Origin of the sequence: Streptomyces canarius, assembly GCF_014650735.1 — a bacterium.
GTDB classification, from domain to species: domain Bacteria; phylum Actinomycetota; class Actinomycetes; order Streptomycetales; family Streptomycetaceae; genus Streptomyces; species Streptomyces olivaceoviridis.
The window spans coordinates 56898-112935 of record NZ_BMVN01000030.1; the positions used below are offsets into that span (position 1 = coordinate 56898).

Annotated in this window: 59 protein-coding genes and 3 pseudogenes (1 of these 62 running past the window's edge); 45 read left to right on the plus strand and 17 right to left on the minus strand. The window is 70.5% G+C overall.

Annotation, left to right across the window (positions count from 1 at the left end):
* The 4 genes and pseudogenes from IE294_RS49840 to IE294_RS32120 form a co-directional block, all read left to right on the plus strand.
* Positions 1 to 137, plus strand: a pseudogene (locus IE294_RS49840) (IS481 family transposase); its annotated part reaches 121 nt to the left of the window's first position; the annotation flags it as partial.
* A 30-nt stretch (positions 138 to 167) separates the two neighbouring features.
* The gene (locus tag IE294_RS32110; protein WP_189891888.1) at positions 168 to 497 is read left to right on the plus strand and encodes a hypothetical protein; all 330 of its coding nucleotides are present in this window, start codon (positions 168 to 170) and stop codon (positions 495 to 497) included.
* 249 nt (positions 498 to 746) lie between these two features.
* Positions 747 to 1433: an NsdA family TPR-like regulatory protein gene (locus tag IE294_RS32115; protein WP_189891890.1), complete on the plus strand. Its 687-nt coding sequence runs from the start codon at positions 747 to 749 to the stop codon at positions 1431 to 1433.
* A 306-nt stretch (positions 1434 to 1739) separates the two neighbouring features.
* Entirely contained in the window at positions 1740 to 2036 is a 297-nt protein-coding gene (locus IE294_RS32120) for a hypothetical protein (RefSeq protein ID WP_189891892.1), read from the plus strand.
* 15 nt (positions 2037 to 2051) lie between these two features.
* Here IE294_RS32120 and IE294_RS32125 read toward each other — a convergent pair whose 3' ends face one another.
* A complete protein-coding gene (locus tag IE294_RS32125) occupies positions 2052 to 2342 on the minus strand; it encodes a DUF6087 family protein (RefSeq protein WP_189891894.1) in 291 nt (96 codons plus the stop codon).
* A 13-nt stretch (positions 2343 to 2355) separates the two neighbouring features.
* Positions 2356 to 3723: an NsdA family TPR-like regulatory protein gene (locus tag IE294_RS32130; protein ID WP_189891896.1), complete on the minus strand. Its 1368-nt coding sequence runs from the start codon at positions 3721 to 3723 to the stop codon at positions 2356 to 2358.
* Between the two features lie 156 nt (positions 3724 to 3879).
* On the opposite strand from IE294_RS32130, the gene IE294_RS32135 reads away from it, so the two are divergent.
* Genes IE294_RS32135 through tgmC form a run of 4 tightly spaced genes read left to right on the plus strand, consistent with a single transcriptional unit; the run spans position 3880 to position 6336 of the window.
* A complete protein-coding gene (locus tag IE294_RS32135) occupies positions 3880 to 4146 on the plus strand; it encodes a putative ATP-grasp-modified RiPP (protein WP_189891898.1) in 267 nt (88 codons plus the stop codon).
* Positions 4147 to 4150: 4 nt separating this feature from the next.
* Complete coding sequence (locus tag IE294_RS47985; RefSeq protein WP_229917469.1) at positions 4151 to 4708, plus strand: MvdC/MvdD family ATP grasp protein; 558 nt, start codon at positions 4151 to 4153, stop codon at positions 4706 to 4708.
* A 42-nt stretch (positions 4709 to 4750) separates the two neighbouring features.
* Positions 4751 to 5143 (plus strand): MvdC/MvdD family ATP grasp protein, encoded by a 393-nt coding sequence (locus IE294_RS47990; RefSeq protein WP_229917470.1) that lies wholly within the window; start codon positions 4751 to 4753, stop codon positions 5141 to 5143.
* Entirely contained in the window at positions 5140 to 6336 is a 1197-nt protein-coding gene (gene tgmC / locus IE294_RS32145) for an ATP-grasp peptide maturase system methyltransferase (RefSeq protein WP_189891899.1), read from the plus strand. The genes IE294_RS47990 and tgmC overlap by 4 nt, the downstream gene beginning before the upstream one ends.
* Before the next feature lie 68 nt (positions 6337 to 6404).
* Here the strand turns inward: tgmC and IE294_RS32150 are convergent, their stop codons facing one another.
* The 3 genes from IE294_RS32150 to IE294_RS32160 form a co-directional block, all read right to left on the minus strand.
* On the minus strand, positions 6405 to 6647 hold the full coding sequence (locus tag IE294_RS32150; protein ID WP_189891901.1) for a hypothetical protein: 243 nt from the start codon (positions 6645 to 6647) through the stop codon (positions 6405 to 6407).
* Between the two features lie 315 nt (positions 6648 to 6962).
* Positions 6963 to 7580, minus strand: a complete 618-nt coding sequence (locus IE294_RS32155) for a 2'-5' RNA ligase family protein (RefSeq protein WP_229917471.1) — start codon at positions 7578 to 7580, stop codon at positions 6963 to 6965.
* Between the two features lie 12 nt (positions 7581 to 7592).
* Complete coding sequence (locus IE294_RS32160) at positions 7593 to 9020, minus strand: helix-turn-helix domain-containing protein (protein WP_229917472.1); 1428 nt, start codon at positions 9018 to 9020, stop codon at positions 7593 to 7595.
* A gap of 737 nt (positions 9021 to 9757) precedes the next feature.
* Between IE294_RS32160 and IE294_RS32165 the strand changes: the two genes are divergently transcribed.
* The 23 genes and pseudogenes from IE294_RS32165 to IE294_RS32275 all read left to right on the plus strand — a co-directional run bounded on the left by IE294_RS32165 (position 9758) and on the right by IE294_RS32275 (position 28460).
* Entirely contained in the window at positions 9758 to 10999 is a 1242-nt protein-coding gene (locus IE294_RS32165) for a helix-turn-helix domain-containing protein (RefSeq protein ID WP_189891903.1), read from the plus strand.
* An 80-nt stretch (positions 11000 to 11079) separates the two neighbouring features.
* A complete protein-coding gene (locus IE294_RS32170) occupies positions 11080 to 11733 on the plus strand; it encodes a hypothetical protein (RefSeq protein ID WP_189891905.1) in 654 nt (217 codons plus the stop codon).
* A 169-nt stretch (positions 11734 to 11902) separates the two neighbouring features.
* Positions 11903 to 12658, plus strand: a complete 756-nt coding sequence (locus IE294_RS32175) for an ATP-binding protein (RefSeq protein ID WP_189891907.1) — start codon at positions 11903 to 11905, stop codon at positions 12656 to 12658.
* A 188-nt stretch (positions 12659 to 12846) separates the two neighbouring features.
* Positions 12847 to 13281, plus strand: a complete 435-nt coding sequence (locus IE294_RS32180; RefSeq protein WP_189891909.1) for a DUF6415 family natural product biosynthesis protein — start codon at positions 12847 to 12849, stop codon at positions 13279 to 13281.
* Positions 13282 to 13564: 283 nt separating this feature from the next.
* On the plus strand, positions 13565 to 14020 hold the full coding sequence (locus IE294_RS32185; RefSeq protein ID WP_189891911.1) for a hypothetical protein: 456 nt from the start codon (positions 13565 to 13567) through the stop codon (positions 14018 to 14020).
* Positions 14013 to 15533 (plus strand): ATP-binding protein, encoded by a 1521-nt coding sequence (locus IE294_RS32190; protein ID WP_189891913.1) that lies wholly within the window; start codon positions 14013 to 14015, stop codon positions 15531 to 15533. Before IE294_RS32185 ends, IE294_RS32190 begins: the two co-directional genes overlap by 8 nt.
* Before the next feature lie 54 nt (positions 15534 to 15587).
* On the plus strand, positions 15588 to 16010 hold the full coding sequence (locus IE294_RS32195) for a roadblock/LC7 domain-containing protein (RefSeq protein WP_189891915.1): 423 nt from the start codon (positions 15588 to 15590) through the stop codon (positions 16008 to 16010).
* A gap of 9 nt (positions 16011 to 16019) precedes the next feature.
* Positions 16020 to 16388 carry a DUF742 domain-containing protein gene (locus tag IE294_RS32200; RefSeq protein ID WP_189891917.1) on the plus strand — a complete coding sequence of 123 codons (369 nt, stop codon included), beginning with the start codon at positions 16020 to 16022 and terminating at the stop codon, positions 16386 to 16388.
* 31 nt (positions 16389 to 16419) lie between these two features.
* A complete protein-coding gene (locus IE294_RS32205; RefSeq protein WP_268252823.1) occupies positions 16420 to 16992 on the plus strand; it encodes a GTP-binding protein in 573 nt (190 codons plus the stop codon).
* Entirely contained in the window at positions 16989 to 17516 is a 528-nt protein-coding gene (locus tag IE294_RS32210; protein ID WP_189891918.1) for a GAF domain-containing protein, read from the plus strand. Before IE294_RS32205 ends, IE294_RS32210 begins: the two co-directional genes overlap by 4 nt.
* A gap of 59 nt (positions 17517 to 17575) precedes the next feature.
* On the plus strand, positions 17576 to 18784 hold the full coding sequence (locus tag IE294_RS32215; RefSeq protein WP_189891920.1) for an acyl-CoA dehydrogenase family protein: 1209 nt from the start codon (positions 17576 to 17578) through the stop codon (positions 18782 to 18784).
* 320 nt (positions 18785 to 19104) lie between these two features.
* Positions 19105 to 19923, plus strand: a complete 819-nt coding sequence (locus tag IE294_RS32220; RefSeq protein WP_189891922.1) for an SAM-dependent methyltransferase — start codon at positions 19105 to 19107, stop codon at positions 19921 to 19923.
* Positions 19924 to 20038: 115 nt separating this feature from the next.
* Entirely contained in the window at positions 20039 to 20299 is a 261-nt protein-coding gene (locus IE294_RS32225; RefSeq protein ID WP_189891924.1) for a hypothetical protein, read from the plus strand.
* A 46-nt stretch (positions 20300 to 20345) separates the two neighbouring features.
* Positions 20346 to 20990 carry a phosphotransferase gene (locus tag IE294_RS32230; RefSeq protein WP_189891926.1) on the plus strand — a complete coding sequence of 215 codons (645 nt, stop codon included), beginning with the start codon at positions 20346 to 20348 and terminating at the stop codon, positions 20988 to 20990.
* Between the two features lie 156 nt (positions 20991 to 21146).
* A pseudogene (locus IE294_RS32235) lies at positions 21147 to 22916 on the plus strand (glycoside hydrolase family 15 protein); the annotation flags it as partial.
* Between the two features lie 208 nt (positions 22917 to 23124).
* Entirely contained in the window at positions 23125 to 23400 is a 276-nt protein-coding gene (locus IE294_RS32240) for a helix-turn-helix domain-containing protein (protein ID WP_229917473.1), read from the plus strand.
* A gap of 82 nt (positions 23401 to 23482) precedes the next feature.
* On the plus strand, positions 23483 to 24109 hold the full coding sequence (locus IE294_RS47995; protein WP_229917474.1) for a hypothetical protein: 627 nt from the start codon (positions 23483 to 23485) through the stop codon (positions 24107 to 24109).
* Positions 24103 to 24618 carry a hypothetical protein gene (locus IE294_RS32250; protein WP_189891932.1) on the plus strand — a complete coding sequence of 172 codons (516 nt, stop codon included), beginning with the start codon at positions 24103 to 24105 and terminating at the stop codon, positions 24616 to 24618. Before IE294_RS47995 ends, IE294_RS32250 begins: the two co-directional genes overlap by 7 nt.
* Positions 24615 to 25145, plus strand: a complete 531-nt coding sequence (locus IE294_RS32255) for a hypothetical protein (protein ID WP_189891934.1) — start codon at positions 24615 to 24617, stop codon at positions 25143 to 25145. Before IE294_RS32250 ends, IE294_RS32255 begins: the two co-directional genes overlap by 4 nt.
* The gene (locus IE294_RS32260; protein ID WP_189891936.1) at positions 25142 to 25924 is read left to right on the plus strand and encodes a class I SAM-dependent methyltransferase; all 783 of its coding nucleotides are present in this window, start codon (positions 25142 to 25144) and stop codon (positions 25922 to 25924) included. Before IE294_RS32255 ends, IE294_RS32260 begins: the two co-directional genes overlap by 4 nt.
* Positions 25921 to 26235, plus strand: coding sequence for a hypothetical protein (locus tag IE294_RS32265; protein ID WP_189891938.1), 315 nt, complete (start codon positions 25921 to 25923; stop codon positions 26233 to 26235). Before IE294_RS32260 ends, IE294_RS32265 begins: the two co-directional genes overlap by 4 nt.
* Positions 26232 to 26867, plus strand: coding sequence for a helix-turn-helix transcriptional regulator (locus IE294_RS32270; RefSeq protein WP_189891939.1), 636 nt, complete (start codon positions 26232 to 26234; stop codon positions 26865 to 26867). Before IE294_RS32265 ends, IE294_RS32270 begins: the two co-directional genes overlap by 4 nt.
* Positions 26868 to 27062: 195 nt before the next feature.
* Positions 27063 to 28460, plus strand: coding sequence for an NsdA family TPR-like regulatory protein (locus tag IE294_RS32275; RefSeq protein WP_229917475.1), 1398 nt, complete (start codon positions 27063 to 27065; stop codon positions 28458 to 28460).
* A gap of 64 nt (positions 28461 to 28524) precedes the next feature.
* Here IE294_RS32275 and IE294_RS32280 read toward each other — a convergent pair whose 3' ends face one another.
* The 10 genes from IE294_RS32280 to IE294_RS32325 form a co-directional block, all read right to left on the minus strand.
* Positions 28525 to 29628, minus strand: coding sequence for an SAM-dependent methyltransferase (locus tag IE294_RS32280; protein ID WP_189891941.1), 1104 nt, complete (start codon positions 29626 to 29628; stop codon positions 28525 to 28527).
* A 72-nt stretch (positions 29629 to 29700) separates the two neighbouring features.
* Entirely contained in the window at positions 29701 to 30273 is a 573-nt protein-coding gene (locus IE294_RS32285; protein WP_189891943.1) for a nitroreductase family protein, read from the minus strand.
* Positions 30270 to 31502 carry a cation:proton antiporter gene (locus IE294_RS32290; protein ID WP_229917476.1) on the minus strand — a complete coding sequence of 411 codons (1233 nt, stop codon included), beginning with the start codon at positions 31500 to 31502 and terminating at the stop codon, positions 30270 to 30272. The genes IE294_RS32285 and IE294_RS32290 overlap by 4 nt, the downstream gene beginning before the upstream one ends.
* 114 nt (positions 31503 to 31616) lie before the next feature.
* Positions 31617 to 32483, minus strand: coding sequence for a dimethylarginine dimethylaminohydrolase family protein (locus IE294_RS32295; RefSeq protein WP_189891945.1), 867 nt, complete (start codon positions 32481 to 32483; stop codon positions 31617 to 31619).
* Positions 32484 to 32611: 128 nt separating this feature from the next.
* A complete protein-coding gene (locus tag IE294_RS32300) occupies positions 32612 to 33046 on the minus strand; it encodes a GFA family protein (RefSeq protein ID WP_189891947.1) in 435 nt (144 codons plus the stop codon).
* A complete protein-coding gene (locus IE294_RS32305) occupies positions 33046 to 33876 on the minus strand; it encodes a DUF3865 domain-containing protein (protein WP_189891949.1) in 831 nt (276 codons plus the stop codon). Before IE294_RS32305 ends, IE294_RS32300 begins: the two co-directional genes overlap by 1 nt.
* Positions 33873 to 35195 carry a cupin domain-containing protein gene (locus IE294_RS32310; protein ID WP_189891951.1) on the minus strand — a complete coding sequence of 441 codons (1323 nt, stop codon included), beginning with the start codon at positions 35193 to 35195 and terminating at the stop codon, positions 33873 to 33875. The genes IE294_RS32305 and IE294_RS32310 overlap by 4 nt, the downstream gene beginning before the upstream one ends.
* A gap of 55 nt (positions 35196 to 35250) precedes the next feature.
* On the minus strand, positions 35251 to 36396 hold the full coding sequence (locus IE294_RS32315) for an inosamine-phosphate amidinotransferase 1 (protein ID WP_189891953.1): 1146 nt from the start codon (positions 36394 to 36396) through the stop codon (positions 35251 to 35253).
* Between the two features lie 113 nt (positions 36397 to 36509).
* On the minus strand, positions 36510 to 37556 hold the full coding sequence (locus tag IE294_RS32320; protein WP_189891955.1) for a fatty acid desaturase family protein: 1047 nt from the start codon (positions 37554 to 37556) through the stop codon (positions 36510 to 36512).
* 134 nt (positions 37557 to 37690) lie between these two features.
* Positions 37691 to 37969: a hypothetical protein gene (locus tag IE294_RS32325; RefSeq protein WP_229917477.1), complete on the minus strand. Its 279-nt coding sequence runs from the start codon at positions 37967 to 37969 to the stop codon at positions 37691 to 37693.
* 503 nt (positions 37970 to 38472) lie between these two features.
* Between IE294_RS32325 and IE294_RS32330 the strand changes: the two genes are divergently transcribed.
* The 12 genes and pseudogenes from IE294_RS32330 to IE294_RS32385 all read left to right on the plus strand — a co-directional run bounded on the left by IE294_RS32330 (position 38473) and on the right by IE294_RS32385 (position 52153).
* On the plus strand, positions 38473 to 39351 hold the full coding sequence (locus IE294_RS32330) for an amino acid--tRNA ligase-related protein (RefSeq protein ID WP_189891956.1): 879 nt from the start codon (positions 38473 to 38475) through the stop codon (positions 39349 to 39351).
* A gap of 31 nt (positions 39352 to 39382) precedes the next feature.
* Positions 39383 to 40225, plus strand: a complete 843-nt coding sequence (locus IE294_RS32335; RefSeq protein ID WP_189891958.1) for a TauD/TfdA dioxygenase family protein — start codon at positions 39383 to 39385, stop codon at positions 40223 to 40225.
* An 84-nt stretch (positions 40226 to 40309) separates the two neighbouring features.
* On the plus strand, positions 40310 to 41437 hold the full coding sequence (locus tag IE294_RS32340) for a YhaZ family DNA alkylation repair protein (protein ID WP_189891959.1): 1128 nt from the start codon (positions 40310 to 40312) through the stop codon (positions 41435 to 41437).
* Positions 41438 to 41925: 488 nt separating this feature from the next.
* Positions 41926 to 43787 (plus strand): annotated as a pseudogene (locus IE294_RS32345) (ABC transporter ATP-binding protein).
* A complete protein-coding gene (locus tag IE294_RS32350) occupies positions 43784 to 45343 on the plus strand; it encodes an NUDIX domain-containing protein (protein WP_306433486.1) in 1560 nt (519 codons plus the stop codon). Before IE294_RS32345 ends, IE294_RS32350 begins: the two are co-directional and overlap by 4 nt.
* A 161-nt stretch (positions 45344 to 45504) precedes the next feature.
* Positions 45505 to 46632: a protein-L-isoaspartate O-methyltransferase family protein gene (locus IE294_RS32355; RefSeq protein ID WP_229917478.1), complete on the plus strand. Its 1128-nt coding sequence runs from the start codon at positions 45505 to 45507 to the stop codon at positions 46630 to 46632.
* A complete protein-coding gene (locus IE294_RS32360; protein WP_189891963.1) occupies positions 46629 to 47489 on the plus strand; it encodes a class I SAM-dependent methyltransferase in 861 nt (286 codons plus the stop codon). Before IE294_RS32355 ends, IE294_RS32360 begins: the two co-directional genes overlap by 4 nt.
* Positions 47486 to 48931 (plus strand): phosphotransferase, encoded by a 1446-nt coding sequence (locus IE294_RS32365; protein ID WP_189891965.1) that lies wholly within the window; start codon positions 47486 to 47488, stop codon positions 48929 to 48931. Before IE294_RS32360 ends, IE294_RS32365 begins: the two co-directional genes overlap by 4 nt.
* The gene (locus IE294_RS32370) at positions 48928 to 49479 is read left to right on the plus strand and encodes a GNAT family N-acetyltransferase (protein WP_229917479.1); all 552 of its coding nucleotides are present in this window, start codon (positions 48928 to 48930) and stop codon (positions 49477 to 49479) included. Before IE294_RS32365 ends, IE294_RS32370 begins: the two co-directional genes overlap by 4 nt.
* Complete coding sequence (locus tag IE294_RS32375; protein WP_189891967.1) at positions 49476 to 50162, plus strand: class I SAM-dependent methyltransferase; 687 nt, start codon at positions 49476 to 49478, stop codon at positions 50160 to 50162. Before IE294_RS32370 ends, IE294_RS32375 begins: the two co-directional genes overlap by 4 nt.
* A gap of 118 nt (positions 50163 to 50280) precedes the next feature.
* Positions 50281 to 50949: a 3'-5' exonuclease gene (locus tag IE294_RS32380; RefSeq protein ID WP_189891969.1), complete on the plus strand. Its 669-nt coding sequence runs from the start codon at positions 50281 to 50283 to the stop codon at positions 50947 to 50949.
* Between the two features lie 106 nt (positions 50950 to 51055).
* Positions 51056 to 52153, plus strand: coding sequence for an NUDIX domain-containing protein (locus IE294_RS32385; protein WP_189891970.1), 1098 nt, complete (start codon positions 51056 to 51058; stop codon positions 52151 to 52153).
* A gap of 394 nt (positions 52154 to 52547) precedes the next feature.
* On the opposite strand, the gene IE294_RS32390 is transcribed toward IE294_RS32385, so the two are convergent.
* Positions 52548 to 52751 carry a cold-shock protein gene (locus tag IE294_RS32390; protein WP_189891972.1) on the minus strand — a complete coding sequence of 68 codons (204 nt, stop codon included), beginning with the start codon at positions 52749 to 52751 and terminating at the stop codon, positions 52548 to 52550.
* 944 nt (positions 52752 to 53695) lie between these two features.
* Between IE294_RS32390 and IE294_RS32395 the strand changes: the two genes are divergently transcribed.
* Both IE294_RS32395 and IE294_RS32400 read left to right on the plus strand, forming a co-directional pair.
* A complete protein-coding gene (locus IE294_RS32395) occupies positions 53696 to 54025 on the plus strand; it encodes a histone-like nucleoid-structuring protein Lsr2 (RefSeq protein ID WP_189891974.1) in 330 nt (109 codons plus the stop codon).
* 401 nt (positions 54026 to 54426) lie between these two features.
* On the plus strand, positions 54427 to 55395 hold the full coding sequence (locus IE294_RS32400; protein WP_189891976.1) for an aminoglycoside phosphotransferase family protein: 969 nt from the start codon (positions 54427 to 54429) through the stop codon (positions 55393 to 55395).
* Here the strand turns inward: IE294_RS32400 and IE294_RS32405 are convergent.
* Positions 55288 to 56038, minus strand: a 751-nt coding sequence (locus tag IE294_RS32405; RefSeq protein ID WP_189891978.1) for a transposase, incomplete at its 5' end; no start/stop codon positions are given. The genes IE294_RS32400 and IE294_RS32405 overlap by 108 nt on opposite strands.

Here is a 56038-nt window from a genome sequence, read left to right on the forward strand (position 1 = left end):
CCCGCCTGGCCTACACGAAAGACCCGCCCGACGAGAAGGCCACCCCCTACGCCGACTTCCTACGATGAGCAATCACCTGGTTCGCCGCACGCGGCGTGACGGCCGAGCGGGTCCTGACCGACAACGCCTGGGCCTATACCTGAAGTGAGCGGGAGACGAGAGGGGCGATGACCACCACGAGCATCCGGCCCGGCCTCGCGGCCGCCACCGACGACTGGCTGGCCAAGAAGCTCATGCAGGCTGGCTTCGGCGGACCGGACTGCAACTACCCCGACTACACTGTCGCCCGGGCCCCCGCCCGAAGGGCAAGCACGGCCCGCCACCGCGGTTCTGCGTCCGGCACAACAAGCCCGCGGGACCGGCAGGTCGTCTACAGGGCACGTAAGGCCCTGGAGAAGGAGCGCGCCGCCGCACCGGAGCCCGTGCCGGTCCAGCAGGCCGTGGCCCAAGGAGCCCGCGAGCAGCAGGTCCTCGCGCCGCTGCCGCCCGAGGGCTGACCGCGTTGGAAGCCGTGCACCAGGGGCAGCAGGCCGGCGCGGACACCTCAGCGGTCACCGCCCGCATCGAGCAGGTCATTAGTGACGCCGGTGAGAAAGCCCGCCAGGCCGAGGGACGCCGACGAGCGCGCCGTCGCCAGCTGTGCCGCACTCGACGAGCTGTCCGAGACTCACCGACTGGGCGAGCGAAGCCCACCACTGGCTCAGCGGTGCACGGCAGCAGCTGACGTAGCGGCACGGCGAGCTGGAGTGGGCCCACGCAGAACTCATCGGGGAACACCGCGAACTCCTCGCCGTACACGGCACCTGCGAGGCGAGAAGAAATACCGTGATGCTGCCGCGCATGCCGGCCGCGCGGGAGACGACTCCTCCTGCTGCAACCTCCTCGGGCAGATCAGCCGCGTCCTCGCTGACCTCGGCCACTACGACGAGGCCCTCGCGTTCGCCGACCGTGCTCTGCAGCTGGCCGACACCCGAGCCCACCCCGCGGTGCGCTGCTGGCTCCACGCCGTCAGAGCACACCACCAGGCCCGCCTGGCTGACCACGCGTCCGCACGAAGCGACCTGGACGCCGCCTGGCACCTATTTAGCCGCGCCGAAGACGGCGAGAAGCCGCCCTACATCAGCTACCTGAGTGAGGCCGAGCTAAACAAGTGGACCGGTCACACCGCCGTCGCACTTGCTGAGACCGACCGCACCGCTCTTCACACCGGCCGCCAGGCTCTCGAAGCAGCCCTCACGGCCTGGCCCTCCCCCATGGTCCGCGGCTCCGCCGCGGTCCTCACCGCCAGCGCGCGCATGTCCATCGCACACCACAACCTCGATCAGGCCCAGAACCTCATCGACCAGGCCATCTCCATCGCAGCCGCGACCAGCTCAACACGAAACCTTCAAGCCGCGCTGCACACGCGTGCCATCATCCTCGCCAAAGCCTGAACCTCACACGCCGACACTGCCCCCGCCCGGTTCCCCACTGCTTGCCGAGAGGGGTGCTACCAGCGTGCAGGGCTGCTGCCAGTTCCTGGGCCCGAGGCTCGCTGTCGATGTCATACAGCACGACGTAGACCTGGCCAGCCGAGGAGTCGGGGCGGATGTGCCGGATGTGGATCCGGCACATGACGGCGGCGTGGATCGCGTCGCACGTGCTGTCGGCGACGGTGTGGTGCGGGTGCGCTATCGGGACGGAAATGGGCGCTCGTCCACGTACGCCGTCCCGCCCGAGGGCCACCAGGACTGTACGCGATGGCGTCGAGCACCAAGACGACCGGACGCCGCAGCCGTGGGTGGACGACGCCCCTGAGCCGCCGGCGTGGCGGCTCCCCGGGCATCACATCGCGTGCCGTGGCGGTCGACGGCGGCGATCTGCACCGCGTACGCGTTGTTCAGGCCGGTGGTCTCGACATCGACCGCGAGAAGCGAGCCGTCGGCGAGCAGGCGCCGGGCCCAGTGGGCGGCCTGCTCGCGCTCACGCGGCCAACCTGCGTCGTCCTGCCCTGGGCCATCGAGCAGTGCGACGCCGCTCTCACGCCGGTCGGCTGACGCCCGGCCCGCCGATCACGCCGCTGGCTCGCCGCCGGGCGCCTGTTCGTTCACCCACCGCTGGGCCTGCTCGAGGTTCGCGGCCGTGCCAGCAGGCGCGTACGCAAAGCCGTTCCACTCCTCCAGGGCCCGGGCATCGTCGGGCCGGACGTGACCGCCACCGCCGTGCAGCGGGCGGTGGCGGCGCCACACGTCCAGCGGCGGGCGACGTCGCTTCTCGTACGCCGCGAGCGAATCGTCAGCATCGACGCGCGGGACGGCGCGGGACGGCTGGTTCGGTGGTCCGGGTCGGGAGTGCTTGCCCATGCGCTCGATGGTCTCAGGCCGCGACCGTGGTCGGCCGGGCCGCGGCGAGATCCGCCGCACGGGTGCGGACCTCGTCCACCGCGGCGGTCCGGTACGGCCGGGCGGCGTCCAGCAGCGTGTTGAGGCGGGAGACGACCAGGGTGGAGTCGATGCGGGCGGCCTCGTCCAGCGCTTGGTGGGCTGCGGCGGCGCCCTGCTCCGGCTCGTTCTCCGTGAACAGCGCGGCGGCCAGCCCGACGCGGTCCATGACCTTCACCCGGTCGAAGCCGGGCCGGCGCAGGGCGAGCGCGTCCGTGAAGTGATCACTGGCCCGACGGTTCCGGCCGATGCCGGTGAGGTCGCGGGCGGAGACCGCACGGGCGCCGGCGTGCTCGGCCGCGTCGAAGTACGCCACCCACTCCGGGACCTCGTCGCCCAGACCGTCAGCCACCAGCTTGTCGGCGGCACCGAGGTGCCGCTCGGCATCACGCTCGTTGCCGAGGGCCGCGTGCACCCGGCCGGTCTGGGAGGCGACCAGCGCCCGGGTCGCGGGCAGGTTCGCCTTCGCCGCGGCCACCTTCAGCAGCCCGAGAGCATCCTCGGGGTGGCCCAGGTAGATCATCTGGTGGGACATGCGGGTGACGATCTCCACGCCGCGATCCGGCTGCCCGGCCTCGGAGGCCGCGTAGATGCCGTACGCCCAGTACCGCTGGGCGGTGGCGTACCGGCCGCAGTCGTGGCTGACCCACCCGGCCAGTGCCGCCAGGTCCGCGGTCGCGGTGAACACCCGGGCCTTCAAGGAGGCGGGGACGCCGTCTTGGATGCGGCGGGCGACTTCGGCGAGCTGGGCGACGATCGCGGAGCGGTACAGGCCGCCGCCCTTGGAGGCGTCGGCCTTCGTGAAGAACGCGGTGACCTCCTCCAGCGCGGCGGTGGTGTCGGTGTCGAAGCCCTTGGTGGCGCGGTTCAGGCGGCGGGCGGTGCCGCCCAGCATCCGTGCGGCGGCGAGGATCAGCGGGGCGCCGAGGGCGAGCTTGAGGGTGTCGCGGCGGTCGAGGAAGAGGTCCATTTGGGTCCATCCGGCCAGGGTCTGGGCGGCTGCCTCGGTCAGCAGCGGGAGCTGGATGCTATCCAGCGTGGGCCCGGCGGCCGTCAGGCCCAAATCACCCGGAGTGAGCGGCTGGCCGACCGCGTCCGAGATGACGGCCGCCAGCAGGGCCGGGACCGGCGGGCGCGGGCGTTCGCCGTCGATCCAGCGCCTCACGCGGGTGGCGTCCGGGGCGATCTGCCGGTGACCTTGGCGGATCGCTTCGGCGGCGATCCGGCGGGCGATCTCGCCGTGGGACAGGCCGGTGGCCGCGATCCACAGCGCGAGGTGCGCATTGCTCGATCTGCCGGTCATAGCCGTCTCGCCCCCCGACTTCCATGTCACGCAGCGTGGCAGTTCCGCCACGAATCGCGGCACCCACGGTACTGGCCAGGACCATGGCCAGGGGCGGATTCTGCTCAGGCGGTAGCCGCCCGGCTATCCGCATGAGGCAAGGGGAAGGGAACTCGCATGGCGACGCTTGCACTCCAGGCTCCCTGGGCGATGAGGCTGGTCACCGACCGGCTTCCGATCGGCCCGCCGTCGTACGCCGCGGTGACGCTCGACGCGGCCACCCAGACCGCGGTCTATACCGACGCCGCCGGTCGGGTGGTGGAGATGGGCAAACACGGCACGAACAAGACCACCGGCACGGCCTCGATGTCCGGTGGCGGCGATGGGCAGAAACCGCAGCCGCAGACGCAGGACGACAACACCACCGACTACGAGTCGGACTGATCCGATGGCCTCCACCGTCCTGGTCGTCACCGCGCTGGAAGACGTCACCGCGGACCGGGTCATCGCCGCACTGAACGAGCGCGAGGTGCCCGTCGCGCGGGTCGACCCGGCCGACATCGGCCCCGCCCTGGTCTTCGGCGCCCGTATCGGCGCCAGGGCGCCGGCCTGGACCGGGCGACTGGTCACCGGCAGCCGGGAGGTGGAGCTGGGGGAGGTGGCGGCGGTGTACCACCGCCGCCCCACCCCCTATGCCACTCGGTTCGAGTACCTGCCCACTCAGCAGCGCGACTTCGCCGCCGCCGAGGCCCGGCACGGCCTCGGCGGCATCCTGAACCACCTGCACGGCGCCCGTTACGTCAACCACCCCGGCGCGGTCACGGCCGCGGACTTCAAGCCCGCCCAGCTCCAGCAGGCGGCCCAGCTCGGCCTAGCCATCCCCCCGACGCTGGTCACCAACGACGCCGAGCAGGCGCGGAAGTTCGCCGCCGAACACGGCCCCGTCATCTACAAGACGTTCCGAGGCCTGCCCCGCGACGAGGACGGGCACACCGGCGCGATCTGAGCCCAGCGCGTCGACCCGGACTCCTTCGACGGCGCGCTCGCGGTGACCGCCCACCTGTTCCAGGCGGAGATCGCCAAGACCGGCGACGTGCGCGTCACCGTGGTCGGGAAGAAGGTGTTCGCCCAGCAGATCGCCGCCCCGGACGGCGCGCTGGACTGGCGCCGCGGCGACTGGGACGCCCTGCTGCACGCCCCGATCGTCGTACCGGCGCCCATCGAGGCCGCGCTGCACAGCTACCTTGCCGCGTTCGGCCTGGTCTTCGGCTGCTTCGACTTCGCCCTCACCGGCGACGGCGACGCCGCGGAGGACTGGGTGTTCATCGAATGCAACCCGAACGGCCAGTGGGGCTGGCTGCCCGACGCCGGCGACATCACGACGGCGTTCGCTGACATCCTGAGCACGAGCACGAGCACGGAAGGAGGCGGAGCGCGATGATGCCCGCCGCCCTGGAGACCGACGCCGAACGGCTGCGCGAGGCGATGGCGAAGGCCCTCGCCGAGGACGGCGTTCTCACCGATCCCGGCTGGCGGGCAGCGGTGGAGACGGTGCCGAGGCACCGGTTCGTGCCGGGCTTCTACCTGCCCGCCCACGGGCTCGACGGGCAGGGGCTGACGGTGTGGGAGCCGGTCACCGCCGAGCTCGACTATGGCCGGTGGCTGGCCGCCGCGTACTCCGACACCACGCTGATCACACAGTTCGACGGCGACGAACCGGACTGGAAGAATCCGCAGGTGCGGCACGGCGGGGCGCCGACCTCGTCGTCCACGCTGCCGTCGCTCGTCGTGCGGATGTGGGCCGACGCCGACGTGCAGGAAGGCCACACGGTGCTGGAGATCGGCACCGGCACCGGCTACTCCACCGCGCTCGCCTGCGAGCGCCTCGGCTCCGCCGACGTCACCAGCATCGAGGTCGACCCCCACCGCCTGGAGCAGGCCGCGAGCGCGCTGTACGGCTGCGGGTACAGCCCGACGCTGGCGGTGGCGGACGGGCTGTACGGGTACTGGCCGGAGGCGTCCTTCGACCGAATCGTGGCCGCGTGCTCCTTCCGCGCGGTGCCGCCCGCCCTGCTGGCGCAGGCCCGGCCGGGCGGGAAGATCCTGCTCACCCTCTCGGGGTGGCTGTACGGGTACGCCCGCGTCCTGCTCACCGTGAACGGCGACGGCACCGCCGAGGGCCAACTCCTGGGCGGCACCGTCTCCTTCATGTCCGCCCGCACCCACGCGGCGCCGGCGTTCGGCAACCCCGCCCACTGGGCCGCGGGCCTCCCGGAGACCGGTCGGACGGCCCGGCACTCACCGGAGCGCATCACGGCCGGGACCGAGGAGGCGTTCCACCTGCGGTTCCTCGCCCAATGCGCCGTGCCGGACGCGCAGATGACGACCGTCGGCGAGGTCGCGCACCTGGTCGACGTCGTCACCGGCTCCGCCGCCACCCTCACCCCCGTCGAGGACCGGTGGGAGGTCCGCGAGAGCGGCCCCGTACGGCTGTGGGAGCGCATCGAGCGCGTGCTGTCCGCATACGACGAGGCGGACCAGCCCGGACCGGAGACGTTCACGCTACACGTCCACGGCGGCGGGCAGCACCTGCGGCACCCGCACCTGCCCGGCCTGACGCTGCCGAGGCCCTGACGGGCCCCAGTCTCCAGGTGCCCGGGCGGAGGGACGTGACGGACCTTCGGCCGGGCACCTGGCCGTGTTCAGTCCTGACGGGGTGCGGGCTTCGGGTCGCCGCACTCGGCGGCTAGGGCCGCGGCCCCGGCCCGGGCCGCCGCGCTGCGGTCGTCGGCATCCTGGGCAAGGTAGCGGGAGGACTCATCGCCGGTGACGTCCACGAGCCGGTGCAACAGCTTCGCCCGCCGCTCCAGGTAGGCCAGATGCTGATCAGAAGTGCCCCACGCGTAGTGCTCGGCGTCGTTCAGCAGCCCGACCATCTCGGCCAACAGGCACCTTTCCGCCGCCTGCCCTGCGGCACCCGGCGCGGTCACGACGGCTGCCCCGCCGTACCGGCCAGGGCCTGCATCGCGTCCCGGCCGTGGTTGCAGCAGCGCCCGCATACCAGGCGGATCGTGTTCGGTTTCTCGGGGGCGGGATACTATACGGCAGGCGGTCCTCGTCGTCGCGCTGGCGCAGGTCACCGTCCCCTTCAGCACACAGCAACCGAGAGCGCCGGGGGCCTACGCCTCGGTCCAGACCAGCCAGTCCGCGGACAGGGCGAGGCCCATCATCGCCATTCGGGCTTGTGACCCGCCCTTGATTCAGCCCAGTGGCACGCTGGCGTAGGTCTCCCATTCATACATACGGTTGTCGCGGTGGATGACGATGAGGTCGGCTGCGGCGATGTGAACCCTGGCAGTAGAGGCGGCCAGAGGCGCCAGTGCCTCAGTGACGTGCTCGGCGGTTCCGTTCACGGCCGAGTAGGCGACGGACACGTGTGGCCGGAACCCGTCGGCTGCCTCCGGGACTTCGTGCAGTACGTCGCCGATTGCGGTGCGGATGGCCGCGCGCAGGCGCTGTACTGGCTCAGCGGGGTTGGCCGGCAGCAGCACGGCTTCCGGGTCTACGACGGCAGGGCCGAGCTCAATATCGAAGGCGGGTACGGCAGCTAGTCGGGTATGCGCCGCAGCAACGATTGCCTGAACGTCGTCCTCGCTCACCTCGTCGATGAAGCCGATACCTTGGGTCGTTAGGTGCAGCCACTGGTCGGGGATGAGGGTGAAGTCGTCACCGAGCGGTGCGAGCGCCGCTCGGTGAGCGGCGGCGAGTTGGTGAACGTCCGGCTGCCCCGTAAAGGTCAAGTGCCAGGTGTAGAAGCGACGGCCGACGCTCCAGCCGGGTCGCCACCACCAGTGATCGCGCATGGTCGTCTCAGTCATAGAGTGATCCAATCAGTCCAGTCCTCGCCCTGGCGAGAGGGCAAGTCGGCGAGAGATAGTGTCCGAGCGCCAGGCGTCGATTGCCGCACGCAGTCCGACGGCATCCTGACCGCTTCGCGGACCGAGGCCGGCACCCAGTTCAGTGACTCTCTGTGTCACCGTCGCGAGCCGGTGTTCAGGCGCCAGGGCAAGTACAGGCAGGAGAGCTTCGTGAGCACCGTCGGCCTGACCTTGGGCCAAGTGTGCAGCGGCCTTGCTGATGTGGGTCTGTGCAAGGGTGCCGTAGGCGCGGACCGGCTGGCTCCTCATCTGGGCGAGTGCTTGGTCAGCGGCGTGCAGCGCTTGAACCGGGCGCTCGAGGCGCAGCTGGACGGCTGCTACGTAGTTGTGCTGGCGGGCCTGATCGCAGGCGAACAAGCCGCCGATCTCGTCACGCGGCCGCAGTGCCTGGCGGGCGTCCGCGGCACGACCGAGGGCCGCCGTGGCTTCTGCCGTAGCCCCCAGTGCCGACCAGGCGTCGGCCTCCTGGCATGCCAGCAGCACCGTCGCGCTGCCCGCCGGAGCACATGCGGCGCCGCGCTGGGCGTGCGTGACGGCGTCCTTGAGGCGGCCGTCCCAGAAGGCGGTCTTCGAGCGCACGGAAAGCACCCAAGCGCGCAGGGTTGCATCGCCGCTCAGCTCGGCACACAGCCATGCGGTAAGGCCCTGCGCCTCCGCTTCGGGAAGGCAGCCAAGATCGGAAGAGATCCAGGCCAGCAGAGCGCACGTGTAGCCACTGATGCGGTAGAGATCTCGGGTTTCATGAGGGCGCTGATGCCCCTCCAGCAGAGCGAACACCTGGTCGCGCAGTATACGGGCACGGCTGAACAGAAGCATCGGGCTGGCGCCGGGCTTCAGGTACTCGCTGGAAAGGCTGCGCACCGCAGCCAGCAGTTGGGCGATTGACACCTCGCCCACGTTGGAAGTCTCCGCCCACCGGGACCAAGTCAGCGACTCGTCGGCGGCAAGACGTAACAGTTCAGCGCCGGACGGCTCGACCGGCTCCAGCCGGGTCAGGACCTCTATGTCGTCCGGTGGCAGCGCTCGCCGGTCCTCAAGGTCGAGCAGGTCGGTTACCGGACAGTCGTAGATGTCCGCCAACGCCAACAGAACCGCCACCCTCGGCCGGCGATCCGATGTCACTGGCCACTTTTCCCACTTCCCCACCATGGAGGCATCGACCCACACCGGCTGTCCCGGCCGACGCGCGAAGTGGTCGGCGAGCCGGTCAGCGACCTCCTGCTGAGACCAGCCATGCGCATGCCGCCACGCCTCTCGGATTCGGAACCCGAAGCGCGCGCGCATCTCCTGAGCGATGGAGGAAGTCGGGATGCCGAGGTCGCGCATCTTCTTGCGCAGAGCATCGCGTGCCGCTCTTGAACCTGTGGAACGGGCACTCATGAACCCTCCTCTGTGGTCACGATCGCCCCACCGTAAGCCCTGCCTTCAGGGCTCTTGACAGTGTTCCTTGGGATACGTCAATGCCTTACTGCCCGGTAACAATGGGTGGTCATACCAATGCTGCAGGTCAACAGGGCGACGCGGCGCCCATGAAAAACGGGCAGAGCTGCCCGTGACGGCTCCAGGCTGGAGTTGAAACGGTAGTGCCGGACGTAGCCACTGTTTCGCCCATGTGCTTCCGCCGAGCGGAAAGTTACGGAGCCTGCAATGAGGAGCAGCCAGCACCCCGTGTGCCCTGTGGGTACCGACCTGGTCGGCCGGACGACTGTGCAGGCAACGTTCAGCAAGGAATCGGCGCGGCTCGGACATTCGGTTACGCGATCGTCTCAGGCACGGTCGGCATCTGCCTGCCAACTTGGCCGGGGCGCGACCGGCGAGGCCGACCCCACGGTTCGGGCTTACCCCTGCTGAGGCTGGACCCATCCCCTATGAGGACGTCACGACGATGAGCATTGCCACTGGCGGTCACCCCGCCCCTGTGCTCCTGCTGAAAAACACGTGTGCCGCGACACACCGCTCGGTGCCTGTGCAACTTCGGGCGCCGGGTGGGGCGTTGCAGAGCCGCACGTCAGGGGCTAACGGCTTCGCGTGCCCGTTGAGCACGCGAAGCCGTCCTAGCCCCAGCGCTCAGCGCGGTGGGTACCGTTCTGAGTGTCGAGTTCAGAACGGAGCCCATCATGCCCGAACCGTCTCAGGAACACATCGGCCGCCGCGTTCGGATCGCCCGGATCGCCGCAGGGTTGTCCCAGGGAGAACTAGCCGGCCTGGTCGGCCGCTCAGTGCACTGGATCGAGGACATCGAGGCAGGCCGTCTCGGCCTGGACCGTTACTCCCTGATCTGCGCCATCGCGGAGACCTGCCAGGTGGATGTGGTGTGGCTGCTCGGCCAGCCCTACCGCCTCAGCCGCGAGGCCGGATCCACCGCGTACTCCTTCATACCGGCCCTGCGTGCAGTACTGCGCCGGGCCAGCCTGATCCTGTCCAACCATCCCGGGCTGGCACCGACCAGCGAGACGGGGGACATCGAGCGGATGCGCGTACGGGGCACGGCCGTGAGCCGGGCGCGGCAGAAGGCGTCTTTGGCCGATGCCGCCTCCTTGCTTCCCGCTTTGCTGGAGGAGCTGAACACGGCACTGCTCACGCACGACCGCGGGCCGGAGCGGACCGCGGTGCTGACGCTGGTGGTCGACGTGGCACGCAACGCCCGGCAGACCCTGAATCAGCTGGGGTATCCGGACCTGGCCTGGAATGCGGCCGAGGTCGCGGCCGGCGCGGCGACGCAGCTGGACGACCCGATCGCCAAGGCGGCTGTGGCATGGGACCGGTGCGGGGCGATGCTTCATCAGGGATCGATGCCGGAGACCGAGGCGATCGCGCTTGCGGCGCTGCGCGATCTGGAGCCGCTGACGTCCGGCGGGGACGAAGCGGCACTCGCCCTGCAGGGAGCCCTGACCTTGCGCCATGTGATCGCCTGCGCGCGTGCGGGGCGGACCGAGGACGCCTGGGAGCACGCCCGGCGCGCGCTGGAGATCGCCGGCCGGTTGCCCGCTGGCTTCGCGGATCTGCGTTTCCACACGGTCTTCGGACGCGTGAACGTGCAGGTGCACGCGGCCGAGGTGGGCGTGGAGATCGAGGAGCCGGGCAAGGGTCTGTCCTTCGTGAGGGACGTGAACGTGGCGGATGTGCCGTCACGCGAGCGGCTTACCCACTACAAGATCGACCGGGCGCGTGCTCTGCAGCAGATGGGGAAGGCCGCGGATGCGGTTCTGACACTCCGCGAAGCGGCGGCCGGCGCTCCCTTGTATGTGTACGCCCACCCCATGGCCCGGGCCTTGGTGGAGGACCTCGCCCGCAGGGGTGTTCCGTCGCAGGCCGCTGCCCTATCCGGACTGGTACGGAAGATGTCGCTGGTGGCGTAACGGCGGTTTGGCATATGCCAGTTGGCGGCTCCCAGAAATCCTGGGGGTCGCCTCCCTCTCCCTGCCTCATCCTCGTTCCCATGCAGGTCACCGACCACCACGGCGCCTTGACCAGCCCCGGGGACGCAGCCTCGCTCCACGCTCTGCACGGACGCGATACACGTGACTGCGTACTCGCCTACACCCACGTCCTGGGCTGGCCCACAGCGCTCGGCCACCGCTACAACCGCAGCGCGGGATGCACATGCGGCGCGTCCACCTGCCCCTCGCCGGGCGCCCATCCGGTCACCGAGCCGGTCATGCCGCTGACGGCCGACGAACTGGCTGAGGAGATCGAGGCCCGGCCGGGTGCCGGACTGATCGCGCCGTGCGTGCCGTTCAACGCCGTGAGCATCTCCTACCCGGCCGGCATGGCCCTGACCCTGGCCCTCGAGCAGCACGGTGTCTACGTCCCGTGCGTGCAGCAGGACCACGCCGTTGCCGTGCTTTTCCTCGCCCCGGGTTCCGGCCGTCATCTGTCCGGCCAGGGCGTCATCGTCCGCTCGGGCACGAGCGCCTGGACGGCCCTGCCGCCGTCCCGGAACCTGCGATGGGACACCCTTCCCGCCGCAGACCAAGCACTGCCGGACGCAGCCGGGCTGATCACGCCTCTGCACGAAGCACTCCGGGTCATACCGGTCAGCGACGTCACCAACTCGGGCGCCCAGCACCGAAAGCCCCCTCCCCGGCTGTAAGCGCGCCGGCCGCCCTTCGCCTGGGCTGCCCGTGCCTTGGTCCTGCTTGATCTTCCCCGCTTTGCTCCTGACCGTCCCTTCAACGACGGAAAGACGGATTCCTGTGAACGCTCAACACGCCTTGGCCCAGCGCGCTGTCGCGTATGCCTGCCCGGACACCAGCGCAGAGGTGGCCGCTCAGCTGAGGCTGGATCAGCTGGTGGCGGACGCCGCGCGGCAGGGACACAGCGTGCACACGTACGTGTGTGACACCGAACCGGTGACCGTGCCCCTGCACACGCGGCCCGGCTGGACCACGGTCGTCAGCACCGTCGAGGCTGGCCTGGCCGATGCCGTGATCGTCCGGTCGACGTCGGACCTGGCCGCCGAGCAGTGTGACCGGATCCCGATACTGGGATGGCTTCAGACGGCGGGCGCCCGGCTGGTCACGCTGGGCCCTGCGGACGCGGTCGCGCCCTGCCCGGTCCCGGGAGGCGGCGCACCGCAGACCGGCCGGGTGGTGGCGGCTGACAGCCGTGCCGTACAGATGCCCTTCGCCGCTGCTCCGTCCAGCGCCCAGCCGGTCCGGCAGCTGATCACCCGTTGCCTGACGGAGCGGGGCCGGGTCACGGACGCCCGCGTGGTCGATGACGCCTGCCTCCTCACCGGCGAGCTTCTGGCCAACGCGATCGTCCACGGTTGCAGCAGCTCGGCGGACACCATCACCGTGACCGTCGAGTGTGCCGCGGACCTAGTGCAGATTTCCGTCAGCGATCCTTCCCGCCGCATGCCGCGCCCCCGCATCCCGGCGGCCGACGCCGAGTCCGGCCGCGGTCTGCGGCTCGTCGCCGACATCGCCGCCCAGTGGGGCGTCACTTCCAGTCCGGGCGCACCGGGCAAACGCGTCTGGTTCACCTTGAGGACGCCGAGGGAGGCCGCCGTATGAAGGCTCCCGTGCATGTCCTCGGCAGGATCGCCCCGTTGGTACAGCGGAGCGGCCCATCGGACCGCGGACGCCAGCGGCCGTCTCGTTCACGCCTTTTGTCCTACGGGAGTTTCGTCTTGTCCCTGTCACTTCCTCGCCGTTTAGGGCACCTTTCGAGGTGGCGCTCGGGCGCCCTGCGAGTGTGCCGTGTGAGTCCGGCGCCGACTGCGGCGAGGGATCTCCTCGCGGCAGCAGCGGAGACCGTAGCCCTGGTTCTGGAGGACAACTCGCCGCTGCCGGAGACGTCCACCGATGTCGCAGACCTCGCTGCCCAGCTGCGAGGTCACATCAGCCAGCTCGCCGTGGCCCTGCCCGCCGGGGATCCGGTGGCCATCCGCGCGCAGACGCTCGGCTCGACCGCGGTCCCGGATGGATATGTGTCCAGCCGCGTTCACCTCATGCACCTGGCCGAGGCAACGCAGAGCGTCATCACGGCCGTGCGTGGACGCGGTCCCTTCGCGTGGCCGGCCAGTCGACTGCCCGGTCAGTGGCCGAAGAGGCCGAGCCGTAATACGGTGCGCGTGCTCGTGTTCGCCCTGGCGCTGATCACACTGGTCGTCGCCGCGTCCGTGCCGCGCACATGACGAGCCGACGCCACCGCGCAGACGGCCGTAGCCGGGATGGCTGACGTGACCGTCGCGGGCGCTGTTGTGGCCGCCGTGATCGTCGGTGCCATGGCCGCTCTACTGCTTCTCGCAGATCGACAGGCTCGTGGGCCGGCGAGCCGGAAGCCCGCCCCGGACGACGAACCGCCGCCCGAGCCACCAGCAGGGCAATGAGCAACGGCCTGCCCCGTTACGGCGGCACCAGAACGGCCCCTGTATCCGCAGTTCCCGACGGATTCTGTCCGTCCTGACCGGAGAGCTGATGACTCCCCTTCTGAGCACGCGCCACCTGTGGCAGCTGGGCTTTGCCGAGATACCCCGTCCTCTTGCGCTGCCGCGCGACTACGACGTCGTTCGGGTCGGGATGGGACTCGGTCTGACCGCGATCGAGATGATGATCGACCAGGGCCATCACGTCGGGCCGCTGCTGTGCTGCATCCAGCACCACAAACTGCTCGTGCCGGTCAGGGCCGGAACCGCCCACTGGTGGGGAGCGCCGCATTCGGACTGCGGGCGCGGGCCCGCGCAGCGGTGCGAGACGTGCGGAGGCTTGGCGGCCTGCCGCAGCCGCCTGTGGATGCTGCCAGCCGGGCCGTTGGCAGCCGCGACTACGGAGCCGGGAGCGCTGCATCACCACCTCAGCCAGATGCGTTCCCGGTTGCGGGACGTCTCCAGCCAGCCCCAGGGAGCACGTGTTCGGGAGACCTGTCATGTCTGATCACGCCGCTCCGGTCACGGCCCGGTCCAGCCGACGGCGTGGCGCTCACGCCAGTGCCAACGCACGTCCCGCCCCCGCGTTCACCGCCAGCTGCCTCACGGCCTGCACGCTGGGCGGCGGGTGGCTACTCGACCGGCTGGAGGTAGTGCCCGCGCCGGCAGCTGTGATGGCGGCAGGCGCTGTCACCGGGAGCCTGCTGTGGTGGAGTGCGGTTCGCTCGATCAGCGCCCGCAGGGGTACGGCGCGGCTTCGGGCCGAGCACGAGGCCAGCCTGCAGAAGGCGGAAGGCGGCCTGCGGGCGCTCGGGGACGTCATGGTCGCTGTCGAGAAGGGCAGGGAGACCATTCGCTGGGCGAGTTCGCAGGTGGAGAAGGGTGAAGTGCCCACCGGTCTGCGGCCACCGACGGTGTACCCGCGCACGGGCGATGCGCGGCTGGACGCGGTGAACGTGGTCAAGGAGACACTGGAGGAGTCCTGGCAGGCTGTGATGAAAGCGGCCACGCATCAGCGCCGCATGCTCAATGACCGGGCGGAGCTCGCCGAGGTCTTCACATCGATCGCTCCGCGTCTACAGAGCCTGGTCAACCGCAGCATCGCCGCGATCACCGAGGCCGAGCGGACCATCGAGGATCCGGAACTTCTGGATGCAGTGTTCCGGGTGGATCACCTGCTGACTCAGATCCGGCGCGACGCGGAAAGCCTCGCGGTCCTGGGCGGCTCGGCTCCTTCCCGCGACAGCGCGGCCGTCCTGGTGGTGACCGCGGTCCGGCGGGCCGTCGCGGAGATCCCCGAGTACGCGCGGGTCCGCGTAGGGCCGACGGGCCAGCGCGCGGCGGTGCCCGGCTACGTCAGCCCGAACCTCGTGCATCTGCTCGCCGCGTTGATGGAGAACGCCACCGACTTCTCTCACGACAAGGTCGAGGTGTTCATCCACCAGGCAGGTACGGGTATCGCCATCGAGGTACTCGACCGCGGCACCGGGATGTCGCAGGAGAAACGGGAGGCAGTCAACCGTCTTCTGGCAGCCCCGGAGACAGAGGATCTCCGCGTTCGGCTGCGTGAGGGGAAGATCGGTCTGCTGGTAGCCGCGCAGCTGGCCCGGCGCCATGGGATCACCATCGAGCTGGGTCCCAACATCGTCGGTGGCACCCGGGCCGTCGTGGTCATCCCACCGAACCTGCTCGTCTCCGCGGACGTACCGTCCGACACTTCGCTGTCTCCCAGGCCACGCCCGTTCGTCCCGGCCGCGCCCTCGCAGCAAGGCCACGCCTCGCCCCCCGCCGAGGCCGCCGCGCAGCGGCGCCGGAGTCTGCCCTCTCGTTCCACCGGTGAGGCCACGGTCCCGGTCGGGCAGGACGGCAAACGGGCGCTACCGCGGCGTAGCGCGGCGAACACACGTGTGCCGCCCGCGTCGACACAGGCACCCGCCGGCCATCCGACGAGCAACCTGATGGCGGACTTCCAGCGGTCCCAAACGCACGGACAGCAGTCCGCGCCGCCGTCCGGCACCTGACCCCCGCCTCCTGCCCCTTCTTCCGGCCTTCGTACAGACATAGGAGAGAAAGTCATGCAGAGCGTCACCTCCCCGCGTGAGCAGCTGAGCGGCCTGCTGGACCAGCTCATCGACAAGATTCCCGGCGCCTTGCACGCCCTGTTGGCCTCGGGTGACGGGCTGAAGATGGCCTGGACCCAGCAGCCGGTTGACGACGCCGACACGCTCGCTGCGACGGTGGCAGCCCTGTACTCGCTGTGCCGTCGGCCGTTCGCCGCGGCTGACGGCGGAATGCGTCAGGTCGTTGCCGAGCACGATGCCGGCTACCTCTTCGTCATGAGCGCCGGTGCGTCGTTCACCAGCGCTCAGGCGGTGGGCACCGTGCTGGCCGTCGTGGCCACCGCGGATGCCGACCCGGGACAGGTCGGTCACGAGATGGCGCAGTTCATCAGGGGCCTGGACGAGCACCTCGTCGTCGGCGCCCGCACCCGGTCGTAGGGGCCTGTGGTGACGCCGGACAGCAGCTGGTCCGACAGTTCCTTACGGGACGTACGCCCCTACACCCTCACAGGGGGACGAACCAGCTCACCGCACCCGCTGGATCTCACCACCTGTCTCCTCGCCCGCCCCTCTGCCCGTTCGCTGTCCGGGCTGAGCCCGGAGAGCGAGTCGCTGCTGGTGCACTGCAGCGGCACCATGCGCTCCATCGCCGAGATCGCCGGGCTGCTCCAGCAGCCGGCCCAGATCGTGAAGGTCCTGGTCGGGGACCTCCTCGACTGCGACGCGCTGGAACTGGCCAACCCTGTCAGCTCTGCCAGGGGAATTGTCGACACAGAACTCCTGGAGGCACTGCTTGAAGGCCTGCAAAGGCTCTGACCTCGCGCCCCGGCGGGGCGCGCGCGTTCCCGTGGCCGAGCTGAAGATCGTGATCGCCGGCGGTTTCGGCGTCGGCAAAACCACGATGGTGGCAACCCTCAGCGAGATCCCGCCGCTGACGACCGAGGAGGTCCTCACCTCCGCCGGCGAGGGCGTCGACGATCTCCACGGCGTGGAGCGCAAGATCACCACGACCGTGGCCATGGACTTCGGCCGGATCACCTTCCTCAGCCCGGACCGGACCATGATCCTGTTCCTGTTCGGCACACCGGGCCAGGAACGCTTCTGGTTCACCTGGGACGAACTTTCCCGCGGCGCGGTCGGCGCGGTCGTGCTGGCAGACACACGGCGTCTGGAGGACTCCTTCGCCGCGGTCGGCTACTTCGAGGAGCAGGCCCTTCCCTTTCTGGTGGCCGTCAACGAGTTCGACGGTGCTGACCGCTACGAACCCGACGAGGTCCGCGAGGCCCTCGAACTGGGCCCGGACGTCCCCGTGACCCCGTGCGATGTCCGCCAGCGAGCCTCTGCCAAAGGCGTCCTGATCACGCTCGTCAGACACAGTCTCAACCGCCGCCGCCCCTTGATGACCGGAGCCCCCGCATGACCCTTCCCGCCAACACCCCGCACCTCGCCGGGCAGCACCCCGACCACGAGGCCCTGCTGCATGCCTTCCGCCTCACCGGCCCGGACGCCCAACTCGACGCCTTCGCCACGCAGCTGGCACAGGAGGCCGATGCGCCCTACGCCATGGTCAACATCTTCGGCGCCAAGCAGCAGTTCTTCGGCCTGCACACACCCCACGGTGACAGCGACCTGGCGGCCGTCGGGCGCACCATGCCCCTGGACCACGGCTTCTGCCCCGAGGTGGTCCGCCTCAAGATCCCCCGGGTTCTGCCCGACGTGTTCTCCAACCCGCGCTCTGCGGGCAATCCGGTGACCGACCTGCTCGGGATCCGCACCTACGCCGGTGCCCCCCTCCTCCACAACGACACCGTCCTCGGCACCGTCTGCTTCGTGGGTCTGGAGCCGCGGGACCTGAAATCCGGCCGCGCCTCTCTCGAACTCATCAAACGCCACCGCGACCAGGTCATGGACTTCCTGCACCAGCGCGCCGGCATCACCCCGTAGCCGACGCCGTCCACCTCGCCGCACACCACGAGTGACCACCAGGGAGGGGAGCCCACACGATGTCCGACCACTACCTCACCGAGCAGCATCATCAGCTTCGGGCGGAAGTCCGCACGTTCGCGCAGTCCGCGGTCGCGCCCCGGGTCGCGGCCATGGAGCGGACCAGGGAAGTCGAGACCGGCCTCGTCAGACAAGCCGCCAGGCGGGGGTGGATCGGTGCCACCATCGGCGAGGAGTACGGCGGCATGGGCGCAGGTCACCTCGCCAAGGCGATCATCGACGAGGAGCTGTCCCTTGTCAGCGCGGCCGTGGGGGCCGCGGTCCAGGCATCCCAGCTCGGTACCGCCATGATCATCCACTACGGCAGTGAGCAGCAAAAGCGCATGTGGCTGCCCCGGATCGCCGCGGGCGAGTGCCTGCCCACGATCGCCGTCACCGAGCCCGGATCCGGCAGCCATGTGCTGGGCATGGAGATGACGGCACGCCGGGAGGGACGCCACTACGTCCTCAACGGCCGCAAGGTGTACGTCGGCAACTCCCACATCGCTGACCTGCACGGAGTCGTCGCCCGCACCGGCGAAGGCTCCCGGGGCCTTTCCGCATTCCTCGTCGAAGCCGGGCGCCCCGGCCTGACCCTGTCCGCCCCCGCTGGCACGCTCGGCCTGCACGGGTTCTCCTTCGGCGAGCTGCACTTCCAGGACTGCCGGATCCCGGTCGGCAACCGGCTGGGGGCGGAGGGAGACGGCCGGGACATCGCCGACTCCTCCAGCGTCCTGTACGGGCGCCCCAACCTGGCCGCGGTCGCCCTCGGCATCCACCAGGCGATCCTGGACCAGACCACCGAGTTCGCCAGCGAGCGCATCCGCTACGGTCGCCTCCTGGCCGAACTGCCCAACATCAAGCTGAAGCTGGGGCAGATCCAGTCCCGGGTCATGACCGCTCGGCTGGCGGTGTACCACGCCACACACCTGCTCGACATCGGCGAAGGCGACGACGCCGCGCTGTTCAACACCAAGCTGACCGGCGCAGAACTCCTCCTGGACTCGGCCCGGGCGGCGATGGAGATCCACGCCGCCGTCGGCCTGACGACCGGCACACCCATCGAACGCTACCTGCGCGACGCCCACCACATACCGGCCCCGGCCGGCACCCCCGACGTCCAGGCGCTGCGCCTGGCCGAGGTAGCCCTCGGCACGAGCAAGAGCCAGTGGGCGCAGCGACTGGCTTCCGTGCTCTGCGTCAAGCCGGCTGTCACCGCACCGGTTTGACCTCGGCATCCGCTCCGAGCTGGGTTCTCCCGCATGTCGGCCGCTGAGGGCTCTTCCTGGCCCAGGGGTCGACGATCCCCTGACCCCTGGGCCGCGTCCGCCGCTGAGCGGGGGTCACACCCGCCGCACCACCGCTGTCACGCACACACAAGGACTCGCACATGCCCGACCCGCACTCCCAGCGCCCGGCCCGGCCGGCCACTCCACCGCAGCCGCCTGCCCACGACACCGCCCAGCACGTGCTGCACCCACCTGCGGACGACACCGCTTCCCGGACGGCTGTGCCTGCCGATACCTCGTGGAAGCAGGACCGTGGCCCGTTGGATACCTCCGTCCCCTGTGAACCCCGCGTCTACGACTACTTCCTCAACGGGGCCGATAACTACCGCGTGGACCGGCTTCTCGCCGAGCGTCTGTTGAAGGTGGCCCCCTGGCTGCGTGCGCTGGCCTGGGTCAACCGCCTGCACGGCCTGGCCACGGTCAACTACCTGGCCCGGGGCGGCATCACCCAGTTCCTCGACCTCGGCTGCGGCCTGCCCCGCACCCACCACGAGGGCGGCAACACCCATGAGGCCGCTGAACAGGTGGCCTCAGGCGTCTACACCGTCTACGTCGACCGGGACCGAAGTGCCTACGGTCATACCCGCGTTCTACTGGAGGACCGCCGGCAGGCGGTGGTGCGTGAGGACATCACAGACGTTGCAGCGCTCTTCGCCGCGTCAGCGGTACGGGCCTTCGACTACAACCGGCCGATCGCCGTCCTGCTCCACGACGTCCTTGCGTGGATCGACGACGTCGGCGCCGCGCAGCTGTTGTCCGGGCTGCAGGCCTGGCTGCCCGCCGGCAGCGTGATCTCCCTCACCCATGCCGTGATCGACACGCACCCGGACGTCATGGCACGTCTCACCGAGATCTACCACGAGGACGACATCGCGTTTCGGCCCCGCAGCCGGGACACCATCGCCCGGCTCCTTGGGCCCTGGCCCCTGCTCAAACCCGGCCTGGTCCCCACCAGCCAGTGGCACTCCCCGAACCCGCACGCCGCTCTGGACCCGTCCCTCACGACCTCCTGCGCCGCAGTCGCCATCCATCCCTCCCCCGCCCCTCGCCTGCCCGACGACCCCGCACATCCCGTGTAGGCAGGCCGTCGCCGGACTACGAACCGCCACCCGGCGTTCCAGACGACTGGGGGATTCACCACCACGAACCGGGACCGCGGTCCCTACCACCCCTATGCCCGCATTGGAGCAGTGCATGACCAAGCCGACGACGTCCTCGGTGACTTGTCCAGCCGTAACGCCCCGGACCAGCAGCGAACTGCTGGAAATGCGGCTGCCGGACGACGTCCAGGAGCGGCTGCGCGCACAAGCCGAACACGGCGCCGCCCTCCTCGGTGTCGTGCCCGACGGCACCGAGTGTGTGGGGGTGGCAGGGCAGTTGCCTCTCCTTGCCGGTGCTGGACACATCCAGCGGCGCGCATCTGTGGATGAAGCTACGGTCGCGGCCGGCCGCTGACCCGGTTCCGGTGCGGTGGTCGGGTGTCGCCACCGCGGAGCGGTTCGTGGCCGCCCTGCCCGTCCTCCGGCCGGTGCTGATGAGGCAAGAGGGCTGGAGCTGCGGCGACTGGGTCTACCAGGTCGAGCTGACCTCCCGGATTCCGGTGCAGTCTTTCAGCCCGAACCGGGCGGCCCCTGAGTGGGTGGCCGACCTGCCGGCAGCCTGGTGGGCTGGCCTTCGTGCCGCACTCGACGGTATCCAAAGGCTGGCGTCAGCCGGGCTGGCGAGCGCTCACTGGCTGGAAGCGGCAGTCCGCTCGGTGGGAGCCGTCGATGCGGCGCCATGGGCTCCGTCGCACGGCGACGTGTGCTGGGCGAACCTCGCAGCGGTCGGCGATCGGGCTGTGCTGTTCGACTGGGAGGACTTCGGACGCGCCCCTCGCTTCACCGACGTCGCCGTCCTCCTCCTCTCCAGCCTGGACACTCCCGATGTAGCCGCCCGCGTCAGGGCGCACTTCAGCGACCAACTCGATTCACCGGATGGGCTTTACGCCCAGGTGGTGGTCGCCGCGCACTGGGCCAGGCGATTCAAGGCCGGTGAGCACGTGGACCTCGCACCGGCCCTGCGAGCGCACATGCGCATGGTCGAAGAACGGGCGTCGCGAACAGGGACCCAAGGCGGAGCCACCGGCCGGTGCGCGCCCTGTTGACACTCGCCTACGGGCCGCAGGAGGCCGAGGGCACCGCCTGGAGCCTGGTGCGTGCCGCCGCGCCGGCCAGCATCCGGTCGCTCCGAAGGCCTACGCCCTGAACCACCCGTACACCACACACGAGCCGCACTACGCCACATGAACGGATTCATCGCTATGCCTCACCGTATCGAGGACTACGCGCTCATCGGGAACATGCAGACTGGTGCCCTGGTTGGCCCGGACGGCACAACAGACTGGCTGTGCCTGCCCCGCTTCGACTCGCCCGCCGTCTTCGCCGGCCTTCTGGGCACCGAACAGCACGGCTTCTGGCGGATCGGCCCCGCACACGCCGAAGGCACCCGGCCCCCGACCGCCGACCGCCGCCGCTACCGGGGGAAGTCGCTCATCCTGGAATCGGAATGGGATGTTCCCGGGCAGGGCACCGTGCGTGTCACCGACCTCATGCCTAACGGCGACGGTGCGCCGCAGCTGGTCCGGATCGTCGAGGGCCTTGCGGGCCAGGTACGGACGCGGTCCGTGCTGCATGCGACCGTCCACTACGGGCAGGGCATCGCCGCCCAACGCGCGAGGCAGGGCCGCGCCGTCTTCTCGGCCACTGACGGCCGGCTCTGGCTGGACACCAGCCCCGACGTCGGCGCAGGGGCCGGCGGCGACTTCACGATCGGCGAGGGTGACAGTGTCACCTTCGCTCTCACCTGGCAGCCCGGCACGGCCGCGGCGCCGATGCCGCCCGACGCACGCGACGCTCTGCTGCGCACGGAGGCGTACTGGCAGACCTGGGCGGCCCAGTCGACCTACCGGGGCTGCTACGCGGAAGCGGTGACCCGCTCGGCACTCACCCTCAAGGCGCTCACCTACGCGCCGACCGGCGGCATCGTCGCCGCACTGACCACGTCCCTGCCGGAAGACATCGGCGGTGTGCGCAACTGGGACTACCGCTACAGCTGGCTGCGCGACTCCGCCATGACGGTGATCGCACTGGTGTCCCTCGGCTATCTGGACGAGGCCCGCGCCTGGCGGAAGTGGCTGCTGCGCACGATCGCCGGCGACCTGGACGGCCTGCAGATCATGTACGGCGTCACCGGCGAGCGCGACCTCGCGGAACACCAACTGGACTGGCTGCCGGGGTATGAGAATTCCGGACCGGTCCGCATCGGCAACGGCGCCGCCACCCAACTCCAGCTCGACGTGTACGGCGAGGTCATCGAAGCCCTCCACCAGGCACGCCTGGCCGGCCTCGAACCCGACCCGGAAGCGACCGAGCTGCAACTGCAGTTCGTGGCCCACCTGGAGAAGCGCTGGATGTATCCCGACGAGGGCATCTGGGAGGTGCGCGGCCGACGCCGGCACTTCGTGCACTCCAAGATCATGGCCTGGGTGGCCGTCGACCGCGCCATCAAGCTGATCGAGTGCGGCGACGCCGACGGACCACTGCAGCGATGGCGCGAGCTGCGCGACACGATCCAGCGCGAGGTGTGCGAGAAGGGCTACGACCCAGAGCGCAACACCTTCACCCAGTCCTACGGCTCCCAGGAGCTGGACGCCTCCCTGCTGCTCATCCCGCAGATGGGCTTCCTGCCGCCGGACGACAAGCGCGTGATCGGCACCATCGAGGCCATCCAGCGCGAGCTGTCCACCCCGGACGGATTCATCCAGCGCTACCACACGGAGGGCTGTGGCACAGGCGTCGACGGCCTACCCGGCGACGAGGGCGCCTTCCTGCTGTGCTCGTTCTGGATGGCAGAAGACCTGGCGATGATCGGCCGAGAGGACGAGGCCCGCAAGCTGTTCGAGGAGCTCCTCGCCCTGCGCAGTGACCTGGGGCTGCTCGCGGAGGAGTGGGATGCACGTCTACAACGGCAGGTCGGCAACTACCCGCAGGCGTTCAGCCACATCGGCCTGATCCTCGCCGCTCTGCGGATTCTGACTCATGACCCTCTGCCCCTGCCCGGCCAGCGGAGCACGGAATCGGACCTCGCACCGGCCCGACCCTACGGGTCGGCCGCTACAGCCCGGTCGAACCGCACCAAGACCCCGCTCACGCCCGCGCCCCTCCTCCGGGCCTGCTACGGCTTCCTCGCCCTAGTCCACACGGTAACCACCATCTGACACGAATCCGGACGGAGTAGCCATGATCAGCGCCAAGACCACGACCGAGCCCACGGACAGAGCGCCTGTTCCCTCGGCGAGCGGTCGACTTGGCCTGCGCCAGATCCCGAAGGGCCGCCGGCTGACGGGGCAAGACGCCATCACGTTCGCCACATACGTGATCAAGGCCTATAGGACGAAGTCCATCCGCAGCATCAGCGCGGAGACGGGCCGCTCCTATGGGGCGATCCACCGCATACTGACGATCAGCGGTGTCACCATGCGGCCCAGGGGACGCACTCAGGCGGACGCTTCATGACCAGCCTCGCCCACGCCGGCATCATCCACGACCTGATCCGCCTCCTGCACCAGAACAGTGCGACCCCGGGAAAGACAAGCCGATGAGCGCTGAATTACTCGCCGGGCCCCCGTACGAGGCACGCCCGCTGTCTACCTACTCCCAGCGGGCCGAGGCCGACGCCGTTGTCCGGCACCGCATCGGCTGGCTCGTCCTACGCAACCTTCCCTGCGACTTCCGGGCCCCCGCCTGCTACTTGGCCCCCGACAGGCTGACCGAACCGGTGGGTCTGTCCGAGGACGATGCGCTCATCGGGTGCCTGCTGCTGCACCGCAGCCCTGACCTGCGGCATTGGGGACCACGGGCACGTGGGCAGAGTCCGCTGATCACCCACGCACACAGCATCCCCGGGGCGGCTAACGTGGGTCGGCTGATGACTCTGTGGGCAACGGACTTCGCCGCCCGTCTCGGCGTGCCCTGTGTGCGGGCGGAGATCCCGGGCTGCCCCCAGGACGCGTCGGATCCGGGCGGACGCCTGCTGCGCCACGCGGAGAATCTGGGCTGGGAGAACCGCGGTTACGGCGCCGGGTGGTGCAATCAGGGACAGCGGGTGGCCCGTGTCGAGATACCGGCCGAGCCGCGGCCCGGTCTCGGCCACCTGATCCGCTGCACCGTTCTCCTCGACCAGGCAGCCACCGTTTCCGCGGCGACCGGTGACGGCGCATGCTGAGCACCCTCCTGGCCACGCCCGCCGAAGCGGCCGAACGCATGCTGGGACACACGCGCACGCCGCCCTGGCCGCCGGATCCGAGCGAGGAGGCCTCCACCGTCCTCGGCCAAGCCTGGCGCAGCTCAACACCTTCACCAATGCGGACCGGTAGGGAGTTCGACCTGGTGCGCGTCGACGAGACGCTCGGACACCTCGTACTGCACTCCATGCGCGTTCGTGGCGTACGCTGCGGCGCCGTCTTCTCGGATCACGGCAGCTGGCACTTCTTCGTCCCGCCTGGCTCCGCCGTCCTGCCGCCCGGGATGGGCTGGCCGCAGGCCGTCGCCTACCTGACCGGCCAGCATGTGACCATCCCTGGCCGAGGCGCTCGCGCCGCAGACGGGACACCGCTGCACTGGATCACCCGTGACCCCCCTGGCCACCTTTTCACTGCCCCCATTCCCTTCTGGGCAGCTTTATGTGCCTTCACCGTCAGACCGGACACATTCATTAAAGGCATGGAAAAATGACCACGCTCACCGTCATCGACGAAACCGGCAGCACTACGGCCCGGCCGCCGGAGCCGACCGTGGGTGAGCGCATCTTCACGCTCGACGAACTCACCGGTGTCCGCTCGCGGTGCGGCTGTCTGGCATGCAATCTCAGCGCGGTGTTCGCCGAGCACCTCACCACCCTGCGTACCGGCTATCCCGGCACCGTCACCACGCTCGGACACCGCGGGGCCGCGCGCGGGATGACCGCCGTGCCGCACTTGCTCGCCGTACGCCTGGGCGACGCGCTCGTGGACGTCGTGGTGTGGGAGGAGATGCGCCCGGACCAGCTGAGGGCCTGGCTCCCGGCCACCGACGTCCAAGCCCGGGTCCCGCTGCTGGCCGGCCGCCTCTCGGACCTGGTCCGCATCCGCCGGGCCATACGCGCGGGCACGTTCACTCCCTCGGGGCCGGCGGGCGCCGCCTTGTCCAGCGGCGGCGGTTACCCATCGTTCCGTTTCTTCGTCGAGCACTGGCCCACCCTCGAAGAGGAGTTCATCCTATGACCGCTGCTTCCTCCGACTTCGCTGCCGTCGGCACCGGCTACGCCGCCTACTCCCGCGGCGGCCGCGGCCGACTGCGGCACGACATCACCGCCCGCCGTGTCCTGGCCGAGCTCGGCGACCGCCCCGCCCGGGTCCTGGACGTCGGCTGCGGCGACGGGGAGATGGTGCTGCGCCTGGCCGCAGCCGGACACCTCGTGTCCGGCGTGGAGAAGTCGCCCGGCATGCTCGACTCCGCCGCCGAACGCGTCGCCGCCGTCCCCGAGATCGCCGAGCGCGTGACGCTGGCCGAGGGCGACATCTACCACCTGCCGTTCGACGGCGCCTCCTTCGACGTGGTCGTCTGCCACGGCGTCGTGATGTACCTGGCCGACTCCGTCGCCCCCATCGCCCACCTGTCCCGGCTCGTTGCCCCCGGCGGCATCCTCAGCGTCCTGACGAAGAACCAGCTCGCCGTGGACGTGCGCGAGGCCCTGTCCGGCGACTACGCGTCGGCCCGGTTGCAGATCGAGAGCGGGCAGGTCGCCAGCGCTGGCAACCTCGGTATCACCACCCGCGGCGACACGCCCGACCACCTGGACGACCTCGCCCGGGCCAACGGGCTCACGCCGCTGCCGTGGCAGGGTGTGCGGATCTTCCACGACCACCGGAAGGACTGGACGCCCTCCGAGGAGGAGTACCAGGCGGCGCTCGAGACGGAGTGGGCCGCCTCCAGCCGCAGCCCGTACCGCGAGCTGGGCCGCCTGGTGCACGCCGTGGCCCGCCGCGAGGCCACCTCGTGACCGCGAGCACGGCCATCACCATCGGCCACCTCGCCCGGTCCCTTGAGGCGCAGGCGGGGCAGCCGATGCCGGCCCGCGTCCTGAGCGACACGGTCGCCGACCCATGGTGGACCGCGCCCCGTGTCGTGCACCGGTGGCAGGAGCCGCCCGGGACGCTGGTGCAGCCCCGGCTGCCGTTCGGCGGCATCGCCGCCCGCCCAAGCGGGCCCGCCCCGACGAGCGAGGGGCCACAGATGACGCTGAAGGCCGTCGAACGAGGCGCTTATCTGGTCCCTCCCCCCACTGGCAACCGCGCCCGAAAGACGTCATGAGCACATCCAGGATCAAAGTCGCCGTACACGCCGAGGACCCGATCTCCCGTGCAGGAGTGGTCGGTCAGCTGCGCGTGCAGCCCGAGCTGAGACTGCTCGATGATGACGAGCTCGACAGAGAGAACCCCGATGTGGTGGTGCTCGTCGTGGACGAGGTCGACGAGAATGTGATCCAGCAGATGCGGCGCATCCAGCGCTCCATTCAGTCCCGGATTCTTCTCGTGCCAAGGCGCATCGACACGCAGCAGCTCTTCGACGCCGCGGAGTGCGGCGTCACCGGGGTCGTCCGCCGCTTGGATGCGACCGCGGATAAGCTCACCCGGGCCATAACGAGGGTCGCCCGCGGAGGCGGTGATTTGCCCGAGGATCTGGTCGCTCAGCTCATGGGAACGGTCAGCCGCCTCCAAAGCGAGGTCCTCGGACCCCAGGGGCTGCTCGCGACCGGTATGTCTCAGCGCGAAGTAGACATCCTCAAGCTGGTCGCCGCAGGGTTTGATACAGCGGAGATCGCCGCCAAGCTCTCCTACTCCGAACGCTGGATCAAGAAGCTGCTGAACGACATCTACACCCGGCTCCACCTGCGCAACCGCAGTCATGCCGTCGCGTATGCGATGAGACATGGACTCATATGACGGGCTCATCGGCGTACACGGCCGCGGCCATCGACACCACCGTCCTCGGCATCGCCGACTGCGTAGAGGCAGATCGGCAGCGGACCGCGCTCGTCACGCGGATGCGGCAGATCGCCGACCAACCCTCCCCGTGCTCGTCTCGACGGCCAAGGCGAACGCCACCGGTCCCACCCCTACTTCCCCTCCCTCCTCGACGTGGAAGCCAACCCTCGAAACAGCCCTCCCGACTGGCACCACTGCGCCCTCTCCACTGACCTCAACACGATGGGCGGCGCAATGACGAAGCCGAGATCAGCGAAGGCGGAACGCAACGAGGTCTTACTCAAGCATCTGGAGACGCTGAACTGGTCCATCAGCGGCTTCGCCCGCCGGGTCGCCGCTCGCTGCGAGGCCATCCACCTGCCCTACACGGTGGTCACGAGCACCGTCTCGCGATGGTGCAAGGGCGCAACCCCCAGCGACGACCTCGCGGCCGCCGCGTGCCATGTGCTGTCCAACGCCCTGCACCGGGTGGTAACGCCGGAGAGCCTGGGCTGGCCGTCCGACACCGGCCTGGTCGCGGCGCAGTCGCTGGAGTACCTGGACGTCCCTCACGCCGTGCGGATGCTCTCGAAGCTGTGGGCCCTGGACGCCATGCGTCGGCGCAACGTCGTCAAGACCGCGTTCTCGCCAAGCGTGTTCGGTCCTGCGTCGCGGGAGGCGCTCGTCATGCCGGCGGACGCGGTGATCGCTGGCCACGGGCGGCACAAGGTCACCGCGGCGGACATCGATCTTCTGGACGAGCAGACGCGGCTGTACGGCAAGCTCGACTCCCAGCATGGCGGGGGCAAGTTCCGCGGCGTGTTCGCGTCGATGATGGACTCGCACGCCACGCCGATGTTGAACGGGAGCTTCTCCGCGCGGACCGGGCGCCGGCTGTACGGCAGCGTGGTGGACGCCGTTCTTACGATGGCCTCGATGGCCTACGACGACCAGCTCCCCGGCCTGGCCCAGCGCTACGACCTCCAGGCGATGCGGCTGGCCCAGGCGATCGGCGACCGCGCCCGCATCACCCGGGTCCACATCCACCAGGCCCGACTGGCGGCGGCCCAGGGGGGCCGGGCCGATGTGCTTGCGCACGCGCGGAGCGCTGTGCTGGCGGCCAAGGGAGCGCCTCCCCTTGTCAGGGCCTATGCGTGCGTGACCGAAGCCCGAGCGTGGGCGCTGAACGAGCAGACGGACCAGGTCGTGGCGGCGGTGAGGCAGGCCCGCGAGTTCTTCGGCCGCGCGCAGAACAGCGCCGGCCCGGCGTGGCTGGAGTGGTTCGACCTGCGTGAGCTGGAGGGACAGGCGGCGTGGGCGTTCGCCGTCGCCGGGCTGGCCGAGCAGGGTGTCCAGGCATTGAAGGAGGCGTCCGCGCTACCGTCGGACCGGACGCGCGACACGGTGGAACTCCTGATCACCGAGGCCGAGCTGGCGCGGCTGCGCGGTGACTCGGCCGAGCACACGGCGGCGGCGAAGCGTGCCGCCCACGCATCACAGCACCTGATGAGCCGACGGCTATCCGAACGCCTGGACGACCTGAACGCGGGCAGGCCGCTGCGCGGCTTCTGACCTCCTCGGCCCTACCCGGCCGCATCCGCCCGACCGCGCCGCGGCCAGCTCACATCGTGGCTGGTCAGCTTGCGGGGAAGAGGGCCCGGTAGATCGCGCGGGATCTGAAGGCGCCGCCGTGGTGCGGAGAGGCAAGAGATCCGCGGTGTCGTTGCCCGTCGGCGGTGTGCAGGGCGGCGTTGAGCTGATAGTCCGGATGGACGCCGTCGTCGCTGAGGGCGGTCGCGAGGGTGACCTCCAGGACGTCTCCGGGCTCGACCGGCAAGGGGCAGTCGAAGAGCGGCAGGTAGATGGTGGCCCAGTTCGTCTTCATGCGCAGCGCGTCGAGCGGCTCTTCGTCCGGCAGACACCAGAGGTTGAGCCAGGTGAGCACGCCGTCCACGAGTCCTGGCCGCGTGATGACCAAGCGCGTTGTCGTGCTCTGCTGCGTCTGCAGGTCACCGTTGAACTCGAGCACCTCGACAGGAGCGCCCTCGGAAAGCAGCGCGTCGGCAGGCGGGTTCTCGACCCTGAGCCGGACGTCGAACGGGCTGCCGTGCCAGTCGAAGATGTTCCGCAGGTACGGGAGTGAGGACTCGGCGAACGCCACGGGCTGCTCGGGGAGCAGGTCGGACAGGCGGACCGCGGCGGCCAGGCTGACCGCGCGGTGAGGTATCACCAGGCCGCCGGGTTCCAGGTGGCGGGCGCGGGCATCGGCCAGGACGGCTGCCGCGCCTTCGGCGCCCGCGAGGGAGCCGATGATCTCGGCGACACAGACATCGGCCCGGGGGGCGAAGCGAAGGCTGGTCGACTCGCCGAGCAGGAGCGTGATCCGGTCCTGAGAGGTGATCGCCGGCAGGCTCGCGGCCGCCTTGTGGAATGCGGCCTCGATGACCTCGATGGCCAGGGCATGACGGGCTCCGGCCTGCAGGCCTTCGCGTGCCCAGAGGAGGTCTTGGCCGGTGCCGATGTCCAGGATCCGCCGGCCCGGCGCCAGGCGCTCCAGCGCCGTGTGGAACCGGTGGTTGCGTTCGTCGTCGGTGGTCATGGTGGTGTAGAGGAACGGGTCGTAGATCGGGTACTCCCCCACGCTCGGCCACAGGGCAGGCCGGTCCTCTCGCTCGGGTCCGGGATCAACGCGCACGCCCAGGGAGTGCCCGGGTACCTCGATCTGCTGGATGTCGCTCATGGTCTGCCTCTCGCGGCGAGGTGCGGTGTTGCCGGAACCGCTGGCGTGCGCATCGGGTACTGGGTGAAGGGCTCAGATGCCGGCGCGGTGCCAGGTGATCCTGGCGGGAGTGCCGAGCGGTCGTCGGTCGGCGGAGGTGTCGGGCGTGGGAGGGGTTCCGACGTACAGCCAGCCCAGGAGCTGTTCGCCGTCGTCAACGCCGAGGTACTTGCGGACCTGGGGTGCCTGGACGGTGGCTCCGGTGCGCCAGATCGACGCGAAGCCGTGGCTGTGCAGTAACAACGACAAGGTGGTGACCACGCCGGTGGTCGCGGCCAGTTGCTCCCACTCGGGAACCTTCGGGTGGTCGGGCACGGGCCGGTGCACGATCGTCAGGAGCAGGGGCGCGCGCAAGGGTTTCGCGGCGGCGCGCCGGGCCTGCTCCGGTGAGTCGGCGGCCTCGGCGAGCACGTCGCCGAGCCGGTCCCGCTCGTCGCCGGTCACCGCGACCAGCCGCCACGGGCGAAGTCGTCCGTGGTCGGGTGCGGTGGCCGCGGCCTGGACGAGGCGCTCCAGGTCGGCCCGGCCGGGGGCGGGTTCGGTCAGGCGGGGTGCACTGCGCCGGGTGAGGACCGCGTCCAGGACCGGGTTCTGGGATCGGGTCATCGGGTCGCCTCCCGGGCCGGGGTGCGCTTGGGATCGTCGTGCGGCGCCGGCGGGGTCATGCGCGGGTCGTCGCCGGCTACACGCCGGAGGATGGGGGCGGTGGCGGCGGTGGTGATGACGGTCATGATCACCAGGAGGGTGAACAAAGTCTCGGTGATGACACCGGCCTGGAGGCCGATACCCAGGACAACGAGCTCGGTGAGGCCCCGGCAGTTCATCAGCGTGCCGACGGCGGCCGACCAGCGCCAGTCTGAGCCGGTGAGCCGGGCGGCGCCGGCCGCGCCGCCCCACTTGCCGACGACGGCGACGGCGAGGATGGCCGCCCCCCAGCCCCACTGTCCGTCGGGCAGGGTGGAGAAGTCGGTGTGGAGGCCGGTGTCGACGAAGAACAGCGGCAGCAGGAGCGGCAGGGCGACGGCGCGGATGCGCGCGGCGCTGCGTTCGACGGCCGGAAGGCCGCGGGGAGCGGCGACGCCGAACAGGAAGGCGCCGAAGGCGGGGTGAACTCCGATCTGGTCGGTGGTGTAGGCGCTGAGGCACAACCCGGCGAAGAGGAGAGCCAGGACGAGTTCGTCGCCGGTGCGGCCGGCGCGCTCGAACAGGGTGCGCAGCAGGGGGCGTATGAGCGTGAGGCCAGCGGCGAAAGCGGCGGTGAGGGCGAGGGTGCTCAGAGCCGACAGGGCGGTGCCTGTGGTGGCCAGGGCGACGGCGGCGGTGAGCAGGCACCAGGCGAGGGCGTCGCCGGTGGCGGCGCAGGCCAGGGCGAAGGCGCCCAGGGGCGTGGTCTCCAGGCCGCGGTCGGCCAGGATCCGGGCGAGGACCGGGAAGGCGGTGATACTCAAGGCGACGGCGACGAACAGGGTGAACGGCGGCCGCCCGACGCCGTCTGGGGCGAAGTGCGGGTAAAGGGAGGCAGCTAGTGCGGCGCCGAGGGCCATAAAAAGCAGGAGGCCTGTGAGGCTGACCGCGGCGACGGCGCCGCGGGTGGTGCGCAGGCTGCGCAGGTCGAGTTCCAGTCCGATCAAGAACAGGAACGCCAGGAGGCCGAGGGTGCCCAGGGCGGAGGTGACGGGCAGAACCGAGGGCGGCAGGAGGTGCTGCTGGATGGTGGGGGTGAGCCAGCCGAGCAGCGAGGGACCGAGCAGGATCCCGGCCAGGATCTCGCCGATGACCGGAGGCTGGTCGAGCAGCCTGACGGCCCGCCCGCCGGCCTGACAGGCGAGGACCACACGACCGGGACGGCGAGGAGCACGGGCAGCAGCGGGTCGGACACGACAGCTCCAGGAGTCGGGCGAAGGACCGCACGGCGGTACGGCGTGGCCGGGCGGGAACCGGGGGGTGGATCAGGCGCGGGTCAGCGGCAGGGTGGTGCAGCGCAGCGAGCCGGGGATCCGGGTGACCTCGCGGTAGTCGACGGCGAGGACCTCGATTCCGCGTGCGGCGAGCTGCGTGGTGATGCGGTCGCTGCCAGCGGCGACGATCACGGTGTCCGGTGCGATCGCCAGGACGTTGGCCTGGACGGCGCGCGCCTCTGCGCCGGTGACGTCGATGAGGTCGAAGTGCTGCTCGAACCAGCGCAGTTCGGCGGGCGGGAAGACGTCGCGGTGGATGAGGGCGGTGCCGGGCGCGACGATGGTGAAGTGGTCGTCCAGGTGGACGATGCCGTCGACGGCGAAGCGGACCGAGCGGACCTCACGGTCGACGCCGTGGTGGGCCAGCGCGCGCTGCAGCGCCCCCACGCCCGCAGGGGACGTCTCTTCGCCGAGGCCGACCAGGACGGTGCCGGTGTGCAGGGCGACGTCACCGCCCTCGATGGTGCCCTCGTCCAGGTGGGCGACGTGCGGGACGCCGGTCAGTAACGGGGCGAGCGCGTCGGCCTCGGGGCGGCGGTGCGCGGAGTTCAGGCGCGCCATGACCAGGACGTGGTCGATGACGAAGGCGATGTCGCGGGGGTAGTGCTGGACCGGGCAGCCCGGCGCGGCGTTGAGGAGGGTCACCGTGGTGCCGCGGCCGCGGAGGAGGTCGATCAGGGTGTCCTGCTGGGCGCGGACGGTAGCCGGGTCGTACGGCTTCCAGGAGCTGGTGGCTTTCTGGCGGGTCAGGACGGGGTGGACGTCGGGGCCGTCGAGGTCGGGGGTGACGTCGCTCGCGTAGCGCATGGCGACGTGGCGCAGGGTGCCGTACTCGCTGGTGGCGTGCGGGGTGAGCACGTTGGTGTCTCCTGGGCGGGGTGCGGGACGGGTCGGAGGCGAGCCGGATGCGGCGCAGACGGTCCCAGGAGGGTGCGGGTCCGGGGCCGGCAGGTCAGGACTGCCGGCCCCCGGAGGTCTCGCGGGTGTCAGCCGACGGGGCTCTTCTTCTGGGTGTCCGGGACTTGGGGCAGCCAGTGCACGGCGTCGTCGCGGAAGGACTGGTTGACCGGGACGAGGTCGGCGCCGCTGGTGTCGTCCAGGGCGGTGACGACGATGCCGAGCTCCGGGACGCCGTTGTCGATGGCCGCGAGGCGGGTGCCGCAGTTCGGGCAGAAGCTGCGCTTGGCCTCGCCCTTGAACGTCTCGAACCAGAGCTGCTCGCTCTCACCGGTCCAGGTGACGTTCTCGGGGGCGAATCCGGCCCACCACATCATCGGGCCGCCGCCGAGCTTCTTGCAGTGCGAGCAGCTGCAGGTGTGCGGGTAGACGGCCTCGCCCTTGACGGTGAAGCGGATCTTGCCGCACAGGCATCCGCCGGAGCGCTCCTGGGCTGCGGCGACGATGTCGGGGGTGGCGTTCATCAGTTCATCTCCGAGGCGCGGTGGGCGAGTTGAGCCCACCAGTGTGTCATCCCTTCGGTGATCGTCAGCCAGCCGTCGAGGGCCTGGGGCAGGTCGATGTGGAAGAGTTCACTCTCCTTGATGAACCTGGCCAGGCCCTCGATGTGGGCGGCCTCGACGCTCATGCCGCCGACCTGGGAGGCCTCGTGCCCGTCGTCGAGGTGGAGTTCGTAGTAGTAGTGCAGGGCCTTGAGCTCGCTGCCGCTACGACCGATGGTCAGTTCGCCGTAGCGGTTGGTGATGTCGCGCAGGATCTCGGTCTCGGCGATCGCCACGGCCTCGGTGGCGTAGTAGGCGCCGGCGATGTGGCTGGGCATGTGCGAGCCGACCATCCACTGGTGGAGGTTGACCAGCGTCTCGGTTTCGGGGGCGGGCACGTGTCCGTTGACGAGCAGGCCGAGGTCCGACAGGAGCGCGTTGGTGTACAGGACGTAGTGCGCGGGCACCTTGCCGCGCTCGCCGCCCTCCTCCAGGTGGTTGCGGCGCAGCTCGTGGGCGAGCTCGGGGCAGTAGCCCTCCACGGCGGTGGCGGCTGCCTTGAGGTACTGGGCGTTGTAGCGGGCGAACACCGAGAGCTCCTCGATGTACATCCGGGCCTGGCGCTCGTTGAGGTCGGCGGCGCCGACCTTCTCGGCGATCCGCGCGTACGCCCAGTCGACCAGCGGGGCCAGATGCGCGGTGACCAGGGCGGCGCCGGAGGTGAACTTGCCCAGCAGGGTGCCGTTGACGGCGCTCTGCGTCTCGGGGTGGGTCTTCAGATAGGCCTGGACGAGGCTGTTGTCGGGGGTCATGCGTCGGCGTCCTTGGTGTCGGCGGGGCGGGGGGTCAGGTGCAGGCCGCCGGTGGCTCCCAAGGCGCGGACGGCTGCCAGGAGCTCTGCGCTGTCGGGCAGGACGAAGGTGTCGCCACGGTTGAGGGCGGTGACGGTGTCCCGGTCCAGACCCGCGCCGTCGAGGGTGATCCCCGGCTGGTGGCCGCGCAGCAGGACGTGGTGGGAGTCGCCGTCGTCGAGCAGGGTGGTCACCTGGTAGGGGGCGATCACGCGGATGCCGGCGCCCGGCGTGACCCGCTCGGGGTCGAAGGCATCCGCGGCTTCCTGGCGGGAGAGGTCGCCCTCGACGAGCTCCCAGCCGCCGTTGCTCAGCAGCGTGGCCCACCGCTGCTCGGCGTGCCGGCGGGCGGCGCCGCGGACGCGGTCGGCGGCGACGGTCAGGAGTTCGCGGCCCACGCCGGCCAGCCGGTCGGCGACGGCACCGGGCCCGGCGGCCGTGTCCGCCATCGCGGAGGGCTCGTTGAGCGGGTCGTCGGGCCCGTCCCCGGCCAGGTCGGCGAGGACGTCCGGGATGATGCGGCTCTGCAGGATCTGCGCGTACGGGTAGGTGTACAGCGGTATGGCCACCGAGATGGAGAAGGTGTCCTGGGTTCCGACGTGGAAGACCCGGCGGGGCAGGAAGAGGGCGTCGCCCGGCTCCAGAAGGAAGTGCTCGGCTTCCTCCAGCAGCGCGCGGTAGTCGCCGTAGGTGGGTTCCTTGCCGCCGGTGAGCTTCTCGTACTGCTCGGCGGGCCAGCAGTAGAAGTTCTTGGCGTTGGGGCCGAGGTGGACGAGGACGGCATCCTCGTAGCCCTCGTGGATCCCGAAGGCGGTGCCGGCGTAGTTCCCGGCGAAGGCGACCTGTTCGGCGCCGCCCAGCGGGAGACCCCACCCGTCGATGAGGGTCTTGAGGAAGGTGCCGAGGCCGGCGGCGAGGGCGGGGCTGACGGTCTCCAGGTTGTTGATGACCAGGGAGAACCGCTCGGCGCCGGCGAGGTCCTGCATCCACGGCACGAAGGCGTCCACGCCCCCGTCCCAGGACGGGGCGGTCAGCGCCTGGGGCAGGAGGTCGTCACGGCGGGCCTCGCCGACGTAGACGCGGGCGTGCGCCTTGATGTCGGTGCCGGCGGTGTGGGCTCGGCGGATGGCCTCGAATCCGGTCAGGACGTCGTCGGGGCCGGCTACGGTGGCGGGGATGATGCCCTTGAACAGGAAGGGCGTGGTCCGCCCGGTGGTCTGGTCGGGGAAGGTGCTGGTCCAGAAGGTCTGGTCGGGCGGCCACGGATAGGCGGTGTCCATCGAGGATCTCCTGAGGTCGGGGCGGATTGCCGTGTTCAGGGGGCGGGGCGCGGGGTCAGCTGAGGTAGTCCTCGGGGCCGCCGCGGCGGACGGTGTCGAGGGTGAAGCAGTGGAAGCCGCCGCCGAACAGCCGTCGGTGGCGGTGGCGGACCGGGACGACGGTGAACCCACGGCCCTCCAAGACCTGGATCAGCTCCGGGTAGAGGGAGTTGACGACGACGGTGTTCTCGTCGATGGACAACAAGTTGATGTCCATGTACCGGCTGCCGATGGGGATGACGAAGCCGAGGTCGCTGTAGTCCGGGAAGTTACTGTCGTCGGTCTCGGGGGCGTAGATCACGTCCCAGGACTGCATGGCCTTGGGCAGGTACTTCAGGTAGGCCGGGGAGCGCAGGAGCATCAGGCCGGGGCGCAGCGGGACCAGGACGCTGTCGATATGGTTGTCGGCCATGGCGTCCAGGCGGTGGAACCGCAGGTCGCGGATGTTGTCCCTCAGCCAGCGCAGGGCCAGTTCGTGGTTGTGGTTGGCGACGTTGACCAGGACGTCGCGGCCCAGGCGCATGCACTGCGCGCCGTCGAAGACCATCTCCAGACCCAGGCCCTCGATCACGCCGGCGCTCTCGCCGTCGGTGGCGCGGCTGACGTCCAGGTTCTTGCGGGTGAAGTAGGCGGTGTCCAGCGAGTCGCGGGTCAGGGCCGGGCGCGGCATGCTCAGCCAGTTCGCCCCGTCCCGGTAGTAGCGGTAGAAGACGGGCTTGAGCAGGTCGTTCTCGAAGATGCGGGCGCGGACGTGGGGCGGGGTCTCCACGATGGTGTTGCCGAGGATGATGGTCTGGTCGCGGACGTTGAGCGGAGGGGTGGCCCTGGCGTCCCAGTGCGGGGAGCGGATGTCGATGTCCTTGCCGGGCGTCGCCGGCCGCAGGACCTTCACCCCGCATCCGGTCAGGGCGTCGGCCAGACCGGCGATGTCCTCGTTGAGCTCGTCGACCAACTGCCCGGGGATCGGCAGCAACTCCTCCCCCGACGCATTGGCGTGTCGGCCGAGGACCGGGGCGACGTTGTCGTAGAAGAACAGCCGCCACGAGGTGTCGGTGTGGTGGGCGTTGTAGTGCTCGGCGCGGCCGAGGATGACTTGGTCGAGCCGGGTGAATTCGTCGAAGCTGTTCAGGGCTGGCGGCGAGGCGGGCGCGGGCTGGGGCATGGTGGGCCGCCTCCTCGGCGGCGGGTGACGGCGCGCCCTCGCCCGCGGGTGCGCGGGTGCGCGGCCGCGGTGGGCGGTGCCGTACGGGGTTCGAAGGTCGGGCGAGGACGAGGTCAGGCGGCCGAGGCGTGCCGGGGCGGGGTGCAGGCGGCGTCGGGAGCAGCGGCGAGCCGGGTGATGATGTCCTCGATCACGCACGGCTGGTCGGGGGTGGCGCGCCGCCGGAAGAAGTAGCCGGAGCACCACGGCACTTCACCGAAGCGCGGCAGGTGCTGCGCGGCAAGGGCGCGGGCCTCGGGCAGGCGCCGCCAGGGGATCTGCGGGCACCAGTGGTGGATGGGGTGGAACATGTCGTCCAGGTGGCCGCCGAGCAGGTGTCGGGTGAGCCATTGGGAGGTCCAGCCGCGGGTCTGAAGGAGGACATCGCCGTTCTCGATCAGCCCGGCGTGGTTGCCGAGATCGGTGATCCAGGTGACGACGGGCCGTAGCAGGACGAGGGGGAGCAGCCAGTAGAGCAGGAGGTACGGCACGCCGCCCACGGGCCACAGCGCGGCGACGGCGCCGGCCCACAGCACGGCCCGGGTGGCCAGGGCCCGCCAGGTCTCCCCAGGCGCGCGGGTGACCAGGGTCAGCACTGCGGTCTTCGGCAGCCGCCACAGGGCGTTGCGCACGATGACCCGCAGGACGAAGGAGCGGCGGCTGGGCGTCCTGCCCGCCGCCCGGATGTTGCCGGCGCGGTAGGACTGGAACATCGGGTCGTCGTCCGAGCCGAGCTTGGCGTGGTGGACGTAGTGGCTGCTGCGGTAGGACTCGAAGCCTTCGCCGAGCAGACCGGTCAGGAGGTAGCCGACGACCCGGTTGGCGCGGCGGGTGGCCATGAGCTTGGAGTGCACGCACTCGTGGCCGAGGTTGGACAGGTGGCGCTGGCGCACCCCGATGTAGCAGACGGCGAGCAAGGGACCGGCGACATGACCGATGAGGTGACCGGCGGTCGCCGCTGCGGCGATCGCCGTGAGGTCCCAGGCGACGTCCCACAGACCGACGGTCGGGCGCCCGCAGAGCTTCTCCAGGTTGGCGATGAGCTGCTGCCCGAGGGCCTTGCGCACAGGGCCGGAGGCGCCAGTGCCGTTGCGGGTCCTGCCGGCGGCGGGGCTGCCCATCAGGTTCTCCAGTCGACGCGGTGCGGATGGAAGGGGGCCGGGCTCCGGCGCGCCCCCCGAGGGACAGGCAGCACGGGCGACCTGCCGTTGGGCAGGCGCGCCGGAGCACGACGAAGGGGTGGATCAGCCGCGGGTCAGGCGGCGACGAGGGCGCTGTCCGGGCGCATGCCGTTCTCCAGGTCGGCGGCGTCGGGGCGCATGCCGTTCTTCAGGTCGGCGGCGTCGGGGCGCATGCCGTTCTTCAGGTCGGCGGCGTCCGGCCGCATGCCGGCCTTCAGCACGGCGGCGTCGGGGCGCATGCCGAGCTTCAGGTCAGCGGCGTCCGGCCGCATGCCGGCCTTCAGCACGGCGGCGTCGGGGCGCATGCCAGCCTTCAGGCCGGTGTCCGGGGTCATTTCAGCGGAAGCGGTCATCGAGTTCTCCCTGCTCGGTCGCGGGTGATCCGCGAGTCCGGGTGATCGGGCTGTGGAACTGCCGGGCCGCGGGTCCGGTGAGGTGCTGAACCGTCGGCTCGGCACGCCGTGGTGTGGGCGCACGCCGGTGGAGAAGGCCGCGCCGGAGCACATCCCCTCCACCTGTGGAGGAGCGTTGCGTGGCGGTCACGCCGGGCGCTTGGCCAGTCACGCTAGAACTCGGCCGAGGAAAGCCGCAACGGCTCTGGCCGTTGCGCCGGTTGCACGGGACCGTTGCGTCCCCGTTGCGCGCACACCCTGCTTGAACTGGGAAAACACCGAACACTGTTGCTGAACGGGTCCTATTTCGGGCCTGTCGGACGCGGCAGGGCGGGCGGGAGGGCTTCTGCTGCTCCTGCGGGCGCGGCTACTTTGTGGCCCCGCCGAGGACCCGAACGCCAGATCACCGTGGGGCCCGGCTTCCCGCGAACTCCGCCCGGAAACAACGGCCTTGAGGAGTACCCGTGCTCAACCCCGTCGTCATGAGGTCCGACCTGCTGTTCAGCCTGCGGGACACCCTCCGCGCCGAGGCGTTCGTCGAGGTGACCACCCCGACCATGCGCAGAGCCGACCTCGGCCCGGGGCGCCGCCTGCCGGTGGACCACGACGGCGGGCGGTTCCTGCGGGCGATGATCGGCCCGGCCCTGCGCGTGAACCTGGAGCACCACCGGCGCATCTTCGAGATCGGTGCCTGCTTCCGGCCCGAGAAGCCCGACGAGCTGCACGCACCCGAGTTCCAGATGCTCGACCTCTACGCCGCCGGTGAGGACTTCGACTTCCTCCTGGCGCTCGCCGAGAGGCTGATCGGCCCGCACCTCCCGTACGCCCCGCAGCGCGTCTCCGTCGCCGGCCATGTCCGCGACCAGTTCGGCATCGACCTGCACCGCGAGCCCCTCGGGGACCTGCCCGCGCGGATGGCCGCCCAACTGGGCATGAGCGCGGACCTGCCGTTCAAGACGGTGCTCGGGCAGTACGTGGAGCGCGAGGTGGAGGTCCAGAGCGCCGGCACCGCGCTGTTCCTGACCGAGTACCCGGTCGGCGGGGACGAGCCATGTGCCCGCCTGGCACCCGGCACGACGGCCGTCCTCAACCGCTTCGAGGTCCTGGTCGACGGCATCGAGGTCGTCCACGGCTACGAGGACGAGCCCGACGGGGCCGCGTTCGTCGAGCGGGCCCGCGCGGTGGACCTGTACGACGCCGAGCAGGCCCTGGCCAGAGAGGCGATCGATACGGGACGTGTGCCGGCCGGCAGCGTCGGACTGGGCATCGGCATCGAGCGGCTGTGCATGGCCGCCTCCGGCGTCAAGGACATCAGCGTCTTCCAGCCCTCCCCCCAGTTCTGACCGCCCAGATCACCGTCCGGAAGGAGTAGCGATGGACCTGCCGCTGCGCCCGCTCGACGAGAGCGGCTTCGGCGCCGTCGTCGATGCCGACCTCGCGATCCACGCCGAGCGCCTCGCGCCCCAGCTGGCGGCGGCTCTGCATCAGCACCGGCTGCTGATCGTGCCCCGCCAGCACCTGACCCACGCCGACCTGCTGACCGTCGCCTCCTGCTTCGGCACGGTGGACACCAGCGTCGACCGCCGGTACGCCGTCGGCGGCTTCCCGGGCCTGACCGTCATCAGCAACATCGTCGAGGACGGCAAGCACATCGGCATCTACGACGGCGACAACGAGGAGGAATGGCACGCCGACAACAGCTTCAAGCCCCAGCTCACCTCGGCGACGATGCTCTACTCGGCCATCACCCCCCAACGCGGCGGCGAGACCCGCTTCGCCGATGCGACCCGCGCCTACGCCGACCTTCCCCCGGCGGTGCGGCAGCGGATCGAACCGATGCGCGCGGTGCACTCCATCGAGCAGCTCGGCGCGCTCCAGAGCCAGGCCAGCGGCGGCCAGTCGTCGATCGCGGCCGGGAGCCTGGCCGCGAGCCCCGAGGTCGTACACCCGCTCGTCCTGACCCACCCCGTAACCGGCGCCCGCTCCATGCTGCTCGGATCCATGGTGATCAGCAGCATCACCACGCTCGCCGAGCAGGACAGCCGCACGCTGCTGGAGGAACTGCTGGAGCACACGACCAGCGCGCCGTACGTCTACAGCCACCGCTGGGAGCAGGGCGACCTGGTCGTGTGGGACAACCTCGCCACCCTCCACACCGCCTCCCCCTGCGACAGCTCCCGCCACCGCCGGCTGCTGTACCGCGCCGCCGTCCGATAGCCCAAAGCCCCGCGTTCACACCGCCGGATAACCCGCGGCGAGAACACGAGGATGCCCCTGTAGCCCCGGCCCTAGGGTGTGCCCATGACCGCGAAGGTTCCCCTGAAAGAGACCGCTCTCAACGCCGAGCGCATCGCCCGCATCGGCCGCGAAGTCCACGCAGTATGCCCAGAGTTCGACGCCGACGCGTTCGTGACTTCCGTGATGGCGGACCTTCCCCGGCTGGAGCTGAGCGCCCGGATCGCCCGGAGCAGCCAGGGCCTGCACGACCACCTCCCGGTCACCGGGCCCGACGCGCTCGACATCCTGCTGCGCTCGCTGCCGCCGACGCCCGCGGCCGCCGGGGTGACCAACGACTTCGGGCTGCACCTCTACAGCCCCCACTCCGACTACGTCTCCCGCTACCTGCGCACCGCCGAGCACCTGGGCCGGTCGCTGGCCGCGCTGGCCCGCATGACGGGGTACTTCTCCGCCGAGCTCCCGGTGCGGCACTTTCTCGCCGACTTCCCCGAGGAGACGATGAAGGCCGTCGACGCGTGGAGTCGCGACGAAGACTTCCGGGTACGGCGGCTGGCGAGCGAGGCCACCCGGCCCCTGCTGCCTTGGGCACCACGGATCACGCTCCCCGCCGACGCGGGCCTGCCCGTCCTCGAGACCCTCTACGACGACCCGCACCTCTACGTCCGCACCTCCGTGGCCAACCACCTGGGGGACATCGCCGCCACCCAGCCCGACCTTGTACTAACCACTCTCCAGCGGTGGAAGGGCTCGGGCCGGGTCACCGGCGAGCAGTTCGCCTTCCTCGCCCGCAACGCCCTGAGCAACCGGCTGAAAGTGGGCTGGCCGCCCGCCTACGCCCTCCTCGGCTACGCCCACGACGCGCCCATCGCCCTCACCCCGCTCGTCCTGGAACGCACCGAACTCCGCGAAGGCGACACCCTGAACTTCTCCGCCTCGCTTACCGCGACCGCGACCGCGCCTGTCCACGTGATGATCGTGATCTCCACCACGGGGCCGAGCGGCCGGCCGCGCGAGAAGGTGGCCTTCCTGCGCCGCGCCACCGCCGAGCCGGGCCAGGAACTGCGGCTCGCCAAGGCGCACCCGTTGCGCTCGACCGCACGGTGGAAGGTCTCCCCCGGCTCCTACTCCCTTGCCCTCCAGGTCAACGGGCGTCGCTTCCCGGCGGTCGCCTTCACTGTCGTCGACGCCTGACCCCCTCCCGGCCGTCCAGCCCCGCTCACGTTCCAGGCGGCCGTCTTCACGCGCCACGGCCCGGTCCGTGCTGTCCGCAACCCCCCGAAGGAGTGACCCAACCTGATCGAACGAGTTTGAGCGGCGACACCCCAGAGCCCGCACGGGACGACCCTGGCATTAGAACTCGCGTTCGCCGAATACCCTCCGTTAGGCCGTGACGGGACCAGATCCGCCGCGTTTTTAGAGCATCAGTGCCACACGGACGCCCAGACGGAGGACGCCATGCATCCCACCCTCGCCCCCTTGCAGCAGCCTCCCGGAATCGAACGGCGGCCCAGCCTGCTCACGCGCAGCGTTGACGGCACCCGCATCTCAGAACGTGCGGATACGGGGTGGGCGGCATGAGCGAGCCCACCGATGCATCAGCCGACGCCGTTCCGGGACCGCGCACCACCACCGCGCCGTCGCCCGCCCCCTCCGCCAATCCGCCCGCGCCCGAGGCGCAGATGCGGTATGTCGACCTGACCGGCAGCCGTGAGGCGGCCGGCCGCTCGATCCGGATGCGTGACATGGCCCGCCGCCTGCCGCAGCTGGTGCGCCGCTCGCTGGCCCTGGCCTGGCGCGTCGACCGGCGGGCGACCGTTGGACTGCTGCTGTGCCAGCTGGTCACCGGCGTGATGCAGGCCTTGGGCCTGGTCGCCATCGCCGGCACCCTGACCGCCCTGCTGCGCGACGGCGACGTCTACCACCGCCTCCTTCAGGCGTGGCCCTCGGTCGCCCTGCTCGCCGGGGCCGCCGGCGTGCGCGCGCTCCTCGGCATCACCGTCAACTGGCTCTCCTCCCGGCTGGGCCCGCTGATGTCCCGCGAGGCCGAGCAGATGCTGCTCACCGGCTGCGCCGAGGTCGAGCTGTGCGCGTACGACGACCCCGACTTCAACCGCGACCGCGAAGCCGCCGACCGCGGCGCCCAGGTCACCGGCGACCTGATCAACGAAGGCCAGGACCTGATCGCCTCGGCCGCCGCCTTCCTCGCTGGAGCGATCGTCCTGGCCGGTGTGCACTGGGTCCTTCTCCCCCTCCTCGTCGCCGCCAGCCTCCCGCAAGCCCTCGCCCAGGTCAGCGCCGCACGCTTCCGCTACCTGGCCAACCTCCGCAGCAACGGCGACAACCGGATGCTGTCCGTGCTGCGCTGGCACATCTACACCAAGGACGCCGCCGACCAGATCCGCGCCGGCACCATGGCCGACTTCCTCTCCGGCCGCTACCGCAGCACCGTCGCCCGGATCAACCGCGAGGACCGGGCCGCAGCCGACCAGGGCGCCCGCATGTCCCTGGTCGGCGCCATGTGCGGAGGGCTGGGGTCGACCGTGGTGTGGGCGGCGGTCGTGTGGCTACTCGCGACCGGCCGGATCACCGTCGGACATGCTGCACGGCCGTCTTCGCGCTGCAGACCGTCGGCATGGCGGTCCGCGGCCTGGTGGCCGTCGGCGCCCGCGCGGTGCGAACCGGGCTGTACATGGACGACTGGACCGGCTTCCTCGACAAGGCCGGCGGCTTCCGCATGCGCCGCGGCCCGCACCACCCCGCGCCGCCAGAGACGATCGAGGTCAAGGCGGTCACCCACCGCTACGCCGGCAAGGACCGCGACGCCCTGTCCGGTGTCTCCCTCACCCTGCGCCGCGGCGAGGTGACCGCGCTCGTGGGCTTCAACGGCTCGGGCAAGTCGACGCTGTCGAAGCTGGTCAGCGGCCTCTACCTCCCCACCGACGGGCAGGTGCTGTGGGACGACGTCCCCACCGGTGACTGCGACCCGCAGGCCCTGTGGCGGCAGGTCGCACTCGTGCCGCAGGACTACGCACACTGGCCGCTGACCGTGCGCGAGAACGTCACCCAGGGCCAGCCCGTCGCGCGCGGCGACGCCGCGGTCCGTGAGGCGTGCGAGGCAGCCGACGCCGACGAGGTCGTCGACAAGCTCGGAGCCGGCCTGGACACCCTCCTGGCCCGCGAGTGGCTCAACGGGGAGGAACTCAGCGGCGGCCAGTGGCAGCGCATCGCCCTGGCCAGGGCGTTCTTCCGCCCTGCCGGGCTGCTGGTCCTCGACGAGCCGACGGCCAACCTCGACCCACGCGCCGAATTCCGCATCTTCCAGCGGCTGCGGACCCTCGCCCGGGACAGGGCGGTACTGCTGGTGACCCACCGCATCACCAACGTGGCCATCGCCGACCGCATCGTCGTCCTCGACGACGGCAAGATCGTCCAAGCGGGCACCTACGCCCAGCTCTCCCAACAGCCCGGACTCTTCCAACAGCTGTTGTCCTACCAGATCACGTCCGAGCCAGACAGAGACAAGCACGAGACCCCCGCGTGAGCCGCCTCGGCGCCACCTTCGCGCGCCCCACCGCCGCCAACCTGCCCGCCCCTCTCCTGCCGTCCCGAGGTGACGACGTGCCGCTCACCCGCGCCCACATCCGCAAAACCGCCGAGGCGTACCTGGCCCGGCATCCACACGAACGGAACTCCCTCGCCGGGCTGCTGTCCCTCCTGGACGGCGTCGACGACCCGGCCGACCGCGCGACGCTCCCCGGTCACGTCACGTGCAGCGCGGCCGTCATCGACCGTGAACAGCGCGTACTGCACATCGGCCACAAGGCCACAGGGTTGCTCCTCAATCCGGGCGGCCACGTCGACGGTGACCGGACGCTGCTGGCTGCGGCGCTGCGCGAAGTGTGCGAGGAGACGGGCCTGCGGCCGGGCGACCTCTGCCTCACCCCACAGTTACTCGGCGCCCCGATCGACATCGACGTCCACGACGCCAACCCCGCCAAGGGCGAAGGCACACACCAGCACTTCGACTTCCGCTTCGTCTTCTACCTCGTGCCCGAGCAGCACCCCCAGCTCACCTTGCAGGACAAGGAGGTCTCCGGCGCCCGCTGGCTCGACTTCGCCGAGGTCTGCTCCAGGACGTTGCGCGCCAAGCTCCTGGCCGCCCGCGAGCGGGGTCTCGACGGGCAGCCGGAGCCCGTCAACGCTTCCGCGCTGATCCACGACGGCCACGGCAGATACCTCCTCCACCTGCGCGACCAGCGTGAAGGCATCTGGGCCCCCGGCACGTTCGCACTTCTGGGCGGCGGTCGCACACGGGAGGACGTCAGCCTGGAAGCGACCCTGCGGCGGGAACTCGCCGAAGAGACACCAGGACTGGAGGTGGCCCATCTGACGCCCTACGCACGGGAGGAGGCGACGAGCGTCGACGGCCTCGCAGTGCCGATCGAGGTCTTTCAGGCCCGCTGGAGCGGCGACCCGGAGACGGTTGACTTGCAAGAGGGAGTGCTGCTGCGGTGGTTCACCCCGGACATGCTCGAGCGGCTCAACCTGAGCCCCGGCCTCGGTGACCTCATCCGCCGGCACGCCGCCGAGCATCCCCCCGCTGGCGGCCCGCCGGCCCCGCCCCGGCTGCTGCGCGACGAGGCACCCCAGGGCACCGAGCTGCACATCGTCGGTGTTCACCTCTACCTGGAGGACGCCCACGGCCGGATCCTCCTCGGCCTGCGCCACCCCGACTCGGCGTACGCGGGCAACGTGTGGCACTTCCTGGCCGGGCACTGCGAACGCGAGGAGGCGGTCAGCTGCCTGGTCAGGGAAGCCGAGGAGGAGGCCGGGCTGGTCATCGAGCCGGACAATGTCGAACTCGTGCATCTCGTCCACCTCGTGGACTCGCCGTCTGCCCGCCCCCGGATCGGCCTGATCTTCCGGGCCCGCACCTGGTCCGGCACCCCGTCCGTCCGGGAGCCCGACCGGTGCGTCGAGTGGCGGTTCTGGAACCCGAAGGACCTCCCGGCCGACGTCGTGCCCTACACCCGCCAGGCGATCGAAGGCGTGCTCGCCGGACGCCTGTACTCACACAGGGGGTGGGACAAGCGATGACGCCCCTGGACACGAGCACGGCAACCCCCGGCCGAGACCGCCGGGCACCCGGGCCGACACCACGGCAGGCCGGTACCGGCCCGCTCTCGGCGGAACTGGCTGCCGCGCGCACGGCGATGGTCGCCGAGCTGGAAGCGAGGCACGGGTTGCGGCCTGGGCCCGTGCGCGACGCGCTGCTTGCGCTGCCGCGCGAGGTCCTGATGCCGCAGGCGTACGTGCGGCGCAGCGCGCCGGACAAGGACCCGCCGCGGTGGGATCTGCTGGACTGGTCGGCGCCGGAGGATCGCCCCGAGTTGCTCGGGCTGCTCTACGGCGGGGGCAGCGTGCTCGTCCAGCACGACGGGGAGCCGCTGCTGGGTCGGGCCGGCCGGACGCGCTCGGGTGCGTCGATCACGTCGATGTCGACGGTGATGGGCCTGACTGCCTCCTTACTGGAGGAGCTTGATCTGCGCTCCGGTCAGCGCGTGCTGGACGTCGGCACCGGGGCGGGGGTGACCGCCGCGGTCGCCTGCCAGATCTGCGGCGACCGGGGAGTAGTCACCCTCGACCGCGACCGGCATCTCACCGACGCGGCCGAAGTCCGGCTGGCGGACCTGGGTTTCCGTCCGCAGGTCGTGTACGGCCCGGGCGAACAGGGCGTGCCAGGCGCTGAGTTCGACCGCATCTTCGTGTCATACGCAATGGAGCGCGTCCCGCAGGCGCTCGTCGATCAACTCGCCCCCGGCGGGCGGCTCCTCGTACACGTGACCAGCGCGTCGCCGTCATGGCCGGGCCTCGCCATCGTGGAGCGCACTGCCGACGGGCGGATCACGGCGCAGCTGCGGGCCGTGGAGTTCGCGCACCGGGCGGGGCACGGTATGGAGCGGATCTGGCTGAGCAAGGAGTTCCGCCGGCGCATCAACGCCGAGCCGGGCACCTGGACTCAGCGCAGCATGCTCGCGCCGCCGGCCGATGCCGACCGGGGCCTGTGGCTGGCCGTAGACCATCTCCTCGGCGGCCTGGTCAGGGACTTCGGCGCCGAGCACCTGGTGATCGGCGCGCCCCGGTGCGGCTCGTGGCTGCGCGTCGAGCCGGTGGGCCACCGGCGCTGGAACATCATCACCCAGGGGCCGCGCGACATCTGGAAGGAACTCCAGGATCTGAAGGCCCGGTGGCAAGCGGCCGGCAGCCCCAGCCGCTACCGCCTCTACATCGAACCGGACGGCGGCCAACATGCCGCCTCGGCGTGCGGCCGTCTGTCCTGGCCTCTTCCCAACCTCCACCCGCTCGACCAAGGATCCGCCCCATGACCTATCCCGACGGCCCCATTGCGAACCCGTGCGGAGACCAGGCGGACCTGTGCGCCGCCGGGTACGACCGCTTCCGTCCCGGCGTGCCGGCCGAAGCGGCGCGACTGCTGGCCGACACCCTGGCGGATCTTCCCGATCCGACGTTGCTGGACCTGGGCACCGGCACCGGACAGGTCCCCAAGGCCCTGCTGAAGGCACTGCCCTCCCTCGCCCACATCGAAGGAGTCGACAGGAGTCGGCGGATGCTTGGCCAGGCCCGGGCTGCGCTCACGCCTGTGCTCGGCAGCTGCACTCTCAGCCTCGTCCAGACCTCGGCCGACCTTTACGCGCCCCTCGCACCGCTGCCTGGGGAGGAGTGGTGGACCCCGGACCTGATCACCTGCTGCCGGGCCTTTCACTGGATGAGCGGTCCGGACGTGCTGGCGATGGCGCACCGGATCGCCGCGCCGCAGGCCTCGCTGGCGATCATGGGGGACGGCAGTCTCTGGACCTACGAGGCGGACTGGACCGGGGTCCTGCGGGACCTGATCCAGAGCTACCTGGGGCCCGGACGGCGCGCCGGCGCGCTGAGTGACTACCCCAAGCCCATCCGCCCCTTCCAGGAGGAACTCGCCGACTCCGCCTGGGGCGACGTGAGCGAGCACCGATTCCCCATCAGGCGGTCCTGGACTCCGGAGAGTGTGCTCGGCTATCTGCGCACCACCTCCTTCGCCGGGGCCGGCCTCTTCGCCGACCGGCACGCGGCATTCGAGGAGGAGGCCCGGGCGCTGCTTGACGACCTCGCGGACGGCGGATCGCTGCTGGAGGAGACCGAGTTCACGGTCCTGCTTGCCCGGCGTTCGGCAGGTGCGCGATGAACGGCCAGCAGCGGCACACCGAGCCGGTGGACGTCCACCTGATCCTGCGCCGGGAATCCGCCGGTGGACCGCAGGTGTTGCTGTCGCGGCGGGCCGGGCGGGTGTACGCCGCGGGCCTGTGGCACCTGCCGTCCGGCCACCTGGACGGCCCATACGAGGACGTCGTCACTGCACTGATCCGCGAGGCGCGGGAGGAGACCGGTGTCGTCATCGACCCGGCCGACGTACGGGCCGCCGTGAGTGTGCACCACCGAAGCCCCGGAGGCGCCAGTCGTACCGGGCATTTCTTCGAGGTCCGGCGATGGCAGGGCGAGCCCGGGATCGCGGAGCCGGACATCTGCGACGCGATGGACTGGGCACCCCTTACCGCCCTGCCCGCCCCGATGGTGGCTTACTGCCGCGCGGGCCTGGACGCCTACAGCAACGGCGCGCGGCTCGCCGTGCACTTCCAACTGCCTGGCGACAGCATCGCCTTCGACCCCGACGCCGACCGGCTGCGCCTTGTGCCGAACGTGACCGGCCAGGCGCCTGGAACCCGTCCCGACACATCGGTCGTGGAGTTCGCGGAGCGGGCAGTCGGCCGGATCGCACAGTGGACGGACACCTCATGGACGCGCGAAGAGAGCCGCGTGTGGCGAGTCCACGGTGCCCAGGGCGGCACCTGGTATGTGAAGGTGCACCAGAACCACCGCTTCCACGGCCGGGAAGTGCGCGGGCTACGAACGTGGGCGCCCGAGCTGGGGGCGGCCGCGCCTCGGCTGGTCGCCGCCGACGAGACCCTGCGGGCGGTGGTCCTCACCGCGGTGCCGGGCCGCCCACTGCACGGCGCCGTCCTTGCCCCGGACCGGGAGAGGGCAGTCTTCCAACGCATCGGCGAACTGGCCCGCCGCATCCACCAGAGCTCTCCCCCGCAGCCCGCTCCCGCCGGCAGCGGTCCGGCCGTCGACAAGGCCGACCGGCACCTGGCCGGGGCGCGGTCTCATCTGCTCCCAGGTGATGAGGAGTTCGTCCGCGCGCTCGTCCGGCAGGCCGAGGACCTGCCACCGCTGGAGTGGGTGGAGACGCACGGCGACTTCCAGCTCCGCAACATCCTCTCCACCCCTGACTCCGCCGACGAGACCGACGTCGGTGAGATCTTCGTGGCCGTGATCGATCTCGAGCGCAGTGAGCCGGGACCGGCCGTACGGGATCTGGTCCGCCTGTCCGACGCCTGGGCCGGCCGGCCCGACCTGTTCGAGGCGTTTCTGGCCGGGTACGGACGGTCCCTGACCGCCGCCGAGGAGTCCCGCCTCGTCATCGACGCAGCGCTCGATTCCGTGAGCGGGATCTCGTACGGCGTCGCCCACCAGGAGCCCGAACTGGTTGAACGCGGCCGGCGGACCCTGACCCGTCTGCGCGCCGAGCATTGTGCCGTCCTCTCACCGACAGGAGATACGACGTGAACGCCGACCCGGCACCCACTGCCACTGCCACTGCCACTGCCGCAGCTGAGCCGCGCGACACCGCTGGACGGCCGCCGGTCCGCGCGGCAACCCCCGCTGACGCCGAAGCCATCACCCGGATGCGCTCCGAATATGTCCTGTCCGAGCCGCTTGACGAGGAGTGGCTCGTCATCTGCCGCGACCAGCTCGCACACCGGCTGCGGCCTGGGGGCGATGCCCGTGCCTGCGTCGTCGACGCGCCGGGCGGCGGGCTGGCCGCCTGTGCGCTCGCGCTGATCCACCCCGTTCTGTCGGCTCCGAAGTACCCCGCGGGGCTGGCCGCCCGGATCCACGTCGTGGCCACCGAACCCGCCCACCGGCGGCGCGGCCTCGCCCGGGCGGCCGTGTCCGCGCTGTTGGAAACGCTGGAGCGCGAGGGGGTCACGCTGTACGAGCTGCACGCGAGCAAGGAGGCCGCGCCGCTGTATGAGGAGTTCGGCTTCACGCGCGATCCGGCCCTCATGCGGATGACGAAGTTCCCGCAGGCCCGGGACGGGGGCGCGCGATGACCGAGGAGAGGCTCGATCCCGAGAAGTATGCGGCGGCTCTGCCGAAGGGCGTCGCGACGGTGAGCACGGCAGCGTCAGCACCGGGCCAGGACGGCCGCTCCCTGCCCGCGGCGTACTGGGAGCCGCTCTGGGCAGGCGGTCGCCGCTACCGGCAGGTGTGCACGGCCGAGAAGCAACTGATGGCCGAGCACCTCGACCCTGGCAAGGGCCGCCTTGCCCTCGACATCGGCAGTGGCGACGGCGCCCTGGCCCGCCACCTCCACCACGAGCTCGGCTACCGGACGACCGGCATCGACTGTTCCCCCAGCGCGGTCGCACTCGCCGCCGCCCACGACTCCAACCCCGGGCCTGGCCCCGGCGAGGGGCCGGACTGGCAGTGCCTGGACATCACCACCGCCGACCTGACTGCCCTTGCGCGCCCCGCCTACGCGCTCATCACCTGCCGCCTGGTCTACCGGTGGATCGGCGACAAGCCGGCCTTCCTCGACCGGATCCGGCGCATCCTCGCGCCCGGCGGAGTCTTCTGGGTCGTCACCGAGATCGCCGGCCGCCGTACGACCACCAATCCAGCCCTTCAGAAGCTCGGGATCTCCCCCTTGGACGCCGAACTGCTGACGACCGGCTGGTCCAGCGTACGGACCGCCGACCTTGACGTCCTGCGCTGCTACGCCCTGCGGCCCTGACCCTCGTGACCAGAAGGAAGCATCCGGTGCCAGACATCGAGAACCGCACCCGAGAAAGCTGTGTCGTCTACGGCCGCGCCCGCTCGGATGCCGGGGCGTTCCGGCAGGAGGTGGCACCGTGGACGCGCTGGTGAACGATCCCCGCTTCGCCGCCACGACGTTCTTGGTGGTCGATTTCGAAGGCCTCACCCCGGCGGGACGGCCTGCCGAGCCGATCGAGGTCGCGGCGCTGGCGCTGCGCCCCGCAGGCGACCGGTTGGTGGAGGTCAGCCGGTTCGAGGAGCTGATGCGGCCGCCCGCCGACGTACCCGTGACCGCCCGGGACGTCCAGCTCAAGGGCATTACCCAGCAGATGCTCTCCACGGCGCGTCCGGCCGCGGAAGTGCTGGCGCGGCTCGACGCGCGTCTTACCATGCCGCCGTACCGGCTGGTCGCCCACCACGCCTCCACGGAGGCCGGGGTCATCGGCCGGCAGGCCGAGCACTGTCCCGTGCTCGCGGCGACGCCACTGCTGGACACCCTGCGTCTGGCCAAAGCAGTGGTGCCCAGGCTCGGCTCCTACGGGCTGGACGGTCTGCTCGGCTACTACGGCATCCCCAAGCCGGCCGGGCGGCATCGCGCGATGCCGGACGTCGAGGTCACCGCCCAGGTGCTGGTCCGTCTGCTGGACGACGGATGCGCCGGCAGGCGGTGGAGCACCCTGCTCGAACTAGACGCGGTCGCCGGATTGCAGCCCAGCCGGCGACCGCACGCAGCCCCGGAAGCGGAGCAACGAGCCCTGTTCTGAACCAGCGCCCCACCGGCCTCGCCCCGGCCCATGAAGGGCGACCCGGCCCAGCTGACCTCCGCCACACTTCACCGCCCACGAGTAAACCCCCACCGTTCGGAGAGAGATGACCACGACTTCCGCACCCGACGAACGTCCCAGCGTGGCGATGAGCGATGAGGCGTACGGGGCGCTGCGCGCGTCGGCTGCTCTGTGGGCCGGCACGTCCGTGTTGATCACCAATCGGCGCGGTCAGGTCCTGGTCCAGCGCGTCAGCTACCGGCCCACTCGCTTGCTTCCCGGCGGCGCCGTCGACAAAGGCGAATCCCCAGCCCAAGGCGCAGACCGCGAAGTGAAAGAGGAGCTCGGCGTCACGGCGCCCATCACCCGGGGGCTGGCCGTCGACTGGGTCTCCCCCACCGGCCGGGCAACGCCCCCGGCCATGAAGTTTCCCGGCGAGCTGCTGCACGTCTTCGACGGCGGTGTCTGGGACGACGACCAGATCGCGGCAATCCAGCCCGCACCAGGCGAGATCGACGACATCGAGTTCGTCGAACCCGCTGACCTCCCCGCTCTGATGGCTCCCGATGACGCCCGCCGCGCCCTGTCCGCACTCCGCGCCCGTATCAACGGCGCCGGACCCGTCTTCCTGGAGGACGGAATCCCGATCGCCCCCACCGTCCTTGTCAGAGTCGGCATCCTGCGCACCGCCCGTGCCCGCCACCACCTGCCCTTCCACCCCACTCCCGTCCCCGACGGCCTTGAGGTTCGCCAGTCCTGGGTCTGGGCCTTCGCGCCGGACGGGCGAGTCCTCGTCCTTCTCGAACCCGACACCGGTGGAGCCGTTCTACCCGGCGGCACCCCAGAACCTGAAGACGGCGGCGACCCCGTGGCCACCGCCGTCCGTGAAGCCGGCGAGGAGGCTGCAGCGGAGCTCGCCGACGCTCGGTACCTCGGATACCCGTCCGACCCCGATGGCCCCTGTGCGCGGGTCCGCTACGCCGCCGCCCTCATGAGCCTGGACGCGGCCCAGGTCGATCCGGCTACCGGCCGTACCTACGTCCGCATCCTGGCCACCCCCGAGCAGGCCCTGGAGTTCTTTGACTGGGGGCCATCCGCAGCGGCGGAACAGCTCACGGCTGCGCACCAGGCCCGCGTCCTCCTCGGCATCCCTAAAGCCGCTCACCAGCCCGTCACCGAACTCACCGACCCGCTCTCCTGGTAACTCCCCCGCCTCCGACGAATCGAGAAGCTGACGAACGCCGCCCTCTCACTCGACCAGCCCTCTACACCAGCAGCGCGGGGCACTGGAGGACGCCGAGGTGACGGTGTGGCTGGGCGGCCCCGACGAACTCGGCGAACCGGGCGGGATGCGGGAGGTGTGGCAGCGGTACTACCGGCAGGCCGCGGCGCCTGCGGCCCGACCGCCCTGGCGCCTGGCAGCGTTGGAGCGGCTGCTCGGCGAGCCCGCTGGCCGCCGCCACCGCAGACCGCCATGGCGGAAACCGCCAGCGAGCCTACCGCCGGTGGCGGGTGTTATCTCGGTTGTGGCACGCATAGGTGAGGCGGCTGCCCCGGGCCGGGACCGGCCGCCTCACCCATTGCTGTCTTCTGACTGCTCAGCCGCGAACGATGTTCTGCGCCTGCGGGCCCTTCTGCCCCTGGCCGATGTCGAAGGTGACGTGCTCGCCCTCGGTCAGTTCGCGGTAGCCGCTGCCCTGGATCTCGGAGTAGTGCGCGAAGACGTCCGGGCCTCCGCCGTCCTGCTGGATGAAGCCGAAACCCTTTTCGGCGTTGAACCACTTCACGGTACCGCTGGCCATACTAGTGAATCCTTCATGTCATACCCAGGAGCAGCCCTTCGACCGGGACTGCTCCGGCTCGCGCAACTGCACCAGCTAACGACTGTTCTACCCCGCTTTCCTGTACCCATCCAGTGGAACTCAGCCATACGTCCAAGGCCAGGGCCCGACGAGAGAGCAGCAAGCTCTACGGCGGAGGCCGCTCCCGGCCCCTCGGTCTGATCACTGACTACGTCATCACTGCGCTTGCGGCCATCACGGGCACACCCGCGAACCACCGGCCTCCTCGTCGGGTACGAGCCGGCGGCCTTCAGCGGTTCCCCAGCCAGAGGATCCGGTCACCGAAGCCACCCCGAGCGGCTGCCTTGGCCGCACGGATCGCCTGCACCTGATTCGCGCCGACCCCGAGATCGTCAGCGAGCGCATACACGACCTCTCCCAACTCCGACAGCTTCTCCGCTGAATCCTTGTCCGCGACGAGAAACTCGGCGACCTTGTCACGGAGCTTGTCCGCAGCCGAGCGCGGTATTCATCCGGAGAGGCGGCTGGGTAGATAACCGGCTTACCCCCGCCGTCGCGGATCATCTGCGGGACCCGGTTTCGCACCAGCTTGCCAGCCCCGCCGTGGCCGTTCACCGGCTGCCCTCCCATCTCGCCGCAAGACGGCGGATGGATGCCGCCCTTCATGCTGAGGCAGTTCAAGGAAAACGCTCCACGGCTTGCCACGCGACGCCGGTCGGCGAATCCTTCCGCGATAGCCAGGCGAAGTGAAATGGTCACTCGTGGGCAACTATCAGAAAGTGCACCATATGCCCGGTATGAGGTTGTGCCGAACCTTGAGTTTCCCTTATTTCTCGCACATTCTTCACTGAAGCAGTTTGCTTTTTCGTTTGATGCGGTATTGGATGTGACAAGTGCAGCAATTGGGCGATTCGGCCCTGAATCTCTCACGTTGAAGGAAGATTATGGCTCAGAAAGTACAGGTCCTTCTTGTCGACGACCTCGACGGTGGCGAGGCGGACGAGACGGTGACGTTCGCGCTGGACGGCAAGACGTACGAGATCGATCTCACGACCGCCAATGCGGACAAGTTGCGCGGCCTTCTCGACCCTTATGTCAAGGGTGGCCGTCGCACCGGTGGCCGTGCCGCCGGCGGCCGCGGAAGGACGCACGCCGGCGGCAACCAGGACACCGCGGCGATCCGCGCCTGGGCCAAGGAGAACGGGCTGAAGGTCAACTACCGCGGCCGTGTCCCTGCCTCCGTCCGCGAGGCGTACGAGAAGGCCAACGGCTGAAAAGGCACGCGATACCAAGGCCAAAGTCCAGTGTCGGTCCTGCACGGGGACGGTCGGCTGTCCGCACTGGGCAGCCATGTTCCGCGATACCGCGGCTTCCCGAGCCGCGGTATCGCGCTGTCGACGCTCGCGCATCATGCCCACGACTGACGCTCGGGAAAGAGCAAAGCGTCACGGCGGCGGCGTGGTGAGTCTGACGGCCACGGCGTCGAGGACCCAGTCCAGGCCGGTCGCGAGCCGACCTTCACCTGCACCGCCGAGCCCGCCGACGACGGCCAGGCCGTCCGTGCATGCGGCGCGGCAAGGCCGCGGCGGCCGGCCTGCTGGAGCTTCGATATAGACCAGCGGGAACCCCCTGCGCGCACCATGCCCTCCTCGTACCTCGTGAGAGAGCCCGCCCCATGACGCACGCCGATTCCCTGCCCCCGGACCTGCACCGGTGGGTCACTCGTCACGTCGCCGGCATGGACACCGCCGATGTGACGGACGCATCCTGGCCGCGCGGAGACTCACGCATCTGGCGCGTTCGCGCGGGTCACGGCGAGGTCTTCGTCAAGCTGTACCCCTGCGTCGAGAAGTACGCGCGCGAGGTGAAGGGGTACGAGCACGCGACGCGGGCGCTCGCTGCGGGCCAGGCGCCGCGTCTGCTGGCCAGTGATCTGCAGCGGCCGGCGGTCGTCCTTTCCGCGCTCCCCGGCCGCGTTGTGCGTGGACTGCCGATCGAGCAAAGCGTGGAACAGCGTGTGCACCGGCTTGCCGGTGACCTGCTGCGCCGCTGGCACGACACTGACGAGCCGATCAGCAACCGCGAGCATCAGCGCATCATCGAGTCGGTGACCGCACAGGCCGACGAGGCCGCCGTGATCCTGGAACGCCTCGGCGATCAGCTCTCTTCCACCGAGCAGGACCTCGTCCGCAAGGCAGCCCACGACCTGCCCGACCTCGCCCAAGCTCTCCCGCTGGCCTACCGGCACGGCGACTACTCCCCACGCAACTGGCTCTGGGACGAGGCAACGGAGCACCATGGACTGATCGACTTCGAGGAGTCCGCGCCGGGTCTCGCCGTCGAGGACCTGGTCTGGTTGTGCGGCGCCGCGTGGCCCACCCGCCCCGACCTGCGTGACGCCTTCCTCACCGGGTACGGCCGGCAGCTCTCGTCAACCGAGCAGCGCGCGCTCATCCTGCTCACCGCCCGCTTGGGTGCTTCCTACCTCAGCACCGGCCTGAGCTTGACTCTGTCGGGGATCTTGGTGTCGGCGGAGTCAACTGCCCAGGGTTCGCCAGGACTTCAGACGAGGGATCTCGCGCTGGTCGAGGTAGTTCTGGAAGGCCGTTGGCTGGCGGGGTGTGGGGGCTTCCTTAGCCGGTGACAGTCCGCTGAGGCGCTCGATGTTGACGGCGATGGCCGTCAACACGTGCTGGACATGGACCTTTCCCTGTCCTCGGTAGCGGCAGCGCCGCATGCCGTGGCCATGGGCGAACTCGTTGACCGTGCTCTCCACTCCGGAGCGGACCGCGTAACGCGTCTTCCACTCGGGCGTCTGCTGCTCGGCGCGGACGCGGAGTTGCAGGTCGCGGAGCTCTCGCGGGGGAAATCCCACGGTGCGGGCGTCGTCGGCGGTGCTGGTGCACTGGGTGCGGGCCGGGCAGGGGCGGCACTGGCTCTTGGTGAACCTGGCCACGATCAGAGGTGCCGCGGTGGGCGAGGAGGTCGGGTAGGGGCCGTGCCAGCCCGCGCTGACCTGTCCCTGGGGGCAGGTGACCTGCTGCTTGCCGTAGTCGATGTGGAAGTCGTCCCGGGCGAAGCCCTCGCCTCGGCGGTGCTGGCGGATGGGGTTGCTCTTCAGCGGACCGGAGACTGTGACCTGGTGTTCACGTGCGGCTTGTTCCAGGTGGGGCAGGGAGGTGCAGCCGGCGTCGACCAGGTGCTCGGCGGGCAGCAGGCCGCGTCGGGCGAGGCGGGTGTGGATGCCGGGCAGGACCTGGCTGTCGTGGGTGGTGGCCGCGGTGGTG

Bases quoted from the DNA above. Each gene is read 5' to 3' on its own strand.
- IE294_RS32360 (WP_189891963.1), top strand. From the start codon at position 46,629: ATGACCTATCCCGACGGCCCCATTGCGAACCCGTGCGGAGACCAGGCG.
- IE294_RS32310 (WP_189891951.1), bottom strand. From the start codon at position 35,195: ATGGACACCGCCTATCCGTGGCCGCCCGACCAGACCTTCTGGACCAGC.
- IE294_RS47985 (WP_229917469.1), top strand. From the start codon at position 4,151: ATGGCCTCCACCGTCCTGGTCGTCACCGCGCTGGAAGACGTCACCGCG.
- IE294_RS47995 (WP_229917474.1), top strand. From the start codon at position 23,483: ATGAGCGCTGAATTACTCGCCGGGCCCCCGTACGAGGCACGCCCGCTG.
- IE294_RS32125 (WP_189891894.1), bottom strand. From the start codon at position 2,342: ATGGGCAAGCACTCCCGACCCGGACCACCGAACCAGCCGTCCCGCGCC.
- IE294_RS32225 (WP_189891924.1), top strand. From the start codon at position 20,039: ATGACCAAGCCGACGACGTCCTCGGTGACTTGTCCAGCCGTAACGCCC.
- IE294_RS32325 (WP_229917477.1), bottom strand. From the start codon at position 37,969: ATGACCGCTTCCGCTGAAATGACCCCGGACACCGGCCTGAAGGCTGGC.
- IE294_RS32210 (WP_189891918.1), top strand. From the start codon at position 16,989: ATGACCCTTCCCGCCAACACCCCGCACCTCGCCGGGCAGCACCCCGAC.
- IE294_RS32395 (WP_189891974.1), top strand. From the start codon at position 53,696: ATGGCTCAGAAAGTACAGGTCCTTCTTGTCGACGACCTCGACGGTGGC.
- IE294_RS32240 (WP_229917473.1), top strand. From the start codon at position 23,125: ATGATCAGCGCCAAGACCACGACCGAGCCCACGGACAGAGCGCCTGTT.
- IE294_RS32340 (WP_189891959.1), top strand. From the start codon at position 40,310: ATGACCGCGAAGGTTCCCCTGAAAGAGACCGCTCTCAACGCCGAGCGC.
- IE294_RS32120 (WP_189891892.1), top strand. From the start codon at position 1,740: ATGGCGTCGAGCACCAAGACGACCGGACGCCGCAGCCGTGGGTGGACG.
- IE294_RS32400 (WP_189891976.1), top strand. From the start codon at position 54,427: ATGACGCACGCCGATTCCCTGCCCCCGGACCTGCACCGGTGGGTCACT.
- IE294_RS32255 (WP_189891934.1), top strand. From the start codon at position 24,615: ATGACCACGCTCACCGTCATCGACGAAACCGGCAGCACTACGGCCCGG.
- IE294_RS32130 (WP_189891896.1), bottom strand. From the start codon at position 3,723: ATGACCGGCAGATCGAGCAATGCGCACCTCGCGCTGTGGATCGCGGCC.
- IE294_RS32160 (WP_229917472.1), bottom strand. From the start codon at position 9,020: ATGAGTGCCCGTTCCACAGGTTCAAGAGCGGCACGCGATGCTCTGCGC.
- IE294_RS32135 (WP_189891898.1), top strand. From the start codon at position 3,880: ATGGCGACGCTTGCACTCCAGGCTCCCTGGGCGATGAGGCTGGTCACC.
- tgmC (WP_189891899.1), top strand. From the start codon at position 5,140: ATGATGCCCGCCGCCCTGGAGACCGACGCCGAACGGCTGCGCGAGGCG.
- IE294_RS32215 (WP_189891920.1), top strand. From the start codon at position 17,576: ATGTCCGACCACTACCTCACCGAGCAGCATCATCAGCTTCGGGCGGAA.
- IE294_RS32165 (WP_189891903.1), top strand. From the start codon at position 9,758: ATGCCCGAACCGTCTCAGGAACACATCGGCCGCCGCGTTCGGATCGCC.
- IE294_RS32185 (WP_189891911.1), top strand. From the start codon at position 13,565: ATGACTCCCCTTCTGAGCACGCGCCACCTGTGGCAGCTGGGCTTTGCC.
- IE294_RS32315 (WP_189891953.1), bottom strand. From the start codon at position 36,396: ATGCCCCAGCCCGCGCCCGCCTCGCCGCCAGCCCTGAACAGCTTCGAC.
- IE294_RS32300 (WP_189891947.1), bottom strand. From the start codon at position 33,046: ATGAACGCCACCCCCGACATCGTCGCCGCAGCCCAGGAGCGCTCCGGC.
- IE294_RS32155 (WP_229917471.1), bottom strand. From the start codon at position 7,580: ATGACTGAGACGACCATGCGCGATCACTGGTGGTGGCGACCCGGCTGG.
- IE294_RS32280 (WP_189891941.1), bottom strand. From the start codon at position 29,628: ATGAGCGACATCCAGCAGATCGAGGTACCCGGGCACTCCCTGGGCGTG.
- IE294_RS32260 (WP_189891936.1), top strand. From the start codon at position 25,142: ATGACCGCTGCTTCCTCCGACTTCGCTGCCGTCGGCACCGGCTACGCC.
- IE294_RS32250 (WP_189891932.1), top strand. From the start codon at position 24,103: ATGCTGAGCACCCTCCTGGCCACGCCCGCCGAAGCGGCCGAACGCATG.
- IE294_RS32320 (WP_189891955.1), bottom strand. From the start codon at position 37,556: ATGGGCAGCCCCGCCGCCGGCAGGACCCGCAACGGCACTGGCGCCTCC.
- IE294_RS32375 (WP_189891967.1), top strand. From the start codon at position 49,476: ATGACCGAGGAGAGGCTCGATCCCGAGAAGTATGCGGCGGCTCTGCCG.
- IE294_RS32190 (WP_189891913.1), top strand. From the start codon at position 14,013: ATGTCTGATCACGCCGCTCCGGTCACGGCCCGGTCCAGCCGACGGCGT.
- IE294_RS32305 (WP_189891949.1), bottom strand. From the start codon at position 33,876: ATGACCCCCGACAACAGCCTCGTCCAGGCCTATCTGAAGACCCACCCC.
- IE294_RS32365 (WP_189891965.1), top strand. From the start codon at position 47,486: ATGAACGGCCAGCAGCGGCACACCGAGCCGGTGGACGTCCACCTGATC.
- IE294_RS32385 (WP_189891970.1), top strand. From the start codon at position 51,056: ATGACCACGACTTCCGCACCCGACGAACGTCCCAGCGTGGCGATGAGC.
- IE294_RS32285 (WP_189891943.1), bottom strand. From the start codon at position 30,273: ATGACCCGATCCCAGAACCCGGTCCTGGACGCGGTCCTCACCCGGCGC.
- IE294_RS32390 (WP_189891972.1), bottom strand. From the start codon at position 52,751: ATGGCCAGCGGTACCGTGAAGTGGTTCAACGCCGAAAAGGGTTTCGGC.
- IE294_RS32170 (WP_189891905.1), top strand. From the start codon at position 11,080: ATGCAGGTCACCGACCACCACGGCGCCTTGACCAGCCCCGGGGACGCA.
- IE294_RS32335 (WP_189891958.1), top strand. From the start codon at position 39,383: ATGGACCTGCCGCTGCGCCCGCTCGACGAGAGCGGCTTCGGCGCCGTC.
- IE294_RS32195 (WP_189891915.1), top strand. From the start codon at position 15,588: ATGCAGAGCGTCACCTCCCCGCGTGAGCAGCTGAGCGGCCTGCTGGAC.
- IE294_RS32270 (WP_189891939.1), top strand. From the start codon at position 26,232: ATGAGCACATCCAGGATCAAAGTCGCCGTACACGCCGAGGACCCGATC.
- IE294_RS32110 (WP_189891888.1), top strand. From the start codon at position 168: ATGACCACCACGAGCATCCGGCCCGGCCTCGCGGCCGCCACCGACGAC.